Origin of the sequence: Blautia sp. Sow4_E7, assembly GCF_052116245.1 — a bacterium.
Taxonomy (GTDB): domain Bacteria; phylum Bacillota; class Clostridia; order Lachnospirales; family Lachnospiraceae; genus Blautia_A.
In genome coordinates this window covers 115,343-173,013 of sequence record NZ_JBQKLL010000004.1, presented here as the reverse complement: position 1 = coordinate 173,013, position 57,671 = coordinate 115,343, and the positions used below count along the sequence as shown (strand labels likewise).

Here is a 57,671-nt window from a genome sequence, read left to right as displayed (position 1 = left end):
GGCGTATACCAGGATTTTGCTGGTGGCAGGGCTTGTGATCGCCTTAAGTCCAAGTGTGCTGATCCGCTTTTGGCCAGACAATGTGATCAAATATTATATGCTTATCATGGCAGCACTTCTGATCGGATTTCTGGGTACCAATAACCATATCGGGGTGTATATTACTTATGCACTTGTGCCGATAGTGAGCTGTCTTTATTTTGATCCGGCGCTGGTGGTGAAAACAGGGATTTTTTCCTATATGATCATGGTGGTGTCTATTTATATAGATTCTGTTAGCTTTTATGAGGTGGTATATCAGGGCCGGCCGAGGCTGCAGATGTTCGCCGCATATGCACTTGGATTTACAGTGGAATTTGCTGTGGTCAATGCGGTACTGTATTTTCTGGTAAAAAGAGCCCGGAAAATGATGGAAGAGCGCTACAGTGCCCAGGAATAGAACCGGATGAAGAGTGAATTCCTTTTCAGCATGTCTCACGAGATCCGGACCCCTATGAACGCTATTATCGGTATGTCGGAAGTGGCTTTGCAAAAGGACATGAATGAGGATGTGAGAAAATGTCTGAATGTGATAAAGTCTTCCTCTACAGGACTTTTGGAGATCATAAATGACATTCTGGACATTTCTAAGGTGGAGGCTGGCAAGCTGAATATTATTTCAGAAGTATACAGCACAAAGTCTCTTACAGATGATATGTAGGCGATCATTGATGCCAGAAACAGGGAAAATAAAGTCCCTATTTACTATCATATCCAGGAAAACCTGCCGGAATGTCTGGAAGGCGATGCGGTGCGGATCAAGCAGGTTATGCTGAATTATGCATCAAATGCCATTAAATATACAGAATCCGGCCGAATTGATATTACACTGAATTATAAGCAGCAGAAGGATAAGTGTGGCTGGCTCTCAGCAAGAATTTTATTGAGCGCATGGGCGGCAGGGTAAGCGTGGAAAGTACGTATGGCAAAGGAAGCACCTTCTCTTTTTCCGTACCGCAGAAGGTGGTAGCAGTTCCTGGGCGTGAGCACAGTTTATCAGAGAAAGAGCCGGCTGCTTTTACCGCTTCTGATGCACGGATTCTGGTGGTAGATGACAATGATATTAACCGGGAAGTGGTGAAGGCCATGCTGGAACCTATGGAAATTATCATTGACGAAGCTGAAAATGGTGGAGCGGCGGTGGAAGCTGCCAAAGAGCGGAAATATGACTTGATCCTTATGGACAGCCACATGCCTGTCATGAGCGGCGAAGAAGCAACCCGCATTATTCGAAGCGGGGAAAATACGAACAATACTACGCCAATCATTGCCATTACCGCGGATGCGATCACCGGCGTCCGCGAAAAACTTCTGGAATGCGGAACGAACGATTATCTTGTGAAGCCTATTGAAATAGAGCAGCTTTGCGGGATGATAAGGAAGTACCTGGAAAGATAGAAGTAAAATTATACCCGTTTGGGACTGTTGTTCGAAAATATGATTTGAATTATACCCGATATTTGACTGTCAAACTTTTACGTTTTTACAACTTTCAAAATACCTGCATACATGTTAAAATACAATCAACACAGCTAAATTGTATGAATGGAGGTGTTTTTCATGCCGAGGACGGTTGGAATCGGGCAGCAGGATTTTGCAGACATCAGAAGAGAAAATCTTTTTTATATTGATAAAACACACTTCATAAAAGAATGGTGGGAAAGTAATGACAGTGTTACCTTGATCACCAGACCGCGCCGTTTTGGAAAAACTCTTACCATAAGCATGGTAGACCATTTTTTTTCAGTGAAATATGCAGCTGAAGCGGATATTTTTAATGAAACAAAAATCTGGAAGGAAGAAAAATATCGAAAGATACAGGGAACCTGGCCTGTTATCAGCCTGTCTTTTGCGAATGTAAAAGAACCAACTTTTGAAATGGCAAAAAGGCGAATCTGCCAGATCCTGACAGATATTTATAACAAAAATCATTTTTTACTGGATTGTGGTTTGCTCACGTCAGAAGAAATACAGTATTTCAAAAATATTTCTACAGATATGGATGAAATCAATGCGACTATGGCGCTTCATAAGATGGCAGATTTTTTGTCCAGATATTATAAAAAGAAAGTTATTGTTCTTCTGGATGAATACGATACGCCAATGCAGGAAGCATACGTGGAAGGATATTGGGAAGAACTGGTATCTTTTACCAGAAGCCTTTTTAATGCCACGTTCAAAACCAACCCATTTCTGGAACGTGCACTGATGACTGGAATTACCCGTGTAAGCCGTGAGTCCGTGTTTTCAGATCTGAACAATCTTGTGGTGATAACTACTACTTCTAGGGCGTATGCTGACTGCTTTGGATTTACAGAAGCTGAGGTCTTTGACGCATTGAATGAGTATGGACTGGAATGTAAAAAGCAGGAGGTGAAATCCTGGTACGATGGATTTACCTTTGGAAAAGTGCAGGATATCTATAATCCATGGTCGATTTTGAACTATCTGAAAACCGGTCGATTTTCTCCATATTGGGCAAACACCAGCAGTAACCGATTTGTTGGAACATTGATCCAGGAGGGCGGCCGCAGTTTGAAAATGCAGTTTGAGGATCTGCTGAAGGGAAATAAGATTTGCACAACACTGGATGAACAGATCGTGTTTAGTCAGTTGAAAACTTCCATTACTGCAATTTGGAGCATGCTGCTCGCCAGTGGATATCTGAAGGTTACATCACATGAGTATGATGAAAGAACAGGAAGAGAATTTTATCATTTGGCATTGACGAACAGGGAAGTCCGCCTGATGTTCGAAAATATGATCCGTGACTGGTTTACGGAAGCTACAGAAGACTATAATGATTTTATTGCCGGACTGCTAAATGGTGATATTACGGCAATGAACTGTTACATGAATCAAGTGACGAGAACCATGTTCAGCTATTTTGACACAGGAAATCATGCTTCTGAAGCAGAGCCAGAGCGCTTTTACCATGGCTTTGTGCTGGGTCTTATGGTGGAATTGGAAGGCAGATACAGCATTACATCTAATCGGGAAAGTGGATTCGGACGATATGATGTTCTGCTAGAACCACTGGAAAAAGAGGACAATGGAATCATTATTGAATTTAAGGTAAGAAACCCGGAATTGGAGAAATGCCTGGAAGATACTGTCAAAACAGCGCTGAAACAGATTGAAGAAAAGCAGTATGCCACAGTGCTGGAGAGTAAAGGAATCCCGCCAGAACGGATACGGAAGTATGGATTTGCCTTTGAGGGGAAAAAGGTGTTGATTGGTGGGAAATAAAAATGGCAAAAAGGGTGTCCTTTTATTTTGCAAAATGATATAGAACATCATTAAACTATAAAACAAAGTGGGGTATTTACAATGACAGAAATGGAAAAAATGGCGAAAGGGTATCTCTGGGGAGATACGGAGGAGTATTAAGAAGAGCAGCGGATCGCGAAAGATCTGATGTACGATTTTAACCAGTCCAGACCATCTGAGGGCGTGCGAAGAGAGGAAATTGCGAAGAAGTTATTTGGCTATGTTGGAGAAAATGTTTTTATCCAGCAGCCGATTACAGTGGCCCGAGGAAAGACCGTACGTATTGGAAGTGGTACTTACATCAATTCTAATTTAATGTTGGTAGATGATTACAATATTACCATCGGTGAAAATTGTCTCATTGCACCCAATGTTTCCATTTGTACCACTGGCCATCCGGTAGATCCAACCCTCCGCACCACAGGAATGTACAGCTTTCCTGTGACCATCGGAAACAATGTATGGACATGCTTTTTCATGGGGCATTCCCTTCTTATAGGGGCGGCTTTCGGTCAGGGCCTGGTAGATATCCACGCATGCCATGATCCGCTCCTGAGTATTTAACTGGGCTGCGGTTTTGCCGAAGGGATAGCCAGTGCCGTCCAGACGCTCGTGGTGGAAGGCGGCCCAGTCGCGGATTTCTTCGAAATCATCAATTTCTGACAGAATATAGTAAGTATATGCAGCATGGTGCTTCATGGTCTTAAATTCTTCATCCGTCAGTTTCCCTGGCTTCTCCAGGATTTCATTCCCGATTGCAACCTTTCCAATATCATGCAGCGCGCCTGCAAGATACATTTTCTGAGCTGTTTCCTCGTCAAAGCCTATATACCGCGCCAGTTTTTCTGCATCTGCAGCCACACCCATGGAATGAGTGCTGGTAAATGGTGATTTATAATCGACGATCTGCGCAAAGAAATTCGCCAGAGCCTTGATCTGGGAAAAATTAAGATCTTGTTTGATCCGCGGAACCTTTGCCCACAGGTTGGCTTCTAAATTTTCACTTCCAAGGGAGAGAAAATGCTCTTCTGAAAAGGCGGCGAAAAAGGCAGCTGCGCATTCTCTATCGATAATAGTTTCTTTGGTCTGCTGAAGAGAATTCTTTGCTTTTTCCCATGTGCCGGAGGTAAAGGTTTTGGTACGGCAGTTCACGTCCAGGAGGTCACACATATGTATGATCCGGGCAAAAAGGGGTACTTCATTCCAGGTTTTTCCGAAAGGACCGCTTCCGTCGGCGTGTTCGTGATGGTATAGGATCACATTGGTGATATCTGTGTGAAAAGGCAGTTTCCGACATTTTTTTCGCCTAACGTACAGTGCATTCCCAGCTGGGAAAAATCCTGGGCAGCAGAAGCATGGTTCGGATCGCTGTGCAATTCTTCCTGAATATACTGGGTCAGCGCATTGTCATGAAGCAGCGCGCAAGCTGCCAGATCCTGCAGCGCTTTTCCCTGTATTCCTATCTGTTGAGCTGTGCACACACTCATATAGGCTACACGCTTGGCATGCTTATCCGTTACCTGGACCAGCTCCGCCTCCACACAGTCCAACGCATACGAACAAGCCGCCAACAATCCTAACACATCTAATTTCATAAAGTACTCCTCCGCCTTTTTCAAAAAGCAACCGTTTGCTTTCTACAAACTTTTCACTATTGTGTATTATATCGTTCAAAAAGCAACTTCGCAATTGAATAAGGAAAAGAAATTAGTAGAATTTTACATAACCATCTAAAAGTCATAAATAAAATTTATATAGTGGTTAAATTGATTCTGGAATTTTTATACGTAAAATTGCGCTCCAATTTTCTGGAAATCCCATTTGTTCAATAATTTTTTCGTGAGGAAGATACTTTTTTAAACAATGTTTTAATTCGTAATAGAAGTTATGAAAATCATCTTTATCCAGTAAATACTTTAATATGATAACTTCTGAAAAAATATCTGTTTTTCCATGTTGATAACGTTTGTTTTGTTGAGGAATTTGTAGTTTTTTATGAATAAATGTATCAGTGATAGAGTCCTTGGTAATATAGTTGAAAAAACGATCTCCATGGGCACATGCATTGCGGTGTTTAGTCAGAATAGACAGAAAAGAGTGCATGTCTTTGCGGCTGATATTATGAAAGTCCTGACATATTTTGATGGGAACACTTGCGTTCAAAAAATCATACATGTGTGAAAGTTGTCCAAGTGTTAAAACGTGTATTAAAATCCAAAGAGGGACATTCCGGTGGTATTTTTTATAATGAGTTATAAAAGAATATTTGCTTTTGTGAGTGAGATGGTAAGATAAAATGTTTATAAGTTTTTCTACATTGTACTTATTACATTTGGTTATGTGGTCAATGAATTCCAATCAGAAGGATTCTGCAATCCTGTCATTGAAAGAGTTTACGCTTAGTGAAGACAGCTATTATGGAGCTGTTCTGAATGAACTGAATGATGGACAGACTGCACCGTTTATCTACGCAGGATGGGAGAATGTGGTTGTCCCATGGGGCGAGAAGATGATCGAATATATGCGTGGAAAAGTGAATCTGGATGAACTTATCGATTATATGGATGAGACACAGGATTTGATCACAGATAATGCGGCAGAGACATATACAAAGGTTACTGAGACTCTGGATACAGAGGACTGCGCCAAACTGATCGGTATCGCATTTGCACAGGCTGCAGATGCCGATGCAGCTTTGGTATCGGAAAATGTCTATTATTATGATCAGGATGCTGGAACGATGAATGAAAAAGGAGTAAGTGGTTCTCTTTTTCCACTTCCTGTTACAGAACAGGAACTTGTGTCCATTCTCCCTACAGGGTGGAGCGATAATATTCAGACGGTAACACTTACAGGCGCAAGGATTAAAGAACTTGCTGAAAACGGATATGAGAAGCTGTCTATACAGTTGCAATCTGTGGAGCAGCAGATGAAGTTCAGGAGGAAGGAAAGATTCAGGACACAGGTATTCTTGGACTGGATGCAGCGAAAGAATATTTTGGCCAGTTTGAAACATTATCCAAGAAAGATATCATCTGGAAGTAGGTTAAAGGATGAAAAAGACAGAAAATAAGGTGAGAATTTTAGGCAAAGAGAAACTCCGTTTTTTTACCAGTATTGCGGTTGTAGTCTGCATAGTTCTGGGTGGTGTGTTTGCATTTTTGAAATTTTATAACTCTTATATTGATAAAATTTTATATGCGGAACGACTGAACCAGATGAGTGAAGTTACGACGCAGTTATTTTCCGGTCTGGAAGATGTGATAAAAAATGCCTGGAATGAAGCTGAGAATGAAGTGAATCATCTGACAGATAAAAATCCGGAAACATTGGATGACGTTCTGCAGATTATGGAACATGAATCGGAACTGAACCGGCTTGCAGATTCGGAAATTGAACTGGCAGCAGTTGACAGTGAGGGAATGCGTTATTCAAAGGATGGGAGAAAAGGCTTACTTGCAGAGAAAGAGTACCTTATTTCGGAACCGGAACGCGTTAGCTTTGTATCAAATTCCATGATTTCAAACACTGCAGATATGGTTTATCTTGTAAGATTGCAGCAGCCGGTTACGGTGGTGGACGGTGCCGACCAGATTACAATTTCATATTATGGAATATCTCAGAACATGGAAATGCTGAACCCTTATTTTTCCTGCTCTGCATATGACAGCAACAACAGTGTGTATGTAGTTGACACAGACGGACTGAAGCTTTTCAGCAGTGGGAACCGGGATCTGGTGTATGGATATAATGTTTTTTCCGCGTTAAAAAAGCTGGAATATCTTCACAACAGTTCTTTTGAAGAAACACTGGCACAGCTGGAGGAGAATGGGACGGCCTATTCCAATGCCGTTATGAACGGAGAAGAAATATATTATGCATTTTACCATATGGAGAATGCGCAGTGGACGTTGATCTTTATGGTGCCATCTGCCTATGTGGCAACGAATACGGTTCAGCTTGTAAATACAACTATTCGTCTTGTGCTGGTATTTGCAGCGTTTATGCTTGTGGTAAGCGGAAGTTTTATATTTGGAATCCTGAAGAGACAGCAGAAGCAGGCTGTTGAGGCAGAACGCAGGAACAGTCTGGAACTGGAGAAGCTGAACCGTGATCTGGAAAAGGCCGTTCAGGAAGCGGATGCTGCCAATAAAGCTAAAAGCGATTTTCTTGCAAATATGTCCCATGATATTCGAACTCCTATGAATGCAATTGTGGGAATTACTGGTCTGATGGAGCATGAGGCGGGAATTTCGGATAAGCTGCATAACTATATAGAAAAAGTACAGCTTTCCAGTAAGCACCTGCTGGGACTGATCAATGATATCCTGGATATGAGCCGTATTGAATCCAGTGAAGTAACCCTGAATGTGGAGAATGTGAGCCTGGCAGAACAGATTGGGCAGATCGACAGCATGATCCGTGCCCAGACCAATGAACATAAGCAAAATTTCCACATTCACGTAAATGAGATTGTTCACGAGTATCTGATCTGTGATGGGGTACGTCTTCGCCAGATCATGCTGAATCTGCTGTCAAATGCAGTGAAATATACGCCTCAGGGCGGAGAAATCCAGGTGCAGAGTGAGATTGGAAAAGGAAGCCGGTTTGAGATCATACTGACATTGCCAATTGATAAAGAAAGAAGCTGTATTCTTGAAGCGGAGCGAATTCTCTTGGTTTCTGATGAGGAAAGACTGGTCAGAAATGTGAAAGCATCTATGAGTGAAGCATCTGTGGAATTTCATTCTGTTGCTACAGAGGAAGAGGCTAGGGGATGGCTGAGCCGGGAAAATATGGATGTGGTTCTTCTGTCTGGCTGTGTACAGAATAAAACATTAAAAGAAACCGTTGATTTTCTGCGTAAGACAACACAGAACGCAACCTTGATTTTCTGTGTGGATTATGTAATAGACGAGAAAAAACAGGAAGAAATTGCGGAAAGCGGAGTTGATGGAATTATATACCGGCCATTTTTCCTGTCCAATCTGGAAATGACCATTGCGCGCACCAAAACAAATTCTGCTGTTGGAAGCGAGAATGCATCGGTTCTGAAAGGAATGAAGTTCCTTTGCGCAGAGGATAATGAATTGAATGCGGAAATCCTGCGGGAGATTTTGAGTTGAAAATGTAAGTAAGGCTATAAAGAAAGATGAGAAAGTACAGAGGATTGGAAACTGTATTTTCTCATCTTTTTGTATATGCGGATGGATTTTAGATAAGCCCGATCAACGCTACAATTCCTCCGGTAATGGCACTCAGCGGAAGTGCTGTCACCAGGCCAAGGAAAAAACATTGAAGAAGATGTAGGACTGCCAGAAACCTGCAAAGAAGGTGAACTGTTTGTTGACCGCGCAGGTGATGACAATGGAGAGAAGAAGCATGACCAGCAGACCAGGGATTTTATTCTTCTTGGCGTTGGAATCCAGTTCTTCCTGTGTGGTAATGCCTCTTTTGATGGCACATTCCCTGATGGCAGGGGGATAGTTGTAAAGCTGCCTTTTGGCACCCTGAAGCTTGAACAGGAGCAGCATAAATGCAGAATACAGCAGGGTGTAAACAATTGCTTCGAGGATTATTTTTGTTATCATGTGGATTCTCCTTTCCTTATTTTGGGGCACGCCTTAGCTGTGGCAATTGAGGTTGGGCAAAATCTCCCACAAATTGTGACGCACATCTTGCAGAAAGCCTTTTTCAAACACGCTCTAGGCTGCCGCGTATCGATAAATGCAGTCGAATATCATATCAATGTTGATTTCAAACACGTCTTCAATAAAAGTGTCCCTGTTTTGCGCCATACTGTAGATGGTCTTAAAGAAATTGATGATGATCCGGATATCCAGATCCGGCCGGATTCCGTCTACATAAGACAGATAGCGAATGGCTTCCTGTTCATCATGGACTGCAGAAAAAAGCCCGTCCTTTGTCTTATGCGTCTTCAGCCACACCCAGTCATCCAGGGTAAGCTCCATCAGGATATTGTTCTCCTTCCGGAAAGAATCCCGAAATAAGCGGATGGCCTGATCTAAAGAAATCTTCCCAGACGGCAGTAGCATACCTGCCAGTTTCTGCTGCATTTCCCGGTCCTGCTCCTGGATCAGTGCTTTCACAAAGCTTTCTTTTGAGTCAAAGAAATGATAAAAAGTTCCGGTCGCAATATCTGCCCGCTCCGCGACCATGGACACCTTCATCCTTTTCAGCCCAATCTCCCGAATCATGTCATACCCGATCCCAATTAACTTTTCCCGTATTTGCTCACGCTGTTCTTCCGTAAAATTAGCTGGCATGTAGTCCCTCCAATCGTTGTTATATTTTCTTCTCAATGAATAAAAATATAAAATATTCACTGAAAAAATTATAGCACTACCTATATGGAACTTCAAGTGGATGGAGACCACACTATTAAGAAAAATTTTCAATAATAACAAAAATGGTGGTTTTCATGGAGGAATCCCGGTTGAGATTTTCCTTTGTTTTGTGTATACTGAAAGAAAAAAACAGGAGGGAATAGGTTTGGGCGTTTATTTGGATAGCAAAACAGGGTATGCTTTGTACAAAAGTGAGACAGAGAAGCCATATTTCGTAGATAAAACATTATTGTTAAAAGAACTGTTCCCCTTGGTAGATGAAGGCAGCAATTATGTATGCGTTACTCGCCCCAGACGTTTTGGAAAAACCGTTATGGCGAATATGATCGCAGCTTTTTTTTCCAGAGCCTGTGATTCTCAGGAACTTTTTGAAGGACGCAATATTTCAAAAATAAGCGGATACGAAAAATACAGAAATAAGTACGCAGTTATTTCCATTTCTTTTAATGATATTGCAGGAGATTGTACGTCCTATGTACAATATATAAAACGTATTGAGAAGAAGCTGATCAGAGATTTGAAGCGTGCATACCCTGAGATTGATTTGGATGAGGACGAATACGCAGTAGATGTTTTATCAGATATTTATGCGGAGCATGAGGGGGCACAATTTATTTTTATTCTGGACGAATGGGATTATCTGTTCCATCAGGATGTTGCCACAGAAGCGGATAAAAAAATGTATCTTACCTTCCTTCGCTCTTTATTGAAAGACAGACCATATGTGAAGTTTGCATATATGACAGGAATTTTGCCTATAGCGAAGTATTCCAGCGGTTCTGAACTGAATATGTTTGCAGAATATACAATGGTATCAGAAGAGCGTTTTTCTGAATTTTTCGGTTTCACAGAACATGAGGTGGATGAATTATACCAGCGCTATCAGAAGAATAATGAAGGCAATCTGAACATAAGCCGGGATGGAATCAGAATGTGGTATAACGGATATCATACGCAGTCTGGGGAACGTTTGTATAATCCCAGATCTGTGGTAATGGCGCTGTCTAATAATAACCTGGGAAATTACTGGACAAGTTCTGGGCCCTACGATGAAATTTACTATTATATAGCGAATAATGTTGGAGAAGTGCGAGATGATCTTGCCCTAATGGCAGCAGGAGAGGCAATTCCCATGAAAATCAGGGAATACGCAGCGACCGCCCGGAGTTTGAAGACAAAAGAAGAAATTTTTTCTGCAATGGTGGTTTATGGATTCTTAAGCTATGAAAATGGAAAGGTCTATATTCCAAATAAGGAACTGATGGATAAATTTGCGGAAATGCTGCAGAGAGAGCCGTCTTTGGGGTATGTGTATCGCCTGGCAAAAGAATCAGGACGTATGCTGGAAGCAACGCTTCACGGCGATGTAGTGACTATGGCGGCGATTTTAGAAAAAGCTCATAATACGGAAATCCCATTATTGAGTTATAATAACGAGACTGATTTAACTGCCGTTGTAAATCTGGTTTATCTGGCTGCTCGTGACAGATATCGAGTGGAACGTGAAGATAAGGCGGGAGTTGGATATGTGGATTTTATATTCTATCCGGAAATTGATAAAAGCGCAGACGCGATTATCTTGGAGTTAAAGGTGAACCATACACCGGAAGAAGCAATCCAGCAGATAAAAGAGAAAAAATACGCTCTGAAATTCCAGGGAAAACTTGGAGAAAAACGTGTATATACCGGGCGTGTGCTGGCTGTTGGAATCGGATATGATAAGGAGAAAAAGGAACATCGGTGTAAGGTGGAAGTGCTGGAGTAGTACGAGGCGCAGGTCATATTGGCCTGCGCCTTCCCATATCCTAAAGAAATAATGATCGGCAGTTTCTGTCCTCTTTTTATTTCAGACTTTGATTTACCGTGAGTCACAAATTACGGGTCACAAATTATTCACAAAAAATTAGCACTCACCTATTGACAGTGCTGACAATACGTGTTATATTACATACAGAACAAAGGAAGAGAGAAAAAGAAATCTTCCAGTTTCATTGAGAATGTTAATTAAACACGCAAGTGCTCACAATATAAGGAGGAATGAGTTATGTTAATGCCTAGTATTTTTGGAGAAGATTTATTTGATGATTGGATGAGATTACCAGTAGAAAGAGAGAATAACAGAGGTTACAGAGCCGCGGAGCTGATGAAGACAGATATTAAGGATGTGGATGGCAATTACGAGCTGAGCATGGATCTTCCGGGATTCCATAAAGAGGATGTGAAGATTCAGCTGAAGGATGGTTATCTGAACATCCAGGCTTCCAGAACTGAGAATAAGGATGAGAAGGACAATAATGGCAAATACGTTCACAGAGAGCGTTACACCGGTCAGTGTTCCAGAAGCTTTTATGTAGGCAAGGAACTGGAGCATGAGGATATTCATGCGAAATATGACAACGGTGTTCTGACGGTTACCTTCCCGAAGGAAGCGAAGAAGAAAGTGCCGGAAGAGAAGAAATTTATTTCTATTGAAGGTTGATTTTTGATAATAACTGGCGCGGAGCGGTTCATCTGCCTCGCGCCGAAGAAATAGATTATCTGACTGATATAGACGATATAAAATATGCGTCATCCGTGAACCAGAAGCGGCGGCTAGCGTAAATAATTACTGAATACTGTGAACAGCTTCTTTTATATAGATTGTGTTTCATTTAAAGACAATTTCCTAATTTACATAGATTTGTTTCATACCCCCTCATTTCCTGCCGGCTACCCACCGGCAGGTTTTTTCTTATGTCTTTACATCATTTCACCTGTCTGTTATACTTGTCTGGAATTATTGCTGACTGTGAAAAACAAAATGAACAGAAGGAATTTACCCATGAATTACATTGTATTTGACCTGGAATGGAACCAGAGCCCAGGGGGAAAAAGGTGGTCCAACAGCCGTCTGCCTTTTGAAATCATAGAAATCGGCGCCGTAAAACTGAATGAAAAGAAAGAAATCGTGGACAGCTTTCAGCGTCTGATCAAGCCCCAGGTCTACAACTGGATCCATGACAGCATCCATGAAGTAATTCATATGAACTATAAAGACCTGCAGAACGGAACCCTTTTTCCACAGGCGGTCACAGAATTTCTGAAATGGTGCGGAGAGGAATATATCTTCTTCACCTGGGGAAATCAGGATGTCATGGAATTGCAGCGGAACATGAAATACTACGGCAAGCTTTCCCTGCTCCCAGGTCCGGTGACCTACTATGACGTGCAGAAATTATTTGCCATCCGCTACGAGGAGAATGACGAGCGCCGCGCCCTGGAGTTTGCTGCAGATAAAATGGGTGTGGAGAAACAAATGGACTTCCATCGCGCACTGGGCGATGCCTATTACACCGCATGCGTTCTTCAGAAAATAGAAGATGAGTACATTTTTCCAAACTCATCCCTGGACGTATATCAGAATCCTAAGAGCAAGAAAGAGGAAATCCACGTTTCCTATCCAACTTATGATAAGTATGTATCCAGAGAGTTCTATTCCCGTGAAAGAGCCATGAAGGACCGTGAAGTAACCAGCACGAAATGCCCTTTGTGCCATAACCCGGCCAAGCGCAAGATCCGCTGGTTTATGAACAATTCCAAGGTGTATTATAGCGTGAGTCTTTGTCAGGAGCATGGCTTCGTCCTTGGGAAGATCCGGATCCGCCGAACGGAAGACAACATGTATTACGTGATCAAGAAACTGACTAACGTAACCGACGAAGAAGCCGACGAAATCCGCCAGAAGCGGGATGCCCACAGGGCGAAGAAAAGGATGAAAAAAGAAGAAGTATAGTGAAATACAGGGCTAAGAATAAGAGTGCGTGGTGCAGTTCTTGTTCTTAGCCCTTGGTTTTTGTGATAGGCGAGCCAAAGTCCATGCTTGCATGAGACCCTGGCGATTGTCGTGATAATGGGCAAAACTCGCGGAGCGGGTTTTGGCTTGGGGGGATGGAAGTTTATAAAGTTGGGATAGTCAGCAGTCCTGTCATAACCGACCGCTCATACTGCATGCCCCATCCGACCATCTGTCCGTTGAAATAATATTTGCTCTTTAATCTTAACGGTCCAACTGCGTTGGAAAGGATTGCCTGTTTCCTGGTAAGAGTGCTAAGGTCAGTGCCAGTGGGAACAGTGACGTAAACATTTCTTGTATAGTAGAATGGATAGGTATTTCCGCAGTTATTCAGCAGATACTGTTCACTTGGAAGGTTCTTCTTCGGAACCGGGTTCTTGCTGACCTTGACTTTCTGGACTTCGAAATTGTCGAAGCCGTAATCCAGAAGGCTCTTGGTATCTGCCCACGCACCGTTTACGGAATTCAGGACAACAGCAACCAGTGTCATATTGCCCCGTTTGGCGTAGGTGATCAGAGTCGCACCGGCGGCATCTGTGTAGCCTGTTTTTCCGCCAAGGACACCGTCGTAGGCGTAATCCCTGCCAGCCATCATCTTGTGGTGGTTGAGAAGATAACGGGTTTCTGTGAAAATATTGGTTGGCGGAATGTTATACAGGTCTGTGGTAAAAAATTTCCTGCAAAGAGGATTCTGCCATGCTGCCTTGGCAATTTTCGCCATGTCGTTTGCCGTGGTAACGTGAGTCGGGTCTGGAAGACCGTTTGGATTATTAAAGTGGGTGTTTTTACAGCCCAGCTGTGCGGCTCTGGTGTTCATCAGCTCTACGAATTTCTTCACAGAACCAGAAACCTCTTCGCCAATGCCAAGTGCCATTTCGTTGGCAGACTCCAGCATCAGCGCCATCAGACACTGCTCTACTGTGAAAACTTCCCCTGCATCACCATAAATGGTGGAGCTTCCGGCTTCGATTCCGTAGGCAGCCTGTTGGGAAAGGGTGAGCTGTGCATTTACATCCAGGTTCTCACAGCCAAGAAGACAGGTGAGGAGCTTGGTAATGCTGGCAGGGTAAAGCTGGGTGTCGGCATTCTTGGAATACAGGATCGCTTCGGTATTCAAATCCATAAGAACTGCAGCCTGGGCTTCAATCTTGGGACCTTCCGGCCAGCCCTGTATGGAATCTGTGTCAGCAGCCTGGGCATAATATTCGGTATGCGGATCGGGTGTGGGAGTAGGGGAGCTGACTGCTGTGTCGCCTGCAGTGGTATCGGTGGCTTCCGCCCAGACGGCACCAGCCTGTCCAAGAAGCATCCCTGCCGCCAGAACTCCGCAGAAAATCCGCTTTATTTTCATATGAAGGTTTTTTCTGCTCATATAAAATCCTTTCTTAAATAAATGTGTATGGAACCGCGAACTTCGCTTGCGGTGACCTTTGCGTAGCGTAATATTTCAATGCTGCGCCTTGAAACATTACTTCATTATATCACTTTTCCCTCCCTAAAACTATTAAAAGAGTGTGAATTGTTCCTGCCATCCCGGAAAATAGACAAATCCAGCAGTATTTTCCCTTATTCTCCCCATTTTTTCAGCGGAAAAACACTTGACATATAGAAATTGCGCCCCTTATAATAGACAAGAAAACATCATAGGCAAAGACTGCGATGGAGACAGTAAGCTGATTTTGAACGTTTAAGGTTGCGTGGATAAAGAATGCCGCAATCTTTTCAGCGAGACGGGGACGGTGCAAGCCCGCCGCAAGTAGATTCAGCCGAAGATCACTCCGGAGTTTTATTTCTGAAATCAAGTAGGGAATAACGGCGTTCCCCCGTTACCGGGACCATGTATCGGCCATGAGCCCGTACATTGTAACAGGTGGTATAACGAGTGCTGACAGCCTTCGTCCTTTTGCAGGGATGGAGGCTTTTCTTATATAAGGAAACTCCTCTGGCGTTTTGACTGCGTACTCTGGAAGTCCCGGACAGCAATCGAATCAGGACCTGTGCATGCAGGAAGCCTGACATTTATAAATAAAAGGAGGAAAAAACTTTGTACCAGAAAGTAGACACGAATCTCAATTTCGTAGATCGCGAGAAAAAAGTAGAAGAATTCTGGAAAGAAAACCATATTTTCGAAAAAAGTATGGAAAATCGTAAAGAAGGCCCGACTTACACATTCTATGACGGACCGCCAACTGCAAACGGCAAGCCGCATATCGGCCATGTACTTACCCGCGTTATCAAGGATATGATCCCGAGATACCGCGCAATGAAAGGCTACATGGTACCTCGTAAGGCTGGATGGGATACCCACGGTCTTCCAGTAGAGCTTGAGGTAGAGAAGAAACTTGGTCTGGACGGAAAAGAGCAGATCGAGGAATATGGTATGGAGCCATTTATCCAGCAGTGTAAAGAGAGCGTCTGGAAATATAAAGGAATGTGGGAGGATTTCTCCTCAACAGTTGGTTTCTGGGCTGATATGGAGCATCCATACGTAACCTATGAGGACAACTACATCGAGTCCGAATGGTGGGCACTGAAAGAAATCTGGGACAAAGGCCTCTTATACAAAGGCTTCAAGATCGTTCCTTACTGCCCACGCTGCGGAACTCCGCTTTCATCCCAGGAGGTTTCCCAGGGCTATAAATTAGTAAAAGAGCGCTCTGCAATCGCACGTTTCAAGGTTGTAGGCGAGGACGCATATTTCCTGGCATGGACCACCACACCGTGGACACTGCCGTCAAATGTTGCACTTTGTACAAACCCGGATGAGACCTACTGCAAAGTAAAAGCCGCAGACGGATATACCTATTATATGGCAGAAGCCCTTCTGGACAAAGTACTGGGCAAGCTTGCAAAAGATGACGAGCCAGCTTACGAAGTTCTGGAAACCTACAAGGGTAAAGATCTGGAATACAAAGAATACGAGCCGCTTTTCAAATGCACAGGCGACTACGTAGCATCCAAAGGCAAAAAAGCCCACTATGTAGTATGTGATAACTACGTAACCATGAGCGATGGTACTGGTATTGTTCATATCGCTCCTGCATTCGGTGAAGACGACAGCCGTGTTGGCCGTGAGTATGACCTTCCATTCGTACAGTTCGTAGATGGAAAAGGAAACCTGACTGCTGAGACACCATATGCCGGTGTATTTGTTAAGAAGGCAGACCCGATGGTTCTTACCGACCTTGACAAAGAAGGCAAGCTGTTCGACGCTCCGAAATTTGAGCATGATTACCCACACTGCTGGCGTTGTGATACACCACTGATCTACTACGCAAGAGAATCCTGGTTCATCAAGATGACAGCTGTTAAGGACGATCTGATCCGCAACAACAACACCATCAACTGGATCCCGGAGAGCATTGGTAAGGGACGTTTCGGCGACTGGCTTGAGAACGTTCAGGATTGGGGAATCAGCCGTAACCGTTACTGGGGAACTCCACTGAACATCTGGGAGTGCAGCTGCGGCCACATGGAATCTGTTGGAAGCCGTCAGGATCTCTATGAGAAAACAGGCGACGAGCGTGCCAAGACCGTAGAGCTTCACCGTCCATACATTGACGAGCTCACCATGAAATGCCCGAAATGCGGCGGCACTATGCACCGTGTACCAGAGGTTATCGACTGCTGGTTTGACTCCGGAGCAATGCCATTTGCACAGCATCATTATCCATTTGAGAATCAGGAGCTGTTCAAACAGCAGTTCCCTGCAAACTTTATTTCCGAGGCTGTTGACCAGACAAGAGGATGGTTCTACTCCCTTCTTGCTGAGTCTACTCTTCTTTTCAACCAGGCTCCGTACAAGAACGTTATCGTTCTTGGCCACGTACAGGATGAGAATGGCCAGAAGATGAGTAAATCCAAAGGAAATGCAGTTGATCCGTTTGACGCACTGGAAACCTACGGTGCTGACGCAATCCGCTGGTACTTCTACATCAACAGTGCACCGTGGCTGCCGAACCGTTTCCATGGAAAAGCTGTTCAGGAAGGTCAGCGTAAATTCATGGGTACTCTTTGGAATACCTATGCATTCTTTGTACTTTATGCAAATATTGATGGCTTTGACGCCACAAAATATACACTTGACTACGACAAGCTTCCAGTTATGGACAAATGGCTCCTCAGCAAGCTGAATACACTTGTTAAGACCGTTGACGAAGATCTGAACGACTACAAGATCCCGGAGACTGCAAGAGCACTTCAGGGCTTTGTAGACGAGATGAGTAACTGGTATGTAAGACGCTGCCGTGAGCGTTTCTGGGCAAAGGGAATGGAGCAGGATAAGATCAATGCTTATATGACTCTTTACACAGCATTAGTAACGGTTGCCAAGGCAGCAGCTCCGATGATCCCGTTCATGACAGAGGATATCTACCAGAATCTTGTAAGATCTCTGGACAAAACAGCTCCTGAGAGTATCCATCTCTGCGACTTCCCGGAAGTAAAAGAAGAGTGGATCAACAAAGATCTGGAAGACAGCATGGAAGAAGTTCTGGAGGTTGTTGTTCTTGGACGTGCATGCCGTAATACAGCAAACATCAAGAACCGTCAGCCGATCGGAACCATGTATGTAAAAGCGCCTAAGAAGATGGATAACTATTTCACAGACATTATTGCAGATGAGCTGAATGTAAAAGAAGTGAAATTTGCAGATGATGTGGAATCCTTCATTTCCTACAGCTTCAAACCACAGCTTCGTACAGTTGGACCGAAATACGGCAAGCTTCTTGGCGGAATCCGTACTGCACTTGCAGAGATCAATGGCAGCCAGGCTATGAACGAGCTGAAAGCAAACGGCGTACTTGTACTTGATATCGATGGAAACAAGGTAGAGCTGGCAGAGGAAGATCTGCTCATCGAGACCGCACAGACCGAAGGTTATGTAACAGAGGCAGAGGGTGAGACCGCTGTTGTTCTGGATACTAACCTGACACCTGAGCTGATCGAGGAGGGCTTTGTCCGCGAGATCATCAGCAAGATCCAGACCATGCGTAAAGAGGCCGGCTTCGAGGTTATGGACAAGATCCGCGTTTCCGTAAAGGATAACGAGAAGATCGTTGAGACCATGAAGGCTAACGAGGCTGAGATCAAATCTGAGGTTCTGGCTGAGGAAGTTGTTTACGGCGAGACTGATGGTTATGTAAAAGAGTGGAATATTAATAAAGAGCATGTAACTCTTGGTGTTACAAAACTGTAAAGCAAAGAGCTGCAGCCCTTGATTTAACAATATTTTCACTTTTGTTTCGATGTTTTGAGACATTTTTGCTATATACTTAAGAAGATATTACGGCGAAAGGTTCTGGAATTTCAGAACCTTTTGTCCGGTATATCAGATACACCATGTTACTGTTCACTACATTTGCCAGGATATTTCTGGTAAGTGTTAATGAAACATACAACAGGAGGGACAAAATGATTGACAAACAGTTTGACAAAGAAACCTTCAAAAAGAGTGTAAAAGATAACGTTAAGTTTCTTTACCGCAGAAAGCTTGAAGAGGCAACCCAGGAGCAGCTTTTCCAGGCTGTAAGCTACACTGTGAAGGATGTTATCATCGATAACTGGCTTGATACACAGAACGCTTATGAAGAGCAGGATCCGAAGATTGTTTACTACATGTCCATGGAGTTTCTTATGGGACGTGCCCTTGGAAACAACCTTTTAAACCTTGGCGCATACGGCGAGGTGAAGGAAGCTCTTGAGGAGCTTGGAATCGACATCAACGCACTTGAGGACCAGGAGCCGGATCCAGCACTTGGAAACGGTGGTCTTGGAAGACTTGCTGCCTGCTTCCTTGATTCTCTTGCAACACTTGGATATTGCGCATACGGCTGCGGAATCCGCTACCGTTACGGTATGTTCAAACAGGAGATCAGAGACGGATACCAGGTTGAGGTTCCGGATGCATGGCTTGAGAACGGCTATCCATTCGAGCTTCGTCGTCCGGAATATGCAAAAGAAGTACATTTCGGCGGCTATGTAAGAGTTGAGTATGACCAGGCAACCGGCCAGAATAAATTCATCCATGAAGGATATCAGGCTGTAAAGGCTATTCCATATGATATGCCGATCGTTGGATACGAGAACAATGTAGTAAATACTCTTCGTATCTGGGATGCAGCTGCAATCGAGCAGTTTGGATTTGACTCTTTTGACAAAGGTGACTACAAGAAAGCCGTTGAGCAGGAGAACCTTGCAAAAGATATCGTAAACGTACTTTACCCGAATGACAACAAGATGTCTGGTAAAGAGCTTCGTCTGAAACAGCAGTACTTCTTCGTATCTGCAAGTATTCAGGCTGCAATCGAGAAATACAAAAAGACACATGATGATATCAAGAAACTGCATGAGAAAGTCGTATTCCAGATGAACGATACTCATCCGACTATGGCTGTTGCAGAGCTTATGAGAATCCTCATGGATCAGGAAGGTCTTGGCTGGGATGACGCCTGGGCAGTAACTACCAAGTGTGTGGCTTACACCAACCACACTATTATGTCCGAGGCTCTTGAGAAATGGCCGATCGAGCTGTTCTCCAGACTGCTTCCACGTGTATACCAGATCATCGAGGAGATCAACCGTCGTTTCATCATCGAGATCCAGAACAAATATCCTGGAAACTATGAGAAGATCAAAAAGATGGCGATCATCTATGACGGACAGGTTAAGATGGCACACCTTGCAATCGTTGCAGGCTACTCTGTAAACGGTGTTGCAAGACTTCATACAGAGATCCTGAAGAACCAGGAGTTAAAAGACTTCTACGAGATGATGCCAGAGAAGTTCAACAACAAGACAAACGGTATCACCCAGAGACGTTTCCTTCTTCACGGAAACCAGAATCTTGCTGCATGGGTTACAGACCATATTGGACCAGACTGGGTAACAGATCTTTCCCAGATTGGCAAGCTGAAGGTTTATGCAGATGATGAGAAAGCTCTTCAGGAGTTCATGAACATCAAATTCCAGAACAAACAGCGTCTTGCAAAATACATTCTGGAGCACAATGGTGTTGAAGTTGATCCTCACTCCATTTTTGATGTACAGGTTAAGAGACTTCATGAGTACAAGAGACAGCTTCTCAACATCCTTCATGTAATCTATCTGTACAACCAGATCAAATTACATCCGGAGATGGAGTTCTATCCAAGAACCTTTATCTTTGGTGCAAAAGCTTCCGCTGCTTATGAGCGTGCGAAAAAGATCATCAAACTGATCAACTGTGTAGGTGATGTTGTAAACAATGATCCGACTATCAATGGCAAGATCAAAGTTGTATTCATCGAGAACTACAGAGTATCCAACGCAGAGATGATCTTCGCAGCAGCAGATGTTTCCGAGCAGATCTCCACAGCAAGTAAAGAGGCTTCTGGTACAGGTAACATGAAGTTCATGCTGAACGGTGCCCTTACACTTGGAACCATGGACGGTGCAAACGTAGAGATCGTTGAGGAAGTTGGCCAGGAGAACGCATTCATCTTCGGTATGAGCGCTGACCAGATCATCAACTATGAGAACCACGGCGGATATGACCCAACATTTATTTACAACACAGACACTGAGATCCGTCAGGTACTGATGCAGCTGATCAATGGTACTTTCTCCAGCGATACAGAGCTGTTCAGAGACATTTATGATTCTCTTCTTACAACAAAGAACTGCTCCAGAGCAGACCAGTACTTCATCCTGGGCGATTTCAGATCCTATGCTGAGGCTCAGAAGAGAGTGGAAGCTGCTTACAAGGATGAGAAGAAGTGGGCAAAGATGGCTCTCCTGAACACCGCATGCAGCGGAAAATTCTCCTCTGACAGAACCATCCAGGAGTATGTAGATGATATCTGGCATCTGGATAAGGTTACTGTTACTAAGAGCGAGGCTGCTGAGAAATAAATAGCGGCAGGAAAGGTTGAAGCGAAACGGTGATGACCGTTTATGCGGATAACTTTAAATATGAAAAAAGAAATCCTCCCGGAATGGTGAAACGGTGCAACCGCGGCTATTCCGGGAGGATTTTTTAGTAATCTTCCTTCTGCCAGTATTCATAAGGCAGCATGTGATACATTTTTCGGACGGTAGTCCGCTGGCTGGTGTAGAGGCTGGCCAGTTTGCGTTTCTGGATGTAGAGATCTTTTTGCATTTCTTCAAGGTCGTAGGGAACCTTGTCATTTACATAATATTTTCCAAAAGAATAGAAATCTGCCTTGCAGCCAGTTTCTTTATATTCTTTTTCCACAAGCTCATGGGTCATCTGGTGGTGCTGGTGCCCGTATTCGCCGTGAGGGTTGTGGGTGGCCACCTGGGTCCAGGCTTTGTAATTCAGGACGGTGGCGATATCGGCCTCCATATCCTTTTTCCAGAAAGTCCAGCTGCTCCGGCGTTTCCCTATTTTGTCCGAATAGGAGAGAATCAGATATTTATCACCGGTGGCTTCCATCACAGACTTAAACTCTGCACTTCGCACCGGATCATTTCCGCGGGTCATACAGACAACCAGGTAATCATCCTCAATTAAATGTCTGCCGCCCCAGAGCAGGTCGTCATCCGGGTGGGCGACGAACATTACCTTGTCGTAGCCATCCAGATCAAGGGCATCCAGGTCTGCGGTGGTGACGTGGGGGAGATTTATATATGGGTAAAGCAGGTAAAAACCTTTTGCCAGGAAAAGGATGGCGATAGCAATTATAAGAAAAAGCAGCTTCCGTTTCCAGTGATGACGCAAGCGGCGAAGGATAGCAGTATATCTTTGGCGCGCGGAAGGGGAAACGCTTGAAGCCGTGGGTGTGTTTGTGTTCATGGGGTTAGCTCCGTTTCAAGTTGTTTTTAATAACTATGTTCTCAATTATACTATGTTTTAGGAAAGTTACAAGCTGGATAAGAAGAACTTAAGAAACTTTAGGGAAAGTTAAGACTTTGCCGTAGGGCTGGACATGAAAGTGGGAAGGCTGTTATACTTAGACCAGTAAAATCTTTGAGGTAATAATGAATGAGAAAAAAGAATCTTATATTTATTCTGGGATTTATAATGTGTTTTCTGGCCGCGTATAAAGGGATGGTGTTTAGTCCATCGTTTACTATGATGTTCGTGGCAGCCGGAATGGGATTTTGTATCATGGCGGAAATACTGTATATGGTGCAGAACGAAGGGGATATGCGGGCTGCTAATAATACATCTGTTGCGGAGAAAACAGGACGGATGACGATCGGTGTTGGGATTTGTAGTAGAATATTTTACATAATTGGAATGATCTGGGTATTCCCAGCCGTGATCATTTATGCCACTGGTGATGACTGGATGAACGGCTGTATGAAAGCGGCTGGAATTGGAAGCATTGTCCTGTGTGGAATCTGGTTTGGCTGGATGTGGAAAAAGGGAGAAATTCGACTGGCTGTGTGGGGAAAAGCTGTGGAATTACTGATTTCTCTGGCAGGAGCACTGCTGGCTGTTTTTTGTGGAATTAACAGTGTAGCTTTAATTCCCTATGGTGCTGGCCTATTGTTACTGACAATTGCCAGGCTATCTGAGGGAAAAGAAAATAAGGTAAGAGAATGCTTCTTTCTTGCCGGATTAGTGTTGATGACAGTATTTCCTTCTGCACCCATGCTTGGTGGTGTATTGTGAAAAAGTAAATGTGAGGATAATGGAAATTGAAACATTGTAATAAAAAAGGAAAACGAAAGGCGAAACTGATTGGTCTGGCCGCGTGCGTGGCAGCAACGGTAACTTTAAGTGGCTGCAGCCTTTATGATATTGCGGATTTATTTTCCGGGCTTGGAAAAGGCAGTGAGGCTTTATATGCGAATGAAAATCAGCAGATGCCAACGGAAGTTGCTGAAGCTCAAACTGGGAGTATGGATAACAATATAACTGATGAGGCAGAGCAGAAAGAGATAACAGAAATAGCAATTCTCCCCGGTGCGTCCTGGTTAGACACAGACGGTAACGTGATCCAGGCCCATGGCGGACAGATCCAGCTTATGCCAGTACCAGATGAAAATGGGGTCAAAACAGAAAAATATGTCTGGGTAGGTGAAGATAAATCCTCCGGTCATTTGGGAAATGATGTGGCTGTTTACACTTCCGATGATCTGTATCATTGGGAATTCCAGGGCGATGTATTTCGGGCCGTAGAATCCCGGGAACAGTTGGATGAGGATTCCTATTTCCAGGAGCTTTATCAGGATCATACCAGCGATGAATTGGATGAAATCTATAACTGTATTAACAAAAATACCGTAATAGAACGTCCAAAACTCTTATATAATCACAAAAATGACAACTATGTGCTCTGGTTTCACAGCGATGATAGTACGGAAAAGAATACCTATAAATATGATGTGGGTATGGCTGGAGTGGCAGTTAGCGATTCCCCTGCCGGTCCATTCAAATTTCTTGGCAGATACCGGCTAAGTCAGTGTCCGGACGAGCAGATTGACTGCTTTCCATCCTCTAAAGGCGAAGCCCGTGACATGAACCTTTTTCAGGATGAGGACGGAACTGCCTATGTCACTTATACCAGTGAAAATAATAAGACGTTGTACATTTCCAAGCTGAATGAGGATTATACATATCTGTCCACAGACCCGGAGAAAGCGGTTTATAAAGAAGATTTTATCCGCATTTTTCCAGGAGCCATGCGGGAGGCTCCGGTCTTATTTAAAGGCGACAATGGAAGATACTACCTTATGTCCTCCAGCACCACCGGCTGGATGTCCAACCAGGCCAGAGTCTGGTCCGCAGATGAAATCTTCGGTGACTGGCAAAATGATGGAAACCCATGCGTCGGCACAGATGCCGACATTACCTTTGACACCCAGAGCACCTGCGTTTTCCAGACGAAAGAAGGTCAGTGGATTTACTACGGCGACCGCTGGAACAGCACAGACCTGGCAGATTCCAGATATATCTGGCTGCCGCTTAACTTTGACGGAAATAGAGTGGTAATTAAATGGGAGTCGGATTTTGTCCTCAAATAATTGGAGAAGACAAAGAAAATTTTCGCGCTTAGGCGGCGCATTACAAATCAGTTATCTACTATGGAGTAAATAGTTACGCTTACTGAGAAAAGTGATAAATAACTGAAATACGTGATATGAATAAAAGGAAAATTCTGATAAAATCACTTACAAAGGATAACAAGGTGAATATGCCGGCAGGGCAGACATTGCATAAATGAAAATCAGGGAGGAAAAACATGAAGGAACTTCTTTACGGAGCAGCATACTACGACGAATATATGCCATACGACCGTCTGGACAAAGATGTGGCTATGATGAAAAAAGCAGGGATCAACACTGTTCGAATTGCAGAATCTACCTGGAGCACCTGCGAGCCACAGCCAGGAGTATTTGATTTTTCCCATGTGGAAAGAGTGATGGACGCCATGGAAGAGGCGGGAATCAACGTAATTATCGGTACACCTACTTATGCAGTGCCTACCTGGATGGTAAAGGCGCACCCGGATGTGCTGGCTGAGACGGTTGAGGGAAGAGGCATTTACGGCGCCCGTCAGATTATGGATATTACTCATCCGGTGTATCTTTTTTATGCTGAGCGCGTGATCCGCGAGCTGATGAAGCGTACAGCCCACAGAAAATGTGTCATCGGTTTCCAGCTGGACAATGAGACGAAATACTACGGAACTGCAGGCAAAAATGTGCAGGAACAGTTTGTCAAATACCTCCGGGAAAAATTCCACGATGATCTGGACGCTATGAATTATGAATTCGGTCTGGATTACTGGAGCAACCGTATCAACGCCTGGGAGGATTTCCCAGATGTGCGCGGTACTATCAATGGAAGTCTTGGCGCAGAATTTGAGAAATTCCAGAGAACTCTGGTTGACAAATTCTTAAGCTGGCAGGCAGACATTGTAAATGAATACAGAAGAGAAGACCAGTTTGTGACCCATAACCTGGACTTTGAGTGGAGAGGATATTCCTATGGAATTCAACCTTATGTAAACCATCTCCACGCGTCCCAGTGTCTGACAATTGCAGGAACTGACATTTATCATCCTACACAGGATGACCTTACCGGTGCTGAAATTGCATTCGGAGGAGATCTGATCCGTTCCTTAAAACAGGACAATTATCTGGTGATCGAGACCGAAGCACAGGGATTTCCTGGCTGGACACCGTATAAGAATCAGCTGAGATTACAGGCATACAGCCACCTGGCATCTGGAGCAAATAGCGTAATGTACTGGCACTGGCATTCCATTCATAATTCCTTTGAAACTTACTGGAAAGGTCTGCTGAGCCATGATTTCCAGGAGAATGCACCGTATAAGGAAGCCTGCATTATTGGAAATGAGTTTAAAAAGCTGGGAAGCCATCTGGTAAATCTGAAAAAGAAAAATGAGGTGGCAGTGCTGGTTAGCAACGAGGCACTCACAGCCCTGAACTGGTTCCGAATCCAGGAGCAGGCGCCAGGCGCAGATGCGAAGAGTATCTATTATAATGACGTTATGCGCTGGATGTACGATACTCTGTATCATATGAACGTAGAATGCGATTTCATCTGGCCGGAAACCGAGAATCTGGATCAGTATAAAGCGATTGTGGTACCTGCACTTTATGCAGCACCAGATGAATTATTAGAGCGGCTGAATCAGTATGTGGAAAATGGCGGAACGCTGATCGCGTCCTTTAAGTCTGCTTTTGCAAATGAGAATGTGAAAGTGAGCCATGATGTCCAGCCACACATTTTGAATAATTGTTTTGGTGTTCACTACGACCAGTTTACTTTCCCGAAAAATGTAGGATTAACTGGAAAAATTATTTCTGGGAAAATATGTCAGAAAGGCAGTACTTGTCTGGATGACAAGGCTTATGCGAAAGATAGTACTTCCCCGTCTGCACAGATATTTATGGAACTCCTGGTTCCAGATGGAGCAGAGGTACTGGCTTCTTACGACCACTACAACTGGAAAGACTACGCTGCCATCACTCGAAACCATTACGGCAAAGGACAGGCGGTATATGTTGGCTGCATGACTGACGAAGATACCTTAAAAGCTGTCTACAAAGCAGTTCTTCCACAGGCAGACGTAGAAATTCCGGAATACCAGTACCCAGTCATCGTTCGAAAAGGAACCAACGACCTTGGCAAAACAGTCCGCTATTTCCTGAATTATTCAGCAGTAGAACTGGAAATGCCATATGATTATAAAACTGGCACAGAATTACTGGAAGATGTGCAAGTTGAAAATAAAGCCGCACTTAGAATGCCAGCATGGGGTGTGAAGATTATAGAAGAAGAATAAAATACGCTCTGCGAGTTTTGCCTGTTATCGCGGCAGCCGTCAAGGCTTCGTGCAAGCACGAACTTTGGCTCATTGTTCATGTAAATAGAAAGTTCCGGTAAATGATAGAAATCATTCACCGGAACTTTTTTATAGAAAATTTACGAACTCAAAACAATAACTAAAGATTTTACAAGAATCAAATCTTTTTCAATTCATAATCCCTGGAGCCAAGTCCAATCTTTTGTCCATGATCCAGCGTAGCTTCCCATTCCACGTTTGGATTGGAGTCCATAAAGTGGTTATGATGGCAATGCCAATCTGGTTTTGCAAGGTTATCTCCCAGCTGGCTGTTGCGGATCGGCTGTGCTGCAAGACAGGCATCTACACAGGCCTGGTCAAGAGCAATCGGATCAAAGCTTGCGAACATTCCGATATCCGGAAGGATCGGCGCATCATTTTCTCCATGACAGTCGCAGTTCGGGCTGATGTCCTGAACCAGTGCAATATGGAAGCATGGGCGGCCATGACAGACTGCCTGTGCGTACTCTGTCATCTTGCGGCAGAGAAGCTCGTTGGAATTGCTGTGTGGATTATGAATGGCATCAAAACTGCAGGCACCAATACAACGGCCGCAGCCCTTACATTTCTCATAATCAATGACAGCCTTTTTCTCCGGATATGTAATGGCATCACTTCCGCATTCTTTCGCACAACGCTTGCATCCGCGGCAGATATCTGTCTCAATAACTGGTTTGCCGCTGTTGTGCTGCGCCATTTTTCCAGCGCGGCTTCCGCAGCCCATACCAATGTTCTTGATGGCTCCGCCGAAACCAGTAGCCTCATGTCCCTTAAAATGAGTCAGGCTGATGAAAACGTCAGCATCCATAATGGCACGTCCGATTCTGGCAGTTGGGCAATATTCAGCATTTTCTACTGGAACTTCCACATCATCTGTTCCACGAAGTCCGTCACCGATAATGATCTGACAGCCTGTGGTAATGGTGTTAAAACCATTCAGATTCGCACAGTCCATATGCTCCAGTGCATTCTTACGGCTTCCTGGATAAAGGGTATTACAGTCAGTAAGAAATGGCATTCCGCCCTGCTCTTTACAAAGATCCGCTACAACCTTTGCATAGTTCGGACGCAGGAAAGCCAGGTTTCCAAGCTCACCAAAGTGCATTTTGATAGCAACAAATTTACCATTCATGTCAATGTCCTTGATTCCGGCTGCGATACACAGTTTTTTCAGCTTATCCAGCTGGTTAAGACCAGGTTTGCAGCGGAAATCGGTGAAATAAACGGTTGATTTTTCCATGATATCCCTCATTTCTGGTTTTTATATGTGCGGATGTCACTCATTGGAGACATGCCCACTTAGCAACATATTATTCTTGTAGCCCTTTAAATGTCAAGTTGTTTTAATTATCAGAGAAGAACAAATGTTGCTGTGTTATGGTTTTCTTCGTTTATAAAAACAAGTTGCTGGATACCGACAATGAACCGTTATATATTGCTCATTGTCAGTTCTCCATGTTTTGAAACGTTTATTTTAGAAAAATTTTAATACTTCATCCAGCTCTCTGCGTTTCGGGCGGCTCGGTTCTTCATCTGCCTTACCAACTGCGATAACAGAAACGATAGTTTCTTCCTCTGGAATAGAAAGCATTTCACGGATCTTATCTGCATCCCGAAGCCCCATAATAAGAGTGGAAAGCCCAAGCTCCTCTGCTTTCAGGATCAGATTCTCATTCTGAAGCCCCAGATCATAACATCCCCAGCCATTTCCGATTTCATTATCTGGTGTGTCGTCTTTCTGGAAGCCTGCGTGATTATGTACAAAGGTGGTGACGATCAAAGCAGCGTGCTCTGTTTTTATATCGTTATTGGCGTAACCCAGGCACTCCTGACGGAGTCGCAGCTTCACATCCTCCGATAAAACACAGTAATAACGTCCTGTCTCCGTATTCTTCCATGAAGGTGCCTCCTGCGCAGCCCTCACAAGCTCCTGGATCTGCTCTCTGGTAACCTTGGTGTCCGGGCTGTACTTGCGCACAGTTCTTCTCTTCTCAATAAGTGTCTGAAATTCCATGAGAAATCCTCCTTGTCCAAATGTTTTTTATTATTATGGCATTTCCAGATTCAAAAATCAATTGGAATATAATTAGGAAGACTCCGTTAATTTGAAAAAATAGTTGTAAAATGCGATAGAGATGGATATAGTAAAAATAGTTTTTACATAGGAGTAGAGAGATGATTCGTGAATTAAAAGATACAAGTAAAGCAGCTTCCCTTTTCACTGGCTGGCAGGATAGTGTAGTCTGGTCGGCGGTGCAGGGAGTGATGGGGAAGATTTATGTGGACTCATTGGAGAATCCGGAGAGTGGGGCGGTTATGCTGGGGGATTTCTGCTTTTTGAGTGGAAAACCAACGGAAGAAATGACACTTTTTTGCCCGGAGGATTGCGAGTCTGAGGAATTGATCCTGGTTCCCCAGAATGAAGAGTGGGCGCAGATGATTGAGAACTGTTATGGGGAAAAGGCGGTGAAGACAGTCCGCTATGCGATAACAAAGGAGCCGGGGATTTTTGATCTGGAAAAGCTTAGGAAAGCGGCGGAAAGTCTGCCGGGAGAATATGAGATGAAGCTGATCGACCAGAACCTTTTTGAGATATGCAGAAACACTCAGTGGAGCAAAGCTCTGGCGGTGAATTATGAGGATTATACCCAGTATGAGAGGTTTGGCCTGGGCGTGGCAATTCTGAAAGATGGAGAGGTTGTAGCGGGTATTTCCTCTTACTCTGGTTATCACGGCGGAATTGAAATCGAGGTGGTAACCCGTGAGGACTACCGGAGGAAAGGACTTGCGTATATCGGTGCAGCGCGGTTGCTGCTGGAATGCGACAAGCGTGGTCTTTATCCGAATTGGGACGCTGCGAATAAAATGTCAGTGGGGCTGGCAGAAAAACTGGGGTATCATTTCAGTCATGAGTATTTTGTCTATAAAGTGAAAAGGTAAGTTGCGGCGAACCTGGAAGTATGGTAAACTTATGGGCGAAATAGGAACAAATTAGGAGGACTTATGACTGGATTTGAGAAACTGGAAAACAGTTTAATAGATGTAATAAAAGAGGAACAAGCGAAGCTGGGATTTAAAGAGGAGAAGATTCATTTGTACTATCCTCTTTCTTCTCTGAACCATTTCTTTTCTGCACAGGATAGTGCAGAAGAAATGCTGACCCGCCTGCAGAATATGCCGGAAACTCTGACTTCGAAGCTAGGCAAAGTAGCAGTGTCCCATAAAGGGGACAGATTCTGTTTCTATATTCCAGAGCCGGGAAGCGTTTATGTACATGGGAATATGAAAGAGAATGAATTTATCAAAGTTCTCATCGAACTGGTTCAGCAGCATGACTGCACGAAGGAGAAATTACTTGATCTGTTTGCTTCTTACTGGGAAAAAACAGAGAGTCAGGAAATGGACAATGGGGAATTTGATTTCTATATCCGTTTTCTGGATAAGGCAGATGATACGTATTATTACTGCTTTAAGGATGAGGGATTCCATTTTATTTATCATAGGTTTTTGCCAGAGGATTATGAGGACTTCGGGTTCTAAGCAGACACGTTACCTTCCAGCAAAATCACTATATATGAAACACCAACACACCAGAATATCAGTATTGGGCTGATTGATCTGGCGTGTTTTTCTATAATCTTAAGAAATTGTATTCTAGTCTTTGGCCTGGAATATTATAGCGGGAGGGGGCGTATAGTTTTAGGGAAACTGATGGATAGAAGGAATGGCATTATGATGAATTATCTCTGGGGTGGTATGCTCCTCCTTGGCATTCTTTATGCTGCGTTTGCCGGAACCCTTGATGCAGTAACGGAATCTGTCATAAATTCTGCTAAAGAAGCAGTAAATCTGATCATCTCTATCGCCGGAATCACAGCCTTCTGGACCGGCATTATGAAAATTGCAGAGCAGGCTGGCCTGGTAGAGAAACTTGCAAAAAGAACCAGACCGCTGCTCAGTTTTTTATTTCCAGAATTAAAAAATCAAGAGAAAGCCAATTACTACATATCCCTGAATTTCCTGTCTAATTTCCTGGGCTTAAGTCATGCCAGCACCAGTTCCGGACTGCTGGCATTTCAGGAACTGGACCGTCTTAATGGGCACAGTACTATTGCCAGCAAGCCCATGTGCACCTTCCTGATCATTAACGTTTCTTCCCTCCAGCTTTTGCCAATCAACATAATCGCCTACCGCGCCCAGTACGGCAGCCCTGCGCCTGCCGCTATTGTTGGCCCTGCTATTTTTGCTACTGGGATGAGTACGCTTGCGGCGGTGATATTTTGCAGAATTATGAATCACAGTCGTGGGAGTATAAGAAAGTCGTAAATTAAATAAAAACTAAAAAGCTATCTTAGGCAGAAGCCTATTTCGGAAAAGAAAAAAGAACGAAGAGGTAGAAAATGTTAATATTGTTATAAATATTAAATTGAATTATAAAATTATTGCCTTACAGGAAAATAGGAGGCGCCATGAAGATCATAACTTACCTGTCAAATCTCATAATCCCCCCTCTTCTATTTTACATAATCGCGTCCGGTCTTCTTGCCAAGCAAGATATCTACCAGGATTTCCTGGACGGTGCCCGGGACGGCTTGAAAACAGTCGTCTCAATTTGCCCCACTTTAATTGGCCTGATGACAGCCGTAGGTGTTCTCCGTGCCTCCGGCTTTCTTACCTTCCTAAGCAATCTCCTTGGAAAAGCTACCACCCACCTTGGTCTCCCAGGAGACATCATTCCGTTAACCTTGATTCGCCTTTTCTCCTCCAGCGCCGCCACCAGCCTCCTCCTGGACATCTTCAAAGAACACGGAACGGAATCTCCTACAGCCCTCATGTCCGCAATCATCCTCAGCTCTACCGAGAGCGTCTTCTACTGCATGAGTGTTTATTTCGGCATAACTAAAGTAAAGAAAACACGCTATACTCTGCCTGGTGCGCTGCTTGCTACAGCGGTAGGAATGGCAGTAGCTGTCTGGATCGTGATATGGGATATTGGATGAATTATCCGCAAAGTCTGAGTTTGCAGCCTTTAAGCGTTGGTCCATTTGTGACAACAGGGAAAGATAAAAAATCCCCCACACAATAAAAATCCCCCCATAAACCCAAACTCTCCCCCTCTTTTCCAAACCCGTCACATGGGTTAAGATAATATCAACAAAGGAAAGCAAAAACAAATAAATGAGGAGGGAATGGAATGAATGAGGTCATTGTCTCCATGAACAATATCAGCAAAAGTTTCCCAGGCGTAAAGGCACTGGATCATGTAAAATTTGAGCTGCGTTCTGGAGAAGTCATGGCGCTGCTTGGGGAAAATGGAGCCGGAAAATCAACCCTGATGAAGATCCTCAGCGGTGTATATACCAGAGACGAAGAAACGATGGAAATCTTCGGAAAATCCTATGACGACCTGACACCAAAGCAGGCACAGGAAGCAGGAGTAGCCATTATCCATCAGGAATTGAACATGTGCAAGCACTTAACAGTAACGGAGAACATGTTCCTTGGAAGAGAAGTAAAAGGCGGTCTTTCCCTGAATAACGCGAAAATGAGGAAAGAAGCCAAGAGGGTTCTGGACGATCTTCGGATCGACATCAGCCCGGATCAGATCGTAGGAGATCTGCCAGTATCCAAACAGCAGATGGTCGAAATTGCAAAAGCACTTTCCATCAATGCAAGGATCCTGATCATGGACGAGCCCACATCATCTCTGACCGCAAAAGAAATCGACGATCTTTTCCGCATCATCCGCAAGCTGAGAGATGAAGGAAGAGGAATCGTTTACATCTCACACAGACTGGAAGAACTGTCCCATATCGTGGACAGAGTTACCATCATGCGAGATGGACAATACATAACAGACGGTAATTTCAAAGACATGGACATGGACTACATCATCAAAAATATGGTAGGCCGTGAGATCAAAGAGAAATTCCCGAGAGTGGAATGCAAGAAAGGCAAGAAGATTTTTGAAGTAAAAAATCTTAACGCAGGAAAAGTGGTCCGCGATATCAACTTCTCCTTATATGAAGGCGAGATCGTAGGATTTGCAGGACTGATGGGAGCCGGAAGAACGGAGACCACAAGAGCCATCTTCGGTGTTGACCCGAAAGACAGCGGAGAACTTTATGTGGATGGTAAAAAAATCGAAGTCCACTGTCCAATGGATGCCATCCGAAACGGTGTTGTACTTGCCCCTGAGGATCGTAAAAAAGACGGTCTCTGCACGAAACTGAGTATCCGCCAGAACCTGGCACTGCCAAATCTTGACCTTGTATGCAACAAGATGGGTGTGATAAACTCAGGAAAAGAAGATGCCCTTTGCGAAAAAGCAGTGAAGGATCTCCGGATCAAAACACCGAACGTAGAAATTGATTCCGGCAACCTTTCCGGTGGAAACCAGCAGAAAGTAGTTGTTGGAAAGTGGCTTGCAAGAGATTCACGAGTTGTCATTTTCGATGAGCCAACAAGAGGAATCGACGTTGGAGCCAAGGTAGAAATTTATAACCTGATGAATGAGCTGAAAAAACAGGGAATTGCAGTTATGTTTGTATCCTCTGAAATGCCGGAGGTCATGGGAATTGCAGACCGTATCATCGTAATGTGTGACGGACGTATCACCGGTGAGGTTTCAGCAAGAGAAGCCACCCAGGACGAGATTCTGACGATGGCAACATCCTTTGAAAACAAGGGTATTAAAGGAAACTGAGGGAGGAAGTAAAAATGAATAGTAAACAGCAAAGCCCCTTAAAGAAATTACTGGGGATCAGGGGAATGGGGGCAGCACTTACCGCATTCGTGGGACTGATCATCATTTATATCGCATTTGGTATCATCAACCCGGCAGTATTTTCCGGACAGAACGTATTGAACCTGCTCCGTTCCATGTCCAAGTACCTGCTGATCGGTATTGCACAAAGTTACGTTCTGATCACTGGAAACATTGACCTGTCAATTGGTTCTATGGTTGGTATGAGTGCTATGATCGCAGCCACTTTAATGACCACCGGAATGGCACCGATCCTTGCAATCGTGATCGCACTGCTTGCCTGCCTGGTAGTTGGTGTGGTAAACGGAAACAGAAACACAGATGCCATTGCAACTGGTGTTGGAAAAGAAACCGCAGACACCTTCCAGAACATTTTCTACTATGGAAAAACACTTGGATTTTACAACACATTCTGGATCGCACTTGTTATTTTTGTTATATTTTTCTTCATCTTATCCAAGACACGTACAGGCCGTCACATTTACGCAATCGGTTCTAACGTGGATGCAGCAAAGCTCTCTGGTGTAAACGTAGTTTCCACCACAGTAAAGACTTATCTGGTAAGCTCTGTATGCTCCTGTGTAGTTGGTCTTATCCTTTGCGCACAGGCTGGTATGGGAAATATGGAAGCTGGAAACATGTACGAGATGTACGGCGTAGCAGCCGGTGTAATCGGTGGTGTTTCCCCACTTGGAGGAACTGGAATCCTTCTTGGAACCTTCGCAGGTGCAGCCGTTTGGCAGACACTGGAAAATGGTCTGAACATGATCGGTGCACAGGTTGGTATCCAGCGAGTTGTGATCGGTGTGATCGTAGTTGCAGCCGTATTGCTTGACGTAGTTGTAAGAAACGGACAGTTTGGCAAACACAGAAAGAAATAATCGCAAGAAAACGGTATTTTTCACAGGAAAACGAAATCGACAACTGAATATAGAAAATGTAAAATAATTTCATGAAACTAAACCGCAAATGGAGAAGGCGGGTAGTTATAAAAAATTAATTTTTAGGAGGATTTTTACAACGAAAAGAAAACTTTTAGCTATGGTATGCGCAGTATCAATGATTGCTTCCCTTGGAGCAGCTACTGTTTATGCATCAGATGATGTTACCGCTACAGGCGATGAGAAAATCGCGCTGATCACAATGGATTCCATCGACCAGCACTGGATCACCCTGAACGAAGGTGCTCAGGCAGAGGCTGAAGAGCTTGGCGTAACCGTTGACTTCATGTCCCCAAATACAAAGGATGATGCTCAGCAGATCGAGTGTGTAAACAACGCAGTAGCAGGCGGCTATGACGCGATCATGGTTGCTGAAAACGGACCAGATGCTATTTCTTCCGCACTTCAGGAAGCAAAAGACCAGGGCGTTAAGATTGTATATGTTGACTCTCCTGCAAACGTAGAGGCAGAGGCTACTTTCTCCACAGACAACAAAGCTGCTGGAACAACAGCTGGTGAAGAGATGAAGAAAGCTCTTGAGGATGCTGGTATTACATCTGGAAAAATCGGTATCATCAATGTAAATGCAGCTACTGATTCCTGCGTAAACCGTGAGGAAGGCTTCCGCGCAGCATTTGACGGAACAGACTTCGAGATCATGGAAACCCAGTACGGCGAAGGTGATGCAGCAAAATCCCAGAGTATCGCAGAGAACTACATTACACAGGGCGTTGTTGGTATCTTCGGATGCAACGAAGGATCCACAACTGGTGCTGGAAATGCTATCAAAGCAGCTGGAAACTCTGACATCATCGGTGTTGGTTTTGATAAATCCGACGCTATCCTGAACCTGATCGACGACGGATATCTTCTTTGCACAATGGCTCAGAACCCGGACGTTATGGGATCTGAAGGCGTAAAAGCAGCTATAAGAGCTATCAACGGCGAGGAAGGTTGGCGGTGGAAATCTTTACATCCTTTTTCAGTGTACAAAGGACCGTCTGATCATCCGCATTGCCGACGATGGGGTGGGAATGGACGAGATGACCTTGGCGAAGCTGAACCAGAAACTGGGCAAGTCAACTAAGGCTTTTCACGACAACGAAGAAAAACAGGGCGGAATCGCTCTGGTGAATGTAAATAACAGAATTCATCTGATCTTTGGGGATGAATATGGCATGCATGTCTATTCTGTGCCAGGCGAGGGAACAGATGTGGAGATCACCATCCCTATGCTGACCGATGACAGACAGGTGAAAAACAGGAGTGTGCTGGCATGAGAAATGAAGTTCTCAGAATGGAGCGTGTGACGTATAAAGAGGATGAGGTTGTGAAACTGGAGGACTTCAACCTTCAGATTTTTCAGGGGGAGATCATGGGATTTCTGCCTGTTAACAGTCATGGAAAAACAGCTCTTCTGAAGCTTCTGGAACGGAACCTTCCCCTTTATGACGGCTATATTTATTACGGCGGGGAAAAGGTAAATACTTGGAAAGAGCATTATAAGGCATCAAACCGGATCAGCATTATCCAGGAGAAAAGTTCTTTGGCAGGGAATCTGAATATTGCAGATAATATTTTTGTCCTGCGCCCGGGCTTTCGCCAGTGGGTGATCCGCACAAAGATCCTGAACCGGCAGATGGAGCCTTTTTTCGAAGATATCGGAATGGATATTCCCCTTAATAAAGATGTGGAGAAGCTTTCTACTTTTGAGCGGATCATTGTAGAACTGCTCCGGGCCGTGATCATGGGATATCATCTGATCGTGCTGGATGAAGTTGGAGCCCTTGTCAGTGATGATGAACTGAAAAAGCTTCATGGAATTATTCGTCATTATGTGAAAAAAGGGTTTTCTTTTCTTTATATTTGTTCTCATCTGGAGGAGATTTCCAGTATCTGCGACAGATGTGCGCTGTTTACAAATGGAAGGATCCAGAAGATCCTGGAAAGAGCGGAACTGTTCAATGATCCGCCAGTGACTTACATGACGGAATATAATGACATGGTCCGTTATCATACGGAAAAAAGGGAAGGGCAGCAGGCTGCGCCGGTTGTGTTTCAGTGGAAGGGCTACGGAGAGGATGCTGCCTGCAATTTTTCTTTTGATGTGCATAGGGGAGAATGCCTGGCAGTACAGATCATGGATGCCGGCGGAATGGAGGAGCTGCGTGGGATTTTGTCCGGAGATATTTTACCGGAAAGCGGAGAAATCCTGCTGAATGGGAAGCGGACAGAGATCCCGGGAAATGGCAGGATTGCGGTGATCCAGGAACGTACTACGAAAACCATGATCTTTCCGGAACTGGATTATATGAATAATCTCTGCATTGGTCTGGCGGAGAAAGTGCCTTCGATCTGGCATAACAAGCGTCTTCGGAAAAGTATTCGAAATGAGTACAGTCCCATATTAGGGACAGAGGTTTTTGACATGCCGGTGGAGGAGTTAAGCGAAAAGCAGAAGTATCAGCTGGTGTATACAAGAGTACTTTTGCAGAAACCGGAGATCCTGTTTTGCATTCAGCCTTTCCGGGGAGCGGATCTGGCTCACCGGATGTTTATCTGGAGTATGTTGGAGAAGTTTCTGGATAAGGGGATTTCGGTGGTGATTCTGTCCTTGAATCTGTCAGATTCCCTGGCCATGGCGGACCGCCTGTTAATTCTTGGCGAGAACGGGGAAAAGCGGGAAATTGCAAGAGAAAATTTCCATAAGATCACGTCGCCGGTGCCCTGGCTGCATATGTATCCGTCGGCGAGAAAGTAAGAGGTTAAATTAAATCCTAATGATTAGGTTTGTATTTTAAGTGGTTAAAACAAGAATCCCATAGCAACAGAAATTAAATTGCTATGGGATTCTTGATACTTAATTATGGGTTTCAAAATTTATGATTGAGAAATATGAGATCATACTTTATCAGTCAATCTTCAAAATCAGTTCCAGCACACGTCTAGCACAGTGCTCTAATTCCGGACGGCCAAGCTGTCCCATTTCCATGGCCTTTTTCACGCGCTCTGGGAAACCGGTTCCCATTTTTACGTCATTTCCGGCCTTGATTTCTTTGTAATGCTCTGCTCTTGTCCACCAGTCTGTGGTAACCATACCCTTGAAGCCCCACTCGTCGCGGAGAACATCTTCCAGAAGTTCGCGGTTTTCAGAAGCGCGGTGTCCGTTGATGGCATTGTAGGAGGACATGATGGTCCATGGCTGAGCCTCTTTTACAATGATCTCGAAACCTTTCAGATAGATCTCGCGAAGTGCACGCTCGGAAACACGGGAATCGCTGTGCTTTCTGTTGGTCTCTTTGTTATTTGCTGCAAAATGCTTTACAGAAGCTGCAATGTGCTGGGACTGGATACCTTTTACCATAGCTGCGCCCATTTTTCCAGCGATCAGCGGATCCTCGGAATAGTACTCGAAGTTTCTTCCGCAAAGTGGGTTTCTGTGGATATTCACTGCAGGGGTAAGCCATACTGCAAGGTTGTTCTCCTTCACTTCCTCAGCGCCTGCCTGTCCAACCTGCTGAACAAGTGCTGGGTTCCAGGTGCATGCAAGAAGGGTTGCGCAAGGCCATGCAGTTGTGTTCATGCTGCATTCTCCGCTGATACGAAGTCCGGCAGGACCGTCTGCTGTCATAATGGAAGGAACGCCGTAGTCCGGAAGATTTCCAAAGCCGAAGGTATTGGAAACACCTACATTTGGCTGTCCTCCAAGGAGATGAAGCAGGTCGTCGTCGCTTAACTGTGCCATGAAATCGTCCAGGGAAAGCTTGCCTTCTGCTACATCAATGAACTGCTTTTTGCCATAATTATCAAAAAGAGCACCACGTGCGCAGCTGCGGACAGCAGGGGTAAGACCTTCCTCAGTGCCTGGCTCCATTTTCTCAAATACGCATTCGTTCATGTCGTTGCATGCAGACTGTGGAAGCTCCTCGAAGCTGCCGTCAGAGAGCATACGCTCTTTCAGGCTGGTTGGAACAAGGTGTGCGGTGAGCTGCTTTGTGATCACATTTGCAGTCAGTTCCATTGTCTGGATGCCTTCTTCTGTGTCACGTACAGAAGTTCCAATGTAGAATTTATAAGTACCTTTTTCCAGGATGTATGCAGATTTCTGGATCTTTCCAAGGTCATCATAGGAAGCCATGTCAGCTTTTGCAAAGGAAAGGCGGATCTGCTGTGTTTCGCCTGGCTGAAGAAGACGGGTTTTTGCAAAAGCGGCAAGCTGGCGGGCTGGTTTTTTCAGAAGTCCCTGTGGTGCTTCGAAATAAATCTGGACAACTTCCTTTCCTGCAAAATCGCCAGTGTTTGTTACCTGAACCTCAGCGAAAATCTGATCCTCTGTTTCCCACATAGCGGTGGTATCCAGATCAAAGGTGGTGTAGGAAAGTCCGTATCCAAATGGATAGATAACCTTCTCCTGCGCGCCTGGAAGGGTTTCAAAATAGCGGTAGCCTACATAAATGTCCTCGGTGTAGTTTACATAATCAAAGGACTCATGGAAGTTAGCTGTGGAAGGATAATCGTTTACATCTGCTGCAAAAGTGTCTGCCAGCTTACCAGATGGATTTCCTTTGCCGGTGAGAAGCTCGGCCATGGCAAGTCCGCCTTCCATGCCGCCCTGCCATCCAAGAAGAGCGGAGGAAATCTGGTCGTCATTTTTGACCCAGGAAAGGTCGATGATTCCGCCGATATTGAGAACTACCACGATATCATCGAAGCGCTCTTTTACCATGGAAAGCATTGCTTTTTCACGGGCTGTGAGATAGAAGTCACCATCTGGGAAAACTTCGCCGGAAACCTTTGGCATGGTGGTTTCAGTATCCCATGGATTAAATTCGTTGGTACACTCAATGCTGGAACGGTCCCAGCCCTCGCCGGAGAAACGGCTGATCACAACAACTGCAACGTCCGCAAATGCTTTTGCGCCGTCAGCAAGCTCCGGAGAAAGCTCTGGCTCTACTGTCATTCCTGGTGCGGCGCCTTTTTCATACTGATGCTGGATATCGGTGCGGTAGAATGCGGATAATGGCTCATAGATCTGAACGGCGCCTTCCTGCATTTTCAGCCCGTCGTAAAGGTTGTGCACATAGGAAACCATAACGTCACCGCTTCCGCCGCCGCCTTTTACATAGTCGAAGCTGCCTTTGCCGAAAAGAGCAATGCGTGTGCCCTCAGCAAGAGGAAGCATATTTTTCTCATTTTTTAAAAGAACCATACCTTCTTTGGCTGCTTCTTTGGAAAGAAGGATATGTTCTTTGCTTGCAGTAACACGGCCGCTTTCCTTAAGAGGAAGGTTTGGCTGGAATTTAACTCTGGTCCATTTGTTCATTGGAATGTGTCCTCCTGTGAATATTTTTATGTGAAAGTTTTAATTGTTCTCGTTAGATTCATTGTACGGGAAAAGAGGGGAATGTGCTAGAGGGTTTATTGCTTCTTTTATGGGGCTTTCTTGATATTTAAGATAAAATAATATATAGTAATATTATAAATAAGTGGTGGATTTTGATTTATGAGGTGAAAATATGAAAGCGGAATATGAAAATGTCCTGGACGATCATATTGGAAAAATTCATTTTACATACGTAAATACCTGGAATCAGCTGCTTCCAGCGCACTGGCATGAGCACCTGGAAATCATTTATGTGCTTGAAGGCGGGATTACAGCGTCTATCAATGATGTGAGTTATGAGTTGAAAAAAGGAGATATTTTCCTGGTAAATTCTAATGATATTCATTATACCTATACACATGAGGACGCAAAGTACTATCTTTTGCAAATACCGCCGGTTCATTTGGAAAGAATTTCAACCAGGTGGAAAGGACTAAAATTTCAGGAACTTATGACTGGGGAAGAAAAGTATCTGAATTGTCAGTTGGGCGAAATTTTCCAGGAGATCGCCAGCTTATATGAGGAGAAAAAAGAAGGTTACCACCTTCTAGTGCTTTCCGCAGTTTACCGCCTGCTCTACCTTCTCTCCACAGAAGGAATCCGGGAGGAGGAAAACACAGAAACCGCTCATGGCACTGTGCGAGACCTGGAACGGATGAAGCTGTGCATGGAATTTGTCCGGGAACACTATGGGGAAAGCATTTCCCTTGCTGACGCCGCTGGGCTTTTGTCCATTACACCCGAGCACTTCTGCCGCCTTTTCCGCAAATACACCGGTCAGACTTTCCTTGCTTATGTAAACCAGATCCGCATGGAGCATTTTCACACAGATCTTTTGGAAACTGACGAAAACATAACTTTTCTTCTGGACAAAAACGGGATTACCAATTACAAAGGTTTTCTGCGAAAATTCAAGGAAACTTATGGCGAACCGCCGAAGGAAGTGAGGAGAAGTCTAAGAATAGGGAAAAATCACCTTTAGGAAGTTGCCAAGGTCGCGTGCAAGCACTAACTTTGGCTTGTTGCTCGCGCAAATAAAAAGCAGGACAGACCAAGAAATTTCAATGGTCTGTCCTGCTTGAAAAGCAATTATTATGTTATAACTGCGCCTTATTTTTCACCAGCATCTCATGGATAATATTCTGGGTATAAGCTCCAAGATGCTTCTTATCCTCCTTCTCCAGCTGGTCTACATAGATTGGCTTGCCGTATTCCAGGATGACGTGAGTCTTTTTCATCTTGGGAAAATGGGCTTCCCAGATGTCGGCGGAACCGCTGATGGCCATTGGGATAATGGGACAGCCGGTCTTTGTGGCAATTTTAAAGCTGCCTTCATGGAAAGGAAGCATGTCCAGTTCATCTTCATTCTTATTGCGGGTCCCTTCCGGGAAAATGCAGATGGAAATACCGGACTTTACCTTTTCAATGGCGGTGAGGATGGTTTTCAGTCCCTGCTTCAGATCCTTGCGGTCCAGGAACAGGCAGTGGAGACGCTTCATCCAGGTGGAAAGAAGAGGAACTTTTTCCATCTCTTTCTTAGCTATGTAACCGGTGCGGATTGGACATCGGGGATAAGTGATGGGAACATCGAAGAAGCTTCGGTGATTTCCGATGTAAAGAACCGGCACATCAGTTGGTACATTCTCTTCTCCAATAACCGTCAGCTTCACACCTGCCACCCACAGGATGAACCGGAAAACGGCCTGGACGATCCGAAGAGAGCTGATCTCTTTTGCCATAGGATTGAATTTGCCGATGATCCACTCCACAAAGAGAATGGGAATGGATAAAATCAGGAATCCAACCACTACGATCACGCATAAAATAAAACGAATCATATGATTTTCCTTTCTGTTACATAATTGCTGCTGGTCTGATCGCGAACTGCAGCATAGAATCTACATCTATTATATGAAATTTCAAAAATTCTTGCAATAAATCTTTTTTATTCCTCATAGAATAAAATTAAATGGAGATTGCTGTTCACCGTGTTTACAAAACAGGCTCCAGAGCGCTGGAAAACAGATGAACAGTGACAAGATATCTGAGGTGGCTGGATGAAAAAAACAAAAGCAGTTCTTCTGGGGATGATTCTCTGGTCCATGTTTTTGCTATGTGGATGCCGTTTTATCCGGATCGAGGAGGAGCCGCGGAAGCCCCTGGAATATTCCATTGTAAAAAATGAAGATCTGCCGGCGGAACTGGCTGCTTTGATACAGGAGAAAAAGGCGAATGAATTTCAGCTGACCTACCAAAGTGAAAAAGACCTGTTCCTCATAAAAGGATATGGGCAGCAGATGAGCGGCGGCTACAGCATATCCGTGGAAGAACTGGGGGCAACATCACAGGCGGTCTTTTTCCGGACACAGCTGATCGGGCCGTCAGATGGGAAAGCGGTGCTTAGTCCTCCGTCTTATCCGTATATTGTGGTGAAGATGGAGTATCGGAAGGAACCAATTATATTCGAGTAAAAAAGAGAACAAAGACAATGTAAACTTTACTGTTTGCTGAGTTTTGACAGCAAAAATATTTTGCAGGAAGTTTTGGGCGGCAGTAAATATAAGGTTTTATAGCAGTTAGCCGAAATATGATATAGCAGATAGTCAAGAAGGAGTGGAAAATCGTGGAATTAAGAAAAGAAAGTGTGCAGATGCTTCACGTAAAAAGCCGTGCAACCAGTCAGGTAACCTTTGATACAGATTATAATGTCCCGGATGCAAAACCGGATATGGGCAGGCTGATCCAGAGCAAGGGCGACGTTTCCATGGATGAAGTGCGTCTTAGCGATGGCAAAGCCTTTATCAATGGAAATCTGAATGTGGATATTCTCTATGTGGGGGAAGAAGACCAGAAAGTGAGCAGTTTGGGGGCAAAACTGCCTTTTGATGAGACTTTGAACCTGGAAGGGATCGCCAGCGGGGACAAAATGTGCCTGAAGTGGGAGATTGAGGATCTCAGTGTGCACATGATCCATTCCCGAAAACTGAACATAAAAGCGATCGTCACCTTCTATGCAGTGGTAGATGAGATGGCAGGAGTCCAGCTTCCGGTGGAAATCAGCGAGGAAGAAATTTCAGTAAAAAGGAAGAAAGTCCGGTTAATGAGTCTTATGGTACATAAAAAGGACACTATGCGGATTAAGGATGAAGTGACTTTGGTGTCCAATAAACCGAATATTGAACAGCTTCTGTGGTACACCATTGATGTCCGCGGTATGGATCTGCGGCCGGAGGACAATGTGGTGAAAGCAAGAGGAGAACTTTCTGTTTTTGTCCTTTATGCAGGGGAAGATGAGGAAAATCCACTTCAGTGGGCAGAGTATGTCCTGCCGTTTAACACGGAGGTAGAATGTACTGGCTGCACAGGGGAGATGATCCCTAATATCGGCTTTTCTGTTATGCACCAGAGTATTGAGGTGAAACCGGATTCCGACGGGGAAGAGCGGGTGATGAGTGTAGATGTGGTTCTGGAGCTGGATATGAAGCTTTACCGGGAGGAAGAGCATGACCTGATCCTGGATGTGTATTCCCCGTTAAAGGAATGTATTCCACAGGGAAAAGAGATGTGTCTGGAAAGCCTTCTGGTGCGTAATGATTCCAAGTGCCGGGTAGCGGACCGCATTGAGCTGAAAGAAAGCCAGGGGAAAATTTTGCAGATCTGCCACAGCCAGGGACGTGTAAAGGTTGAAAAAACAAAAATCGTGGAAAATGGAATCCAGGCTGATGGAATTGTATTTATGAAGATTCTTTATATTACGGGCAATGATGATATGCCGTTTTATTCTGTTGATGGGATGATCCCTTTTTCCCATATAATAGAAGCAAATGGAATTAACGAGGACAGTGTCTTTTTCCTGCAGGCGGATCTGGAGCAGTTGTCTACGTCCATGATCGACAGCAATGAAATTGAGGTAAAAGCTGTGATCAGCCTGAATGTGCTGGTGCTTCAGTGCGAAAAACAGGTGATCATCAGCAAAGTGGAGGAGCAGCCCCTTGACATGCAGAAAATCCAGGCTATGCCGGGAATTACAGTGTATGTGGTGAAAAATGGGGATACCATGTGGGACATTGCGAAACGATTTTATACTACGGTGGAGGAAATCTGCGGGCTGAATGAACTGGAGAACGATCGTGTTGCACCGGGAATGCCGCTGCTGCTGGTGAAGAAGGTGAAAGGGTAAATAGAATGAGAAATTTCCTCGAATAAATGTATTGAAAAAAATACAAAAATATTTTACAATAAAAGCATTGATAAAATTGTATACAAAGTACAAAAGGAACTGCTGCTTATAGGTGATGATCTGACTGGTGTTTCTTGAGTGGCAGTTACAAGCGGAGGAAATTATGCGTTTACGTGCACTTGCAAAAATAAATCTGGGACTTGATGTGGTGGGGAAACGTGATGACGGATACCATGAAGTCCGCATGATCATGCAGACCATACAGATGTATGACGTGCTTGAAATCGAGAAAAAAGAGGAACCGGGAATTACCCTTACTACCAACATTCCTTATGTTCCTACAGATGAGCGGAATCTTGTATATAAAGCTGCCAAGATGCTGATGGATGAGTTCCAGGTAAAAGAGGGACTTACTATGAATCTGGAGAAATTTATTCCGGTAGCAGCTGGCATGGCTGGGGGAAGTTCTGACGCTGCAGCAGCTTTTGTGGGAGTGAATCGGCTGTTTGGACTGGGACTTTCTGAGGAAGAGCTGATGAAGCGTGCTGTGAAGGTTGGAGCGGATGTTCCTTATTGTGTGATGCGCGGGACTGCTCTGGCAGAGGGAATTGGTGAGAAGCTGACCAGACTTCCAAAAGTACCCCATTGCTATGTTCTGGTGGGAAAACCGGGAGTAAATGTTTCCACCAAGACCGCTTACGAAAATCTGAAGCTGGATGATCCAGCAGTGGTCCATCCGGACATTGATGGTATGGTGACGGCTGTTCAGAATGGGGATCTTGACGGAATGATCTCCAGGATGGGAAATGTATTTGAACCGGGAATCATCAGCAAATATCCAGTGATCCAGGAGATTAAAGACCTGATGGAGAGCAATGGAGCGCGTAAGGCCATGATGAGTGGAAGCGGTCCAACTGTGTTCGGGATTTTTGACAGCAAGGAGAAAATGGAGCAGGCAGCAGCTGTTCTCCGGGAGAGCAGGCTGGCGAAGACTGTTTTTGCAACGGATGTTTTTTAGGCACGAAAATATTTTGCGGCATGTTTTCTGCGAACGGCACTATTTTTGTTGCTGGCTGTAGAGGGAACAGCAATATTTTAGGAGGGAAATACAAATGACAAGTGATTTCACAGTGCATATGGATGAGTATCTTCCGCTTAGGGAGGTTGTTTTTAATACATTGCGTCAGGCGATTCTGAAGGGAGAATTGAAGCCAGGCGAAAGACTGATGGAGATTGCTCTTGCGGAGAAGCTTGGGGTGAGCAGGACTCCCATCCGTGAGGCTATGCGGAAGCTGGAACTGGAAGGTCTGGTTGTGATGATTCCAAGACGTGGGGCCCAGGTTGCAAATATTACAGAGAAGGACCTGAATGACGTTCTGGAGGTAAGGATCACTCTGGAAAATATGGCCATTGAGAAGGCTTGTGCCAATATGACAGATGCGGATATCAGGAAACTGGAACAGGCAGCAGAGGATTTCCAGACCAGCACTGCGGAAGGTGATCTGGTAAAGATGGCTGAGGCAGATGTGAATTTCCACGAGGTAATTTATGAGGCTGCGGATAATAAGAGACTGATGCAGGTGCTGAACAATCTTCGGGAACAGATTTACAGGTACCGTGTAGAGTATCTGAAAGAGGACGAGTCCAGAAACCGCCTGGTGAATGAGCATGAGGAGATTACCCAGTCCATTAAAGCCAGAGATGTGAAAAGGGCGCAGGAGCTGTCCTTTGAGCATCTGGAGAATCAGAGGATGGGAATTATTCAGGCGATTCGGGCGGAAGAGTAGAGAGTGTGGATTCCCGGGAGGGGGCGGCGCGGGTACACCCTGCACGCGCCACCCCGGCGCACCGGAAAGTTGAGAAAAAGAAGGTGGAGAAGAGGAACGGCGGCTGTGCCAGCGCCTGAAATTGAATTGGGAAAATAAAAAGAATATAATTGTTTTATTGGGAGATACTGGGAGAGATGACCAGTGTCTTTTTTTATTGCCTGAAAAACGGAAAGAGGAGTAATGTTGGAGAAAAATGATAATATTGTTATAATTTCAAAGGATATTCGAGTAAATGAGCGTTATGTAAGAGAGCGCCTGGCGGATTGTGGGGATATTCAGATCCGGAGGATGAGGCTGGGAGATGAGAGGAAGGTTGACTGCCTGATGGTTTATATTGAGGTGGCGACTTCCAATATGATGCTGGAGGATTCGGCCATTGGAAAGATGGTGGGACATTTCTGGGAGATTTCGCCGGGGGAGATCCAGGAGTTTGTGGAGTATAACAGCCTGGGAATTGCGGATGTAAAGAAGCTGACTGATATGGAGCAGGTGTTCGCAGGGCTGCTTGCCGGAAATGCGGTTTTCTTTATGGACGGATTTGACCAGGCCATGAAAATTTCCAGTGCCGGTTATCCAAGCATGGGTGTAACAGAAGTGGAGATGGAGAAGGTTCTGCGAGGTTCCAGGGAAGGCTTCTCTGATTCTGTGAAAATAAATTCCGCGTTGATCCGAAAGCGGCTTCGGGATACCAGATTAAAGGTAGTGGAATTTTATATTGGGGAGAGATCACATACACTGGTCCAGATGGTATACATGGAAGATCTGGTGCAGGAGGAATTTCTGGAGCAGGTGAAAGAGCGGCTTGGAGAGTTTCGAATTGATGGAATCCTGGACAGTGGAATGCTGGAACAGCTGACGGAGGATTCCTGGTTTTCTCCTTTTCCGCAGTATCAGACTACGGAAAGACCGGATCGTGCAGCACAGGAAATTTTAAATGGAAAAGCAGTGCTTCTCTGTGACAATTCTCCGTCAGCGCTTATTTTGCCAGGTGTTTTTCATAGCTTTATGGAAAGCAGCGAGGACTGGTATAACCGATTTGAAATGGCATCATTTCTTCGAATACTGCGCTATGTGGCACTGACAGCTGCTACGTTGCTGCCGGGACTTTATCTTGCAGTGATCCGGTTTCACACGCAGATTCTTCCTACGAATATGCTTCTGTCCTTTGCCCAGGCAAGAGAAGGCGTGCCATTTTCCAGCATTGCGGAGCTTGTTCTGCTGGAGTTATCCTTTGAACTGATTCGGGAGGCTGGTGTACGGATTCCGGGAGCGCTGGGAAATGCCATGGGAATTGTGGGAGGACTTATCGTGGGATCTGCTGCTGTGGAAGCGAATCTTGTAAGCCCGATCGTGGTCATGGTTGTGGCGATCACGGCGCTTGGTTCTCTTGCAATCCCAAATGAAGAATTTGCCTCGGCATTTCGGATGCTTAAATATTTCTTTTTGTTTTTGGGAGGATATCTGGGGATTTTTGGAATTGTGACCGGAGTATATCTGACAGTATCACATCTGGCAGGACTTCTCAGCTTTGGAGTCCCATACCTGACGCCCTTTGTCAAACAAAGTACGGATAATGGGACTGGAAGCAAAATTGTGAGAGTGCCATTTAAAAAGAGATGGAGGCGCCCTTCATATGCCAGACAAAATGAGCGAGTGAGACTGCAAAAATCCGCAATAAGAACAGGAAGGAAAGGTAACCGAAGTAAATGAAATTTGCAGAAAATAATCGAATCTCCCAGCGGCAGCTCTACAGGCAGATCGTGATTGCGTTTATTGCACCATTAATATTGTGCCTTTTTGGAAACAGAAAAACTCTGGGACTTGGCGGGCTGGCAGGGACTGCAGCAGCCCTTGCAGCAGTGCTGTTTTATGTGATTTTCCTCGTCCGTCTTCGTTATGCTTTTGCCAGACCCTGCAAAACAGCCGGTGTGGTGTGGGGACGGCTGACCGCGTTGTTTTTTCTTATATACTGTATTCTTGGAGCCGCATTTCTTTTGAACCTTCTGGGAGAAATTGTTGCAGTCAGTCTGGGAACAGGTATAGGAAAAAAAAGGCTTTGTCTGCTCACATTGCTGGTTTGCAGTCTGGGTACGCACAGGGGGATTCAGAGACGAGGCAGAATGGGAGAAGTGTCAGGCGGCGTGGTACTTGCAGCAGTTATGCTTATGTTATTCCTGGCTGTGGGACAGGGAAAATGGGAGTATTTTCAGGAAATGGTATGGAATTCCTCTTTTTCAGGAAGAAAAATCCTGGAGAGTGGATATGATGTGATATGCGCATTTTCCGGATTGGGGCTGCTTCCCTTTGCACTGGAATGTGTAGGAAACAGTAAAGATACAGGAAAAACTGTAAGCTTTGCCGTTTTTACCCTGGGAATTTTGCTTATTCTGACGGAATTGCTGCTTCCTTCTGTATTCGGATGGGGGCGTCTGAAATATGAAAGCTGCCCGATTTTGCCGCTTCTGGCAGGTGCGGAGCTTCCGGGAAATGTATTGGCAAGATTTGATGTCCTCTGGATGGGATTTCTTTTATACAGCCTTTTATTTTCTATTGGAAGTTTTCTGCATTATGGTCATTTAATTGTGGAAAAAGCAGATATGGGAACTGGAAAGCTGTGGATATCCATTCTGGTTTTTGCCGGAGCCGTGTGGGAAACTGGAAGAGGGGGAATCCGGAATAGCTTTCCCCTGTATCTGAAATATATATTTGTGCCCGGAATGCTGGTGCTTCAGTTTATATTTTTTATGGCTGGAAAAAAGAAGTGGAAAAAGAAGCTTGCTGCAGCGTGTGTTAGTGCATTGTTTCTGTTAGCCGGCTGTGGCGGTGTGGAACCGGAGAAACGCATGTATCCGCTTGCACTTGGAGCTGATATTACAGAGGGGAGATATCAGCTGACTTACGGAATTCCGGATCTTCCAAAATCTACAGGACAGGAAAAAGACGGGGAAGATCAGGGCAATGCTGCACCGTCGATTCAGGGAGAAACCTTCCGTGAGATTGAAAATATATACAGTCGGACACAGGAAAAATATCTGGATATGGGACATCTGGAAATTCTGGTTCTTGGCGAGAATCTGTTGGATGGAGGGCGTTGGGAGCAGGTTCTTGAGTATTTGAAGCAGGAGCCGACTATAGGTGAAAATGTTTATGTGTTTCGCTGCGATGCGGCATCTGAAGCGGTAGCCTGGGTAAGCCCTCAGGACGTTTCTCTGGGGGAGTATCTTCTTGGGCTTCTGGAAAATAATCCAAATGGAAGTCCGGGACAGGCAGTAACTCTTCGTGAGGTTTATCATGAGTTTTATGAACGTGGTGCTTTGCCTGAACTGCCGAAACTGGAAATTTATGGAAAGGAACTGGAGGTGAAATTTTAGCCGCATCAAGTAAGGACCAGGGCGTGTTTGAAACAGACTCTAGAGCGGCTGTGAAAAGCAATAAGCAACCAGTGGGGATGAATGTGATTATTCCGGGCCGGGACAGGGAATACTTTTGTTAAGAAAAATATGGGAGGCACTTTTATGTTTTGTCTGAGAAAAAACAAATATCATATAGCGGCAGCACTTCTGACAGCTGTATTACTTTGCCCGGGCAGTGAAAATTTTAATAAAAATTCCAACCTTCTTGCATGGTGGGGAACCATTTATCCTCAGTTCTGTTTTATGGAAGCACCGAGTACGGAGAACGGTCAGAAAGCAGAGCCAAGATTTCATTTCTGGATTGTGGAGACACTTAACGCTTTGATGTAGTACAAGCACTTGCACCGCCGCTTCTTTGGTGTTAAAATGAAGTACAGATTGCGAATATCGCTTGACTATGAATTTGGAGATAGATGAATGAAAATAGACAGAGATGCGCCTGTTGGTGTGTTTGACTCCGGTATTGGCGGACTTACTGTGGCAAGGGAGATCATGCGGAATCTTCCAGCAGAGAAAATCGTGTATTTCGGTGATACTGCCAGGGTTCCATACGGAAGTAAATCCAAGGAAACAATTATAAGATATTCACGTCAGATTATCCGTTTCCTGAAAGAACAGCAGGTAAAGGCAATAGTGGTAGCGTGTAATACAGCCAGTGCATTTGCCCTGGATGCAGTCCGGGAAGAATTTGATATTCCTATTTTAGGGGTGATCGAAGCCGGGGCGAAGGTAGCCGCACAGGTTACGCGAAATAAGCGTGTGGGAATTATTGGTACAGAGGGTACAGTAGGAAGTGGAATTCACGCAGAGGTTTTGAAGCATATTGATCCGGAAATTACAGTAATCGGGAAGTCCTGTCCCCTATTTGTCCCTTTGGTAGAGGAAGGCTGGCTGCATGATCCGGTGACTGTGGAAATTGCTTCCAGATATCTGAGAGAGCTGCAGGAGAAGGAAATTGATACCCTGATTCTGGGCTGTACCCATTATCCTCTTCTTCGTTCCACCATTGGGCAGATTATGGGAGATAGGGTTACGCTGGTGAATCCGGCATATGAGACAGCATTGGAGCTTGGAAGGCTTCTTGAGAGAGAGGACATGAAGAGCACCGGTCAGGGGCAGTCGGATTTCCCATATCGTTTTTATGTAAGTGACCTGGCAGAGAAGTTCAAAGGATTTGCCAATTCAATCCTGCCCTTTGATGTAGAGAAAACACAGAAAATCGATATTGAGAAATATTAAAAAGAGATGGAAAAAAGAATGGAAAAAGAAGTTTTAATTCACGTAAAAGGTTTACATATGATGGACACACCAGAAGGTGATGAGCCAATCGAGATTGTGGTTCCGGGAGAGTATTATTTCCGCAATGGAAGCCATTATCTTCGTTATGAAGAAATGCTGGACGAGCAGGGAGATCCTACTGTAAATTATATCAAGATATCCTCCCGGGGAATGGAAGTCCGAAAAAAAGGACAGGTAAATACACATATGGTTTTTGAGCAGGGAAAGCGTAATATGGCATTTTATACCACCCCGTTTGGAACTCTTGAAATGGGAATTTCAGCGACGAATCTGGAATTGGAAGAAAGTGACGGGCAAATTGCCATGAAAGTGAATTATTCTCTGGATTTGAATCAGGAGCATGTGGCAGATTGCTGTCTGGATATTCAGGCGCAGGGGAAGAATACAGTTGGGTTTACTTTATAAAGTTATAATTGTTTTCGCAGCTATTGCGAAAATCAATGAATCAGATGCAGTGAGAAATTATGCCGGGAGCGGGCAGATTTCTGACTGCATTTTTGTTTGCGAAAATCAGGCACTGTGAAAGGGATGTTTTATGGCGCAAAAACGTGAGTTGTAAGGTTTTGAACGTGGGATGCTGTAGACGGCTTTGGAGTTTCATTTTATACTATAAACAGGTAAATGCCAGAGGCTGAAAAGGGGAAAATATCAGACTTTGGCGATGCTTTGTGAAGATACATCCATATCGATCAGGAGGAAAATAACCATGGAACATACATTTTGGATCTGGTATCCGGGAGATTTTGAATTATATCATGCAATGAAGCAGAATTTCAGCCGTGTAGAGCGTGGCTTTGGGTGGCCGGCATTCTGGAAGAGTGAGGGCTTCCGCAACCGTGTGGCGTTCCGCCGGACTTATGAATTGGAGCAGGAGACCAGTTTTACTGTATATTCCAATGCTATCGGTCATGTGCTGGTAAGCTGGGAAAACGGGGAAAAGAAGTATCCGTTTGGAAAAAAGATTACAGCAGGTCCGGGAAAAGTAAAGGTTTCCATTCATGCAGGATGTGTGGAGGCTTTTCCTTGCGCTTATGTGCGGGGTGAGGTAATTCATTCAGATAAAACATGGATGGCAGAGGACTATTCCCAGCCATTAATGCCGGTTGGTGTGTGTAAATATTTCACGAAACCGGAACAGAATCCTACTGTATGGGAGTATACGGAAAAAGAGTGCAAGCCGGTGAAAATCAGCGAGGTAAATGGCGGTGTGCTGGCAGAGTTTGAGACGGAGCTGACGGCGGCGGTTTATGTAAAAGAGAAACGTAGCAATTGTGTTGACAGTGCAAGTGAAGATGATGTATTAGAGGTTTTTTGCGGTGAGTCTGAGGACGAAGCTCTTGACCTTGAGCATTGCTATTATAGTTGGCAGCCGGATCCTGTAACAAACAGATGTCCTTGCTGTGCAGTCCGTTTTGCATTTATTCCGAACTGCAAAGCCGAAGATGTAGAGATTACAGCCTTCTACCAGTATGTAGATTTCCCGAAACGCGCTTCTTTTAAATGCAGTGACCAGAAGCTGAATAAGATCTGGGAGGTGGCAGAGCATACCTTCCGTCTTTGCAGCGGTATTTTTTTCCTGGATGGCGTGAAGCGTGATAAATGGATCTGGTCTGGGGATGCTTACCAGAGCTTTTTCGTAAATCAGTATCTGCTGGCAGATCCTGATATTGACCAGAGAACTCTTCTGGCACTTCGTGGAAATGATCCTATGACAAGACATATCAATACCATTATGGACTATTCCCTTTTCTGGATCCTGGGCGTGCTTTATCATTATGAGGCATATGGTGACCAGAAATTTGTCCGCCAGGTTTATCCGAAAATGTGCTCCCTTATGGAGTTCTGTGAGGAACAGCTGGATGAAAACGGATTTCTTGTAGGTCGTGAAAATGACTGGATCTACATTGACTGGGCCGACATGGATAAGACCGGTGCCCTTTGCGCAGAGCAGATGCTGTTTGCAGCATGCTGGCAGACCATGGCGAAAGTCAGTGCGGCTCTTGGAGAAGAAAATCCGGAATATATGGAGAAATATGAGAAACTGATTGGGCAGATCCGTAAATTCTACTGGGACCAGGAGAAAGGCGCATTTATTGATTCCTTTGAATCCGGTAAGAGAAATGTGACCCGTCATGCCAATATTTTCGCAATCCTTTTTCACATTGCAACACAAGAAGAGCAGGAGAAAATTCTGGCAAATGTAATTAAGAATGATGAAATTCCGGCAATTACAACTCCGTATTTCAATTTCTTCGAGCTGGATATGCTTTGCCAGACAGGGGAACTGGAACTGGTATTTAATAAGATCCGTGATTACTGGGGCGGAATGCTGGATCGCGGCGCAGTAACATTTTGGGAAGAGTTTGACCCGGATGCACCAGCAGAAACCCAGTACGACATGTACGGTGACCGCTTTGGAAAGAGCCTCTGCCATGCCTGGGCTGCCAGCCCGATCTATTTCCTTGCAAAGTATTTTATGGGGCTGAAATTTACCGGAGTCGGCGGAAAAGAATTTGTGGTAGAGCCACATACAGAGTTTTTCGACAGCTTTGATTGTACATTGCCTGTTGCAGAAGGAAAAGTTCATATTGTGTGGGATGGAAAAGAGCTGATGGTGGAGACGGATGCGGAAGCTGCGTGCTGAAAAGTGCAGGGGCTTGAAATACGCGTGCAATATGGGATGGATAATATAGGTTAAAGTAGTTTAAGGTAAGAAAAGCATTGTTATGTGGGCTAAAGGTTCCGTGACAGTGCTTTTTGCTTAATATGTCTGGGATTAGGTAAAAGTCAGTTTAGAACAATAAATTAGTCATAATCGAATAACCTGCCAGAAAAATCATATGCTATGATTTTTGCAGTGAATGCAATATTTTTTTAAGTAGAAGTATTGCAGCTGTATAAAAGGAGGAAAGCCAATATGAAAAAAAGAATGATCGCGCTGATGTTGATGGGGGTTATGGTAATTGGTGGAGGTGTGAAAGCACAGGCAGGAAGAATTGTGAAACCTATCGATGAGCAGTTGTCAGAAAGAGAGGTAATTACCACACCGCAGGAGAGAAAAATTAAACTGGGAGAAGATGGAAAACCTCGTGTTATAATAACTTCTGATCTGGAAGTTGATGATATGAATTCCTTTATCCATCAGAGTCTGTTTTTTAATGAGATTGACCTGGCTGGAGTCGTTGTGTCTGGTTCTTTTTGTCATTTCACCGGAGACGGGGAGCATACGCAGGGAGAAGTAAATGATCATATTCAGAACCAGGAAGAGGGTGCCCTGGACATGACAGAATTGCGTGCTCAGCCCCTGGACTGGCTTTCCAATCTCTGGAATAATGAGTATGCAGAAGCTTATGAATATCTTTCCCAGAATGCAGAAGGCTATCCTACACCAGATTATCTGACAAGCATTACCAAAATCGGAAATGTGCAGTTTGAAGGTGATGTGCGTGAAGATACAGACGGTTCCAATTTAATTAAAGAGGCAATCCTGGACGACGATGAAAGAAGTCTTTACATTCTTTCCTGGGGCGGATTTAATACTGTAGCAAGAGCACTGATTTCCATTTATGATGAATATTCTGGAACAGATCAGTGGGATGAGATTTATCAGAAAGTGTGTGATAAAGTACTGATAAGCGGAAACGGACAGGACTTTACATTTACAGACTACATTGCAGATAAGTATCCTGATCTTGTAATGGCAGGAGCAAACTGTGGATATGCTGGATATTCTTCTGCAATCAATGCCCAGGCAGATGCGTTGTATACATTCCAGGCAGATTGGCTGAAAGAGAATATTAAATTTGACCATGGCTCTCTTATGGGGGCTTATAAGCTGGTTCATGACGGACAGCATCTGGAAAATGAGGAAGATAAGTATCAGTTTGGTGAAACTAATATTGTCTATGGAAAAGAATATAATGATTACGATTTCATTGCTGAGGGAGACAGTTCCAGCATTATTGGTCTGTATTCCTGTGGACTTCGTGGATTGGAAAATGGTGCTTTTGGAACTTATGGAGGCAGATATTTTTACTATACAGCAAATGGTGAGGATGCAGGATATCCGTCTACATTATCTGGCGGTGTAGTTCCAGGTCAGTATGTGAATCCGGAAACAAATAATATCGAGAAATATAACCCTTATTTGCTGGATTTCCAGCTAGAATGGGCAGCTCGTGCCGATTGGTGTGTAAATACATATGAAAACTGCAATCACGCGCCGGTAGTAGAGATGGAGAAAAAAGATTTTACAGCGGCTCCTGGAGAAAAAGTTTCCTTTGTGGCTTCTGTATCAGATCCTGATGGGGATGATTGTACAACTGTGTGGACAACAGAGCCAACTGGATGTGTATACAGTGGAAAAGATGAAACAATTTATGATTGGACACAGGATAGTGCTGAAGGTTCCTTTACTATTCCGGAAGATGCTGCTTCTGGGGACTGCTTCTGTCTCACACTGCGGGTTCAGGATAATGCAGATGCAGTGATGACAAGATATGCACAGGTTATGGTTACAGTAGCTTAATTGATTGCAAAACGGAGCGAATAATTTATCAGGCAGAAAATATTAAAGTCGTGGTATAATGTGGGTAGGTTAAATATGCACAATACCACGATTTTATTTTGTGTAGAAGAAAATCTGGTTGGGATTTTCTATTGAAAAATAATTAAGGAGTTTCGAAAAGGTGAGAGAACGAATGTCTTTGAATATCAGACTTTTTCTGGTGACAATGTGCATTGCGGTGCCTGTGATTGCGGCATTGCTTTTTACCGGGATTCGGGAAAGAACATCTGCAAAAAAAGAGAGAATAAACGAACTTCAGGCAGATGTGGAAGTGGAAATGTCCAAGATTGATACACAGCTGAAATTTCTTAGAAACAGCCTTGCCAATCTGGTGATGGATGATTCTGAATTAAAGAGTATTGCAGATGCTGATGAAGAAGATACCGATTTCTGGCTGGCAAATCAGGCTGTATTGGAAAAGATTAATAATCAGACTGCGGAACTGGATTCTGGATCTACTGTGTTTGTATATTATCCTGAAAATGGAGTGTTTTATAATTATAAAAAAGATAGTCTGGTTTCAGAATTTGTGCGGCAGCAGATTGCTGATCAGGCAGAATTATCTCCTTATAGACAATGGAGTACAATATGGTGTGATGGGAAGCCCTATCTATTTTTTATGCTGGATTATAACAATTATTATATTGGTGCATGGAGCTCCTGCGAAAACCTTGTGAAAAGCTTGCAGCAGAATGCTGACAAGACCGAGGAAGTGAGAAGTTTACAGGAAAAGTATCTGGTTTGTGATAAAAACGGACAGGTAATGGTTCCGTTCGGTGATAAGGATACCTGGCTGTCTTTCGGCAGAAATATGTACACAGATGAATTGAAAAACAGCTGGTATTACGCAGGAGCTATCAGTGAACTTTCCGATTTTTACCTGGTAAAGCAGATATCCAAAAAGACGCTGGAGAAACAGCTGCCTGCAATTGAAAGTGAAATCGCAGTTTTTGCAGCAGTTATTCTTTTGCTGTTTGTGGTATATGGCGTTTGCCTGTATCTGTGGCTTCTCACTCCCATGGCATACCTGAAGAAAAGTATGGAGATTATTCAGCAGGGAGAACTGGATTACCGGATTCCTGAACTGGATAACTGCAGTGTTGAGTTTGATGCTGTAATTCAGGAATTTAATTATCTTATGGATCATATTAAGAATCTGAAAATTCAGATGTATGAGGAACGTCTGGCTGGAAAAGAAACGGAGCTTCAATATCTGAGCAGGCAGATTCAGCCCCATTTTATTTTAAACACTTTAAATACCATATATAATTACAGTGAAAGTGATGTGAAAACAACAAAACAGTTGATTCGGCTTACTTCTGGATATTACCGCTATGTTGTAAATGTAAATTCCAGATATGTGCAGCTTGGACAGGAACTGGAACATATTCAGGATTATATGAGACTGCAGAAGATGAGGTATCCTAATGCATTTAATTATAAAGTGACTTGTGAGGAGGCAATTAAGATTGTTCCGATTCCTCCGTTTATTATAGAAAGCTTTGTGGGAAATGCAATTAAGCATGGGCTGAAACCTGGGAAAATGACAGAAATACAGGTGAATGTGAGAAAACTGGAAGAGTTTAGGATTCAGATACAGGTGAAAGACAATGGTACAGGTTTTTCAGATGACAGTCTGGATGCAGTGAAGGAATTTTTGGAAAAGGGAACTGTTTCAGAAGAACTTGGAGTAGGAATCTGCAATTCTGTAGCAAGGTTGAGGCTGATTTACGGAGATAAATGTGAAATCCGTATTTATAATCGGGAGCCATCTGGTGCAGTGATTGATATTACATTAAATCTGCAAAAAACAGAAGCTGTGTAAAGGTAAAAAATAGAGGAAAGGTGGAGCGAAAAGCATGGAAATAGAAATAAACGCCTTGTTGGTAGATGATGAAGAACAATGTGTAAAAACACTACAGGAAAGTATTGATTGGGAAGCTCTTGGAATAGCAAATACTTTTGGCGCATATAATGCGGTACAAGCCCGTGAAATCATGGAAAACAAATCCATTTCTCTGATTCTTTGTGATATAGAAATGCCGGGAGAAAGTGGACTGGAATTTATTTCCAGCGTAAGAGAAAAGGCGGATCTTAATGATGAAAATATAGAATGCATCATTCTTACCTGTTATCCGGATTACAAATTTATGCGAAAAGCGATGCAGATCAGGTGCAGTGATTATCTGATCAAACCGCTGGACACAGAAGAGATGACAGAGGTTTTAAAAAAAGCTATTGAAAAGATAAAAAAGAAATTTCAGAAGGATGAAAAAGAGAAAGCTTTTTTTCAGGATGAGACGAAGGCAACATTGTCAGATGGACAGCAAAACATTATTGAACAGAAGGTAATTCCATATATAAGGGAGCATTTTTCAGAACCACTGACGGTAACGGAAATTGCAGCAGATGCTGCTTTGAATCCGCAGTATATGATGCGTTTATTTAAGAAAAGAACT

Annotated in this window: 48 protein-coding genes and 3 pseudogenes (2 of these 51 running past the window's edge); 39 read left to right on the top strand and 12 right to left on the bottom strand. The window is 44.2% G+C overall.

All coding sequences use genetic code 11. From position 1 onward, the window contains the following. The 5 genes and pseudogenes from ACTQ50_RS04535 to ACTQ50_RS04515 all read left to right on the top strand — a co-directional run. Positions 1-439, top strand: partial view of a hypothetical protein gene (locus ACTQ50_RS04535; protein ID WP_441483160.1) — the 3' portion only. 119 nt of this gene lie to the left of the window's left edge; only the last 439 of its 558 coding nucleotides appear in the window; the start codon falls outside the window, past its left edge; the stop codon is at positions 437-439. A gap of 6 nt (positions 440-445) precedes the next feature. Beyond that, a complete protein-coding gene (locus tag ACTQ50_RS04530; protein ID WP_441483159.1) occupies positions 446-700 on the top strand; it encodes a sensor histidine kinase in 255 nt (84 codons plus the stop codon). Between the two features lie 194 nt (positions 701-894). Next, a complete protein-coding gene (locus tag ACTQ50_RS04525; RefSeq protein ID WP_441483158.1) occupies positions 895-1,437 on the top strand; it encodes an ATP-binding response regulator in 543 nt (180 codons plus the stop codon). A 162-nt stretch (positions 1,438-1,599) separates the two neighbouring features. Beyond that, positions 1,600-3,288: an AAA family ATPase gene (locus ACTQ50_RS04520; protein WP_441483157.1), complete on the top strand. Its 1,689-nt coding sequence runs from the start codon at positions 1,600-1,602 to the stop codon at positions 3,286-3,288. Between the two features lie 153 nt (positions 3,289-3,441). After that, positions 3,442-3,525: pseudogene (locus tag ACTQ50_RS04515) on the top strand (maltose acetyltransferase domain-containing protein); the annotation flags it as partial. A 96-nt stretch (positions 3,526-3,621) separates the two neighbouring features. Here ACTQ50_RS04515 and ACTQ50_RS04510 read toward each other — a convergent pair. From ACTQ50_RS04510 to ACTQ50_RS04500, 3 genes are all read right to left on the bottom strand, one after another. Beyond that, positions 3,622-4,569, bottom strand: a complete 948-nt coding sequence (locus ACTQ50_RS04510; protein ID WP_441483156.1) for an HD domain-containing phosphohydrolase — start codon at positions 4,567-4,569, stop codon at positions 3,622-3,624. Further along, positions 4,566-4,904, bottom strand: a complete 339-nt coding sequence (locus ACTQ50_RS04505) for a hypothetical protein (protein WP_441483155.1) — start codon at positions 4,902-4,904, stop codon at positions 4,566-4,568. The genes ACTQ50_RS04510 and ACTQ50_RS04505 overlap by 4 nt, the downstream gene beginning before the upstream one ends. A 166-nt stretch (positions 4,905-5,070) precedes the next feature. Then, the gene (locus ACTQ50_RS04500; RefSeq protein ID WP_441483154.1) at positions 5,071-5,667 is read right to left on the bottom strand and encodes an Abi family protein; all 597 of its coding nucleotides are present in this window, start codon (positions 5,665-5,667) and stop codon (positions 5,071-5,073) included. Between ACTQ50_RS04500 and ACTQ50_RS04495 the strand changes: the two genes are divergently transcribed. After that, positions 5,657-6,382, top strand: coding sequence for a 5'-nucleotidase C-terminal domain-containing protein (locus ACTQ50_RS04495; RefSeq protein WP_441483153.1), 726 nt, complete (start codon positions 5,657-5,659; stop codon positions 6,380-6,382). The genes ACTQ50_RS04500 and ACTQ50_RS04495 overlap by 11 nt on opposite strands. Further along, on the top strand, positions 6,363-8,435 hold the full coding sequence (locus ACTQ50_RS04490; protein ID WP_441483152.1) for a histidine kinase dimerization/phospho-acceptor domain-containing protein: 2,073 nt from the start codon (positions 6,363-6,365) through the stop codon (positions 8,433-8,435). Before ACTQ50_RS04495 ends, ACTQ50_RS04490 begins: the two co-directional genes overlap by 20 nt. A 147-nt stretch (positions 8,436-8,582) precedes the next feature. Here the strand turns inward: ACTQ50_RS04490 and ACTQ50_RS04485 are convergent, their stop codons facing one another. Both ACTQ50_RS04485 and ACTQ50_RS04480 read right to left on the bottom strand, forming a co-directional pair. Continuing rightward, positions 8,583-8,900, bottom strand: coding sequence for a hypothetical protein (locus ACTQ50_RS04485; protein WP_441483151.1), 318 nt, complete (start codon positions 8,898-8,900; stop codon positions 8,583-8,585). Continuing rightward, positions 8,897-9,007: a DUF6783 domain-containing protein gene (locus ACTQ50_RS04480; RefSeq protein ID WP_441483150.1), complete on the bottom strand. Its 111-nt coding sequence runs from the start codon at positions 9,005-9,007 to the stop codon at positions 8,897-8,899. The genes ACTQ50_RS04485 and ACTQ50_RS04480 overlap by 4 nt, the downstream gene beginning before the upstream one ends. Between ACTQ50_RS04480 and ACTQ50_RS04475 the strand changes: the two are divergent. After that, positions 8,990-9,064 (top strand): annotated as a pseudogene (locus tag ACTQ50_RS04475) (hypothetical protein); the annotation flags it as partial. The gene ACTQ50_RS04480 and the pseudogene ACTQ50_RS04475 sit on opposite strands and share 18 nt — an antisense overlap. 355 nt (positions 9,065-9,419) lie before the next feature. Here the strand turns inward: ACTQ50_RS04475 and ACTQ50_RS04470 are convergent. Beyond that, a pseudogene (locus ACTQ50_RS04470) lies at positions 9,420-9,527 on the bottom strand (TetR family transcriptional regulator); the annotation flags it as partial. 295 nt (positions 9,528-9,822) lie between these two features. On the opposite strand from ACTQ50_RS04470, the gene ACTQ50_RS04465 reads away from it, so the two are divergent. The 3 genes from ACTQ50_RS04465 (at position 9,823) to ACTQ50_RS04455 (ending at position 13,449) form a co-directional block, all read left to right on the top strand. Further along, a complete protein-coding gene (locus tag ACTQ50_RS04465; RefSeq protein ID WP_441483149.1) occupies positions 9,823-11,442 on the top strand; it encodes an AAA family ATPase in 1,620 nt (539 codons plus the stop codon). Between the two features lie 279 nt (positions 11,443-11,721). Continuing rightward, on the top strand, positions 11,722-12,156 hold the full coding sequence (locus ACTQ50_RS04460; RefSeq protein ID WP_441483148.1) for an Hsp20/alpha crystallin family protein: 435 nt from the start codon (positions 11,722-11,724) through the stop codon (positions 12,154-12,156). Between the two features lie 342 nt (positions 12,157-12,498). Continuing rightward, positions 12,499-13,449: an exonuclease domain-containing protein gene (locus tag ACTQ50_RS04455; RefSeq protein WP_441483147.1), complete on the top strand. Its 951-nt coding sequence runs from the start codon at positions 12,499-12,501 to the stop codon at positions 13,447-13,449. A gap of 163 nt (positions 13,450-13,612) precedes the next feature. On the opposite strand, the gene ACTQ50_RS04450 is transcribed toward ACTQ50_RS04455, so the two are convergent. After that, positions 13,613-14,881, bottom strand: a complete 1,269-nt coding sequence (locus tag ACTQ50_RS04450; protein WP_441483146.1) for a D-alanyl-D-alanine carboxypeptidase family protein — start codon at positions 14,879-14,881, stop codon at positions 13,613-13,615. 672 nt (positions 14,882-15,553) lie between these two features. On the opposite strand from ACTQ50_RS04450, the gene ileS reads away from it, so the two are divergent. Both ileS and ACTQ50_RS04440 read left to right on the top strand, forming a co-directional pair. Next, positions 15,554-18,706, top strand: a complete 3,153-nt coding sequence (gene ileS / locus ACTQ50_RS04445) for an isoleucine--tRNA ligase (protein ID WP_441483145.1) — start codon at positions 15,554-15,556, stop codon at positions 18,704-18,706. A 215-nt stretch (positions 18,707-18,921) separates the two neighbouring features. Further along, positions 18,922-21,399, top strand: a complete 2,478-nt coding sequence (locus tag ACTQ50_RS04440) for a glycogen/starch/alpha-glucan phosphorylase (protein WP_441483144.1) — start codon at positions 18,922-18,924, stop codon at positions 21,397-21,399. A 124-nt stretch (positions 21,400-21,523) separates the two neighbouring features. Here ACTQ50_RS04440 and ACTQ50_RS04435 read toward each other — a convergent pair whose 3' ends face one another. Continuing rightward, positions 21,524-22,303, bottom strand: coding sequence for a PIG-L family deacetylase (locus tag ACTQ50_RS04435; RefSeq protein ID WP_441483143.1), 780 nt, complete (start codon positions 22,301-22,303; stop codon positions 21,524-21,526). Between the two features lie 189 nt (positions 22,304-22,492). Here ACTQ50_RS04435 and ACTQ50_RS04430 point away from each other — a divergent pair, with 189 nt between their 5' ends. The 3 genes from ACTQ50_RS04430 to ACTQ50_RS04420 all read left to right on the top strand — a co-directional run bounded on the left by ACTQ50_RS04430 (position 22,493) and on the right by ACTQ50_RS04420 (position 26,774). Next, positions 22,493-23,128, top strand: coding sequence for a hypothetical protein (locus tag ACTQ50_RS04430; RefSeq protein WP_226821348.1), 636 nt, complete (start codon positions 22,493-22,495; stop codon positions 23,126-23,128). 26 nt (positions 23,129-23,154) lie between these two features. Further along, entirely contained in the window at positions 23,155-24,483 is a 1,329-nt protein-coding gene (locus ACTQ50_RS04425) for a glycoside hydrolase family 43 protein (protein ID WP_441483142.1), read from the top strand. A 218-nt stretch (positions 24,484-24,701) separates the two neighbouring features. After that, on the top strand, positions 24,702-26,774 hold the full coding sequence (locus ACTQ50_RS04420; RefSeq protein WP_441483141.1) for a beta-galactosidase: 2,073 nt from the start codon (positions 24,702-24,704) through the stop codon (positions 26,772-26,774). 178 nt (positions 26,775-26,952) lie between these two features. Here ACTQ50_RS04420 and ACTQ50_RS04415 read toward each other — a convergent pair whose 3' ends face one another. Beyond that, positions 26,953-28,074 carry a DUF362 domain-containing protein gene (locus ACTQ50_RS04415; protein ID WP_441483140.1) on the bottom strand — a complete coding sequence of 374 codons (1,122 nt, stop codon included), beginning with the start codon at positions 28,072-28,074 and terminating at the stop codon, positions 26,953-26,955. 234 nt (positions 28,075-28,308) lie between these two features. Next, the gene (locus ACTQ50_RS04410; RefSeq protein ID WP_441483139.1) at positions 28,309-28,848 is read right to left on the bottom strand and encodes a nitroreductase family protein; all 540 of its coding nucleotides are present in this window, start codon (positions 28,846-28,848) and stop codon (positions 28,309-28,311) included. Between the two features lie 161 nt (positions 28,849-29,009). Here ACTQ50_RS04410 and ACTQ50_RS04405 point away from each other — a divergent pair, with 161 nt between their 5' ends. The 9 genes from ACTQ50_RS04405 to ACTQ50_RS04365 all read left to right on the top strand — a co-directional run bounded on the left by ACTQ50_RS04405 (position 29,010) and on the right by ACTQ50_RS04365 (position 37,302). After that, positions 29,010-29,774 (top strand): GNAT family N-acetyltransferase, encoded by a 765-nt coding sequence (locus ACTQ50_RS04405; RefSeq protein WP_441483138.1) that lies wholly within the window; start codon positions 29,010-29,012, stop codon positions 29,772-29,774. A gap of 63 nt (positions 29,775-29,837) precedes the next feature. After that, the gene (locus ACTQ50_RS04400; protein ID WP_441483137.1) at positions 29,838-30,374 is read left to right on the top strand and encodes a DUF3877 family protein; all 537 of its coding nucleotides are present in this window, start codon (positions 29,838-29,840) and stop codon (positions 30,372-30,374) included. A 192-nt stretch (positions 30,375-30,566) separates the two neighbouring features. After that, on the top strand, positions 30,567-31,160 hold the full coding sequence (locus tag ACTQ50_RS04395; RefSeq protein WP_441483136.1) for a nucleoside recognition protein: 594 nt from the start codon (positions 30,567-30,569) through the stop codon (positions 31,158-31,160). Between the two features lie 143 nt (positions 31,161-31,303). Beyond that, complete coding sequence (locus ACTQ50_RS04390; protein ID WP_441483135.1) at positions 31,304-31,834, top strand: spore maturation protein; 531 nt, start codon at positions 31,304-31,306, stop codon at positions 31,832-31,834. Between the two features lie 194 nt (positions 31,835-32,028). Further along, positions 32,029-33,540: a sugar ABC transporter ATP-binding protein gene (locus ACTQ50_RS04385; protein ID WP_441483134.1), complete on the top strand. Its 1,512-nt coding sequence runs from the start codon at positions 32,029-32,031 to the stop codon at positions 33,538-33,540. Between the two features lie 14 nt (positions 33,541-33,554). Then, a complete protein-coding gene (locus ACTQ50_RS04380; protein ID WP_441483133.1) occupies positions 33,555-34,481 on the top strand; it encodes an ABC transporter permease in 927 nt (308 codons plus the stop codon). Between the two features lie 160 nt (positions 34,482-34,641). Next, complete coding sequence (locus tag ACTQ50_RS04375) at positions 34,642-35,628, top strand: substrate-binding domain-containing protein (protein WP_441483132.1); 987 nt, start codon at positions 34,642-34,644, stop codon at positions 35,626-35,628. Further along, positions 35,516-35,821, top strand: coding sequence for a sensor histidine kinase (locus tag ACTQ50_RS04370; protein ID WP_441483165.1), 306 nt, complete (start codon positions 35,516-35,518; stop codon positions 35,819-35,821). The genes ACTQ50_RS04375 and ACTQ50_RS04370 overlap by 113 nt, the downstream gene beginning before the upstream one ends. Continuing rightward, positions 35,818-37,302 carry an ATP-binding cassette domain-containing protein gene (locus ACTQ50_RS04365; protein ID WP_441483131.1) on the top strand — a complete coding sequence of 495 codons (1,485 nt, stop codon included), beginning with the start codon at positions 35,818-35,820 and terminating at the stop codon, positions 37,300-37,302. The genes ACTQ50_RS04370 and ACTQ50_RS04365 overlap by 4 nt, the downstream gene beginning before the upstream one ends. 150 nt (positions 37,303-37,452) lie before the next feature. Here ACTQ50_RS04365 and ACTQ50_RS04360 read toward each other — a convergent pair whose 3' ends face one another. Continuing rightward, positions 37,453-39,864, bottom strand: a complete 2,412-nt coding sequence (locus tag ACTQ50_RS04360) for a glycoside hydrolase family 3 C-terminal domain-containing protein (protein ID WP_441483130.1) — start codon at positions 39,862-39,864, stop codon at positions 37,453-37,455. A 193-nt stretch (positions 39,865-40,057) separates the two neighbouring features. On the opposite strand from ACTQ50_RS04360, the gene ACTQ50_RS04355 reads away from it, so the two are divergent. Beyond that, entirely contained in the window at positions 40,058-40,906 is an 849-nt protein-coding gene (locus tag ACTQ50_RS04355; RefSeq protein ID WP_441483129.1) for an AraC family transcriptional regulator, read from the top strand. 115 nt (positions 40,907-41,021) lie between these two features. Here the strand turns inward: ACTQ50_RS04355 and ACTQ50_RS04350 are convergent, their stop codons facing one another. Continuing rightward, positions 41,022-41,762, bottom strand: a complete 741-nt coding sequence (locus ACTQ50_RS04350) for a lysophospholipid acyltransferase family protein (protein WP_441483128.1) — start codon at positions 41,760-41,762, stop codon at positions 41,022-41,024. Between the two features lie 219 nt (positions 41,763-41,981). On the opposite strand from ACTQ50_RS04350, the gene ACTQ50_RS04345 reads away from it, so the two are divergent. The 13 genes from ACTQ50_RS04345 to ACTQ50_RS04285 all read left to right on the top strand — a co-directional run. Further along, a complete protein-coding gene (locus ACTQ50_RS04345; RefSeq protein ID WP_441483127.1) occupies positions 41,982-42,395 on the top strand; it encodes a protease complex subunit PrcB family protein in 414 nt (137 codons plus the stop codon). Positions 42,396-42,547: 152 nt separating this feature from the next. Beyond that, on the top strand, positions 42,548-44,104 hold the full coding sequence (locus tag ACTQ50_RS04340; RefSeq protein WP_441483126.1) for a DUF3794 and LysM peptidoglycan-binding domain-containing protein: 1,557 nt from the start codon (positions 42,548-42,550) through the stop codon (positions 44,102-44,104). A 163-nt stretch (positions 44,105-44,267) separates the two neighbouring features. Further along, positions 44,268-45,122 (top strand): 4-(cytidine 5'-diphospho)-2-C-methyl-D-erythritol kinase, encoded by an 855-nt coding sequence (gene ispE / locus ACTQ50_RS04335; RefSeq protein WP_441483125.1) that lies wholly within the window; start codon positions 44,268-44,270, stop codon positions 45,120-45,122. Between the two features lie 94 nt (positions 45,123-45,216). Next, the gene (locus ACTQ50_RS04330; protein ID WP_441483124.1) at positions 45,217-45,891 is read left to right on the top strand and encodes a GntR family transcriptional regulator; all 675 of its coding nucleotides are present in this window, start codon (positions 45,217-45,219) and stop codon (positions 45,889-45,891) included. A 222-nt stretch (positions 45,892-46,113) separates the two neighbouring features. Next, positions 46,114-47,643 carry a spore germination protein gene (locus tag ACTQ50_RS04325; RefSeq protein ID WP_441483123.1) on the top strand — a complete coding sequence of 510 codons (1,530 nt, stop codon included), beginning with the start codon at positions 46,114-46,116 and terminating at the stop codon, positions 47,641-47,643. Continuing rightward, positions 47,640-49,304: a GerAB/ArcD/ProY family transporter gene (locus ACTQ50_RS04320; RefSeq protein ID WP_441483122.1), complete on the top strand. Its 1,665-nt coding sequence runs from the start codon at positions 47,640-47,642 to the stop codon at positions 49,302-49,304. The genes ACTQ50_RS04325 and ACTQ50_RS04320 overlap by 4 nt, the downstream gene beginning before the upstream one ends. A 144-nt stretch (positions 49,305-49,448) precedes the next feature. Next, a complete protein-coding gene (locus ACTQ50_RS04315; protein ID WP_441483121.1) occupies positions 49,449-49,676 on the top strand; it encodes a hypothetical protein in 228 nt (75 codons plus the stop codon). A gap of 87 nt (positions 49,677-49,763) precedes the next feature. Next, positions 49,764-50,585 (top strand): glutamate racemase, encoded by an 822-nt coding sequence (gene murI, locus ACTQ50_RS04310; protein WP_441483120.1) that lies wholly within the window; start codon positions 49,764-49,766, stop codon positions 50,583-50,585. Between the two features lie 18 nt (positions 50,586-50,603). Beyond that, positions 50,604-51,050 carry a DUF1934 domain-containing protein gene (locus tag ACTQ50_RS04305; protein ID WP_441483119.1) on the top strand — a complete coding sequence of 149 codons (447 nt, stop codon included), beginning with the start codon at positions 50,604-50,606 and terminating at the stop codon, positions 51,048-51,050. A 301-nt stretch (positions 51,051-51,351) separates the two neighbouring features. Then, complete coding sequence (locus ACTQ50_RS04300) at positions 51,352-53,289, top strand: alpha-L-rhamnosidase-related protein (protein ID WP_441483118.1); 1,938 nt, start codon at positions 51,352-51,354, stop codon at positions 53,287-53,289. 273 nt (positions 53,290-53,562) lie between these two features. After that, positions 53,563-55,173: a nucleoside hydrolase-like domain-containing protein gene (locus ACTQ50_RS04295; RefSeq protein WP_441483117.1), complete on the top strand. Its 1,611-nt coding sequence runs from the start codon at positions 53,563-53,565 to the stop codon at positions 55,171-55,173. Positions 55,174-55,333: 160 nt separating this feature from the next. Next, a complete protein-coding gene (locus tag ACTQ50_RS04290; protein ID WP_441483116.1) occupies positions 55,334-57,037 on the top strand; it encodes a sensor histidine kinase in 1,704 nt (567 codons plus the stop codon). 34 nt (positions 57,038-57,071) lie between these two features. Beyond that, positions 57,072-57,671: the 5' portion of a response regulator transcription factor gene (locus tag ACTQ50_RS04285; RefSeq protein WP_441483115.1), read on the top strand. It continues 192 nt past the right edge of the window; the window shows 600 of its 792 coding nt (coding positions 1-600); the start codon lies at positions 57,072-57,074; the stop codon falls past the right edge of the window.

Excerpts from the sequence above, each read along its gene's own strand:
- ACTQ50_RS04530 (WP_441483159.1), top strand. The coding sequence starts at position 446 with ATGAAGAGTGAATTCCTTTTCAGCATGTCTCACGAGATCCGGACCCCT.
- ACTQ50_RS04520 (WP_441483157.1), top strand. The coding sequence starts at position 1,600 with ATGCCGAGGACGGTTGGAATCGGGCAGCAGGATTTTGCAGACATCAGA.
- ACTQ50_RS04505 (WP_441483155.1), bottom strand. The coding sequence starts at position 4,904 with ATGAAATTAGATGTGTTAGGATTGTTGGCGGCTTGTTCGTATGCGTTG.
- ACTQ50_RS04495 (WP_441483153.1), top strand. The coding sequence starts at position 5,657 with ATGAATTCCAATCAGAAGGATTCTGCAATCCTGTCATTGAAAGAGTTT.
- ACTQ50_RS04490 (WP_441483152.1), top strand. The coding sequence starts at position 6,363 with ATGAAAAAGACAGAAAATAAGGTGAGAATTTTAGGCAAAGAGAAACTC.
- ACTQ50_RS04485 (WP_441483151.1), bottom strand. The coding sequence starts at position 8,900 with ATGATAACAAAAATAATCCTCGAAGCAATTGTTTACACCCTGCTGTAT.
- ACTQ50_RS04460 (WP_441483148.1), top strand. The coding sequence starts at position 11,722 with ATGTTAATGCCTAGTATTTTTGGAGAAGATTTATTTGATGATTGGATG.
- ACTQ50_RS04455 (WP_441483147.1), top strand. The coding sequence starts at position 12,499 with ATGAATTACATTGTATTTGACCTGGAATGGAACCAGAGCCCAGGGGGA.
- ACTQ50_RS04450 (WP_441483146.1), bottom strand. The coding sequence starts at position 14,881 with ATGAGCAGAAAAAACCTTCATATGAAAATAAAGCGGATTTTCTGCGGA.
- ACTQ50_RS04440 (WP_441483144.1), top strand. The coding sequence starts at position 18,922 with ATGATTGACAAACAGTTTGACAAAGAAACCTTCAAAAAGAGTGTAAAA.
- ACTQ50_RS04435 (WP_441483143.1), bottom strand. The coding sequence starts at position 22,303 with ATGAACACAAACACACCCACGGCTTCAAGCGTTTCCCCTTCCGCGCGC.
- ACTQ50_RS04430 (WP_226821348.1), top strand. The coding sequence starts at position 22,493 with ATGAGAAAAAAGAATCTTATATTTATTCTGGGATTTATAATGTGTTTT.
- ACTQ50_RS04420 (WP_441483141.1), top strand. The coding sequence starts at position 24,702 with ATGAAGGAACTTCTTTACGGAGCAGCATACTACGACGAATATATGCCA.
- ACTQ50_RS04415 (WP_441483140.1), bottom strand. The coding sequence starts at position 28,074 with ATGGAAAAATCAACCGTTTATTTCACCGATTTCCGCTGCAAACCTGGT.
- ACTQ50_RS04410 (WP_441483139.1), bottom strand. The coding sequence starts at position 28,848 with ATGGAATTTCAGACACTTATTGAGAAGAGAAGAACTGTGCGCAAGTAC.
- ACTQ50_RS04405 (WP_441483138.1), top strand. The coding sequence starts at position 29,010 with ATGATTCGTGAATTAAAAGATACAAGTAAAGCAGCTTCCCTTTTCACT.
- ACTQ50_RS04400 (WP_441483137.1), top strand. The coding sequence starts at position 29,838 with ATGACTGGATTTGAGAAACTGGAAAACAGTTTAATAGATGTAATAAAA.
- ACTQ50_RS04395 (WP_441483136.1), top strand. The coding sequence starts at position 30,567 with ATGATGAATTATCTCTGGGGTGGTATGCTCCTCCTTGGCATTCTTTAT.
- ACTQ50_RS04390 (WP_441483135.1), top strand. The coding sequence starts at position 31,304 with ATGAAGATCATAACTTACCTGTCAAATCTCATAATCCCCCCTCTTCTA.
- ACTQ50_RS04385 (WP_441483134.1), top strand. The coding sequence starts at position 32,029 with ATGAATGAGGTCATTGTCTCCATGAACAATATCAGCAAAAGTTTCCCA.
- ACTQ50_RS04380 (WP_441483133.1), top strand. The coding sequence starts at position 33,555 with ATGAATAGTAAACAGCAAAGCCCCTTAAAGAAATTACTGGGGATCAGG.
- ACTQ50_RS04375 (WP_441483132.1), top strand. The coding sequence starts at position 34,642 with ATGGTATGCGCAGTATCAATGATTGCTTCCCTTGGAGCAGCTACTGTT.
- ACTQ50_RS04365 (WP_441483131.1), top strand. The coding sequence starts at position 35,818 with ATGAGAAATGAAGTTCTCAGAATGGAGCGTGTGACGTATAAAGAGGAT.
- ACTQ50_RS04360 (WP_441483130.1), bottom strand. The coding sequence starts at position 39,864 with ATGAACAAATGGACCAGAGTTAAATTCCAGCCAAACCTTCCTCTTAAG.
- ACTQ50_RS04355 (WP_441483129.1), top strand. The coding sequence starts at position 40,058 with ATGAAAGCGGAATATGAAAATGTCCTGGACGATCATATTGGAAAAATT.
- ACTQ50_RS04350 (WP_441483128.1), bottom strand. The coding sequence starts at position 41,762 with ATGATTCGTTTTATTTTATGCGTGATCGTAGTGGTTGGATTCCTGATT.
- ACTQ50_RS04345 (WP_441483127.1), top strand. The coding sequence starts at position 41,982 with ATGAAAAAAACAAAAGCAGTTCTTCTGGGGATGATTCTCTGGTCCATG.
- ispE (WP_441483125.1), top strand. The coding sequence starts at position 44,268 with ATGCGTTTACGTGCACTTGCAAAAATAAATCTGGGACTTGATGTGGTG.
- ACTQ50_RS04330 (WP_441483124.1), top strand. The coding sequence starts at position 45,217 with ATGACAAGTGATTTCACAGTGCATATGGATGAGTATCTTCCGCTTAGG.
- ACTQ50_RS04325 (WP_441483123.1), top strand. The coding sequence starts at position 46,114 with ATGTTGGAGAAAAATGATAATATTGTTATAATTTCAAAGGATATTCGA.
- ACTQ50_RS04320 (WP_441483122.1), top strand. The coding sequence starts at position 47,640 with ATGAAATTTGCAGAAAATAATCGAATCTCCCAGCGGCAGCTCTACAGG.
- ACTQ50_RS04315 (WP_441483121.1), top strand. The coding sequence starts at position 49,449 with ATGTTTTGTCTGAGAAAAAACAAATATCATATAGCGGCAGCACTTCTG.
- murI (WP_441483120.1), top strand. The coding sequence starts at position 49,764 with ATGAAAATAGACAGAGATGCGCCTGTTGGTGTGTTTGACTCCGGTATT.
- ACTQ50_RS04305 (WP_441483119.1), top strand. The coding sequence starts at position 50,604 with ATGGAAAAAGAAGTTTTAATTCACGTAAAAGGTTTACATATGATGGAC.
- ACTQ50_RS04300 (WP_441483118.1), top strand. The coding sequence starts at position 51,352 with ATGGAACATACATTTTGGATCTGGTATCCGGGAGATTTTGAATTATAT.
- ACTQ50_RS04295 (WP_441483117.1), top strand. The coding sequence starts at position 53,563 with ATGAAAAAAAGAATGATCGCGCTGATGTTGATGGGGGTTATGGTAATT.